Here is a 43,769-nt window from a genome sequence, read left to right as displayed (position 1 = left end):
AAGCCAACGAGCTACTAAAAAGTGAAGAAGGAATTGCTAAAAGAAAGAAACGGTGCTTTGATGTCGAACCGGTCTTTGGCAACATCAAAAATAACCACGGCTTCCGCCGGTTTATGCTCCGCGGCAAGCAAAAGGTCGAAATCGAATGGGGACTGATCGCATTAGCCCAGAATCTAAGGAAAAGAGCAGCTTAGGAGCGCCCGTTTCTTGCTTTTTAAGCCGAAAACAGCCGATTAGCTTTGAATGGATCGATATCGCGTTTCAATTTCCACTCAGTTTAAAGCAAATGGACGAGGGTGCCTCGGCTAAAACTGAGACACCCTCTTTTTCGAAGAAGCAGAATCGCTTAGATATCTGCCTCTATAATGTCTGACTCTTTGATGCCATAAGCCCTTACAACTTCCTCATAATTGTTCATGTTAACACCTGCATTGGCACGGAACGATTTGCTAGGAATAATCACAGCGCGAATTCTTTGGAATGTTCTCTCAGGAGGAGTTTGCTGATCTTCTGACCAGCTAACCGGACGGATATCTATGAAAAACTGGTTTCCTCTGAGTAACGTGATGAAGTTGAAAGTGGTGCTTTTGCCTTCGCCAAACTCAACTTTTCCAGGAATTGCCCACCAGAGATTCTGGCTTTGAATAAAAACGATCACTACACTTTTTGCAAGCGCTGCTGTATCGGCTGCTGAGAGGTTGTTTTTTCCCATTGTGTAGCCGCCATTGGTACTTGGTTGATTAGGAGCTGTAATCAATTCTCTTGCTCCTAAAGCGTCCTTACCGGCTACTCCGGTATCACCTTTCGGTCCTGCTGGTCCCGCCGGGCCTGCTGCACCGGCTGTTCCTGCTGGGCCAACTTCGCCTTGCGGACCTTCGCAGCTCAGGGATACCCCAACAATACCAATCCAGGCAATTACAATTAGTTTTTTAAGCATAGCTGTATCGATTAAGTTAAAATAAGTGAATTAGATTGTGCAAATAAACGGTGAATAATAGAAATACCTAAAGCGAGTGGCAAAAAATGCACTAACGGTCACCATGTATACTCCATGAGCGTACTGTTCTGTGCAAAAAAATTGTACCCGCAGTTAGTTAACCCTGTAATCGCAGATGCGGACTGAATCCAATTCGCGGATCAGAGTAGATGTAGCGGCAGCTTTTTGTAGTATATCTTCGATTCACCCTCATGAAAATTTGTTAGCTTATTCAAGATGTTGTAATTTCATCCTAAAATCCATTCATTCTATCGGTTACCGCTTTATTCAAGGATACCTTTCACCTCACAGATCCGTACCAGGCTCTCACATTTTAAAACAGGAATACTATAACATTTTGTTTAATCTATGAAATCTAAAAATTTTACGAGAAAATTCTTAGTATTAATTGCCCTTGCCTTGTTCAACTTTGGTGAACTGCATGCCCAGTGGAGTGGGGTGTATGGAAATGAATGGCTTGCAGGTAAGTACGGCCAGCCCTGGGTAAGTATCAAGGCAGGTGCTATTCCGGGTAGTAACAACACTTACACGCGCTCGAAGGGAATTTACAGAGTTGCGATGAACTCTGCCTCATTGCCCAGTGAGATCAAGAATGCGGACAAATCCAGATTACAGCTCTACCACCGCGGCAGGCAGGTGGATATCATCAAAGCCGACGATACTGAAATCCTTTTTTACGCTGTACCCAATGACGGTAAATCGGACGAGCTTTTCTATCGTCCAGCTTCATCGAGGGTGAACCCTTATTGGAGCGCCTATTCGGACGAAAGCACTTATTTCCTTACAGTTGGAGCGGAAGCTGGCGCGCGTGCAGCCACAGTACAGCTTAACAATCCGGGTGCAACCGTATTGGATTCTCATATCAAAACAGATCTTAAAACTTTCCAGAACGATTATTCTCATGCCGCCTATTCGCCCATGCGTCCACCGAACATCAACAGTTTCATGGAAGATGGAAAAACGAGAACAGGGGCTAGTCTTTATGATGACGGCAATCCAACGTGGACAAAAAATGGTACAACTGGCGCAGAATTCTCGGTTCAGGTTACTAATAAATCGGGTTCTGGCAATCCGCAAATTAAGGGTTTGATCCACGGAAGAAGTTACTTCCCCTCATTCGGAGGATCTCGGGTGATTGAAGTCTACATTGGCAAAACTGCCGCTACATTGAGAAAGGCCACACAAGTATCAATCCCTGGCTTCTATTTCGCTGAGTTCACCATTGACGTACAACCAGATGATCTGGATGCGACTGGGAAAGCGGTGCTCGGATTTACAACGCTTGGAAATTCGGAAAATGTTGGAGGTATTACTGTTTATGACAGTTTCTCGGTGACTTATTATCAAGTAACCTATTCGCAAACGCTCAACATGCAGAATGCTGCGGCTGCGGAGTTTGTGTTTCCAGGCGCGCCAACAGGTACTCAAAACAAGGTAAGCATCAGCAATGTGCCTGCGGGCGCGTCATTTTACGATATTTCAGATCCTGACAAACCACGCAAAGTCGTTGGCACTGCAAATGATCTGCAATTTTCGAGGATCAATGATGGTCAGTTGACGCTTCTGGCAACTAATCAGACACCATACACAGTCACTGATAACAAAATAGCGAAGGCCGACTTTTCTAATTTCAATCCTTCTGATTTCAACTATTTGATCGTCACTAATAAAACGCTGGAAGTCGCAGCAGGCGAGTTCAAGGACTATCGCACCAGCGGTTCTCCGGGAACAAAGTATAAGGCCGGCGTTTTCAGAATTATCGACATCTACAATCAATTTAACTACGGAGAGCCAAGCCCCGTTGCAATAAGACGCTTTGTAGATTACATGATTTCCAATGGTGACAGACAAAAGTATCTGTTGCTAATGGGACCATCCATTGCCAGGAACGACAGAGCAGTGAGAGAAATGCCGGACGAAGTGCCTACTGTGGGTTATCCAAGTTCTGACGTTTTGCTGGTTGAAGGTCTTGGAGGCGAGCTGGAAGATGTGCCTGCGATACCGGTAGGAAGGATTCCGGCGGTAAGTTATGATCTGGCGCACGGTTACCTTGAAAAAGTGAAAACTTATGAGAGTGCAAATGTAGATCTTGCGTGGAGAAGAAAAGTAATCCACGTAAGCGGGGGTAAAAGCAGCGCGGAGATTAACCTGCATGCTGGTAACCTGAGTACAGCTGCAACTGTAAGTGGAATTACTGCTCAGTTCAGCGGAGTTGTTAATGAATATAAGAAGCCCGCAGCTCAGGCAGGTACGATCCCTGTGCCGCTGGATATAACTGCGCAGGTAAATTCAGGTGTGGGTATGATCACCTATTTCGGACATAGTGCGCCATATCAAACCGATTATAACTTTGGCTATGTCTCGGACGGGGCTAAGGGTTACACTGCTACGAATGGAAAATACCCGGTGATTTACTACAATGGATGTGATATCCTGAATATTTTTAGCAATAATATTGGAAATACAAGTGTGAATAGTTCTTCGTCCAGACCTCAGTCAGTTGACTGGCTTTTAAGCCCGGACCGCGGCGCGATAGCTGTGTTCGGTAACTCGTTTTCTGGATATAATGAGAGCTGTAATGAGTTTCTGCAGGAGCTTTATCCATTGATTTTTGGTGCATCTGATAAAGCACGCCAAACACTTGGAAATATTTTGCGGGCCACTTCTCAAGAAACGAAATCCAATCCGAATCCATACAGAATGTCGGCTGACAATGCGAGAATCGCTGCGGACTATCAGAAAAGAAGAGCACAGCTGCATCAGACGGTATTGATCGGAGACCCTGCAATCAACATCCTGTTCAGCACAGAAGGCGGCTTACCTGTTGATCTGAGCTACTTCAATGCAAAAGCAGTAGGTGAGAGTTCAGTTGAAGTTACCTGGAAAACGGCTTCTGAGAAGAATAACAGCCACTTTGTTATTGAAAGAAGCTACAATGGAAAGAATTTTGAAGTAATTGGCCGCGTGGAAGGAAAAGGAGACACTGATGCACCAAGCAGCTATGTTTGGTACGATACCAAACCGCTTTCAGGAAAAAGCTATTATCGTCTCGTTCAGGCTGACAGGAGTACTGTTGAAAACGGACAAAGTGTGGACGGTAAAAAAACAACTTCGCAGATTGTTCCGGTTGATCGGCCTTTTTCAAGTTCGCTCATCATTTCTCCAAATCCGGCAATTGATATTGCAGAGATTAAGCTTGACCTGCCTGTTGCAATGAAAAGCTGGAAGCTCATCGACCTGAATGGTAAAGTAAGACGTAAAGGTTTGACATCAAATCAGATTAACATGAGCGATCTTCCTTCCGGCGAGTATGTTCTGGAAGTAACAACTGCATCAGAAGATACTTATTCGAAGAAATTGATCAAGAAATAATGCACGTATAATAAAGAAGGTATAGCATATCGTTATTTGCTATACCTTCTTTGTTATAAACCAAAATCATAAATGAGCTATCGACACACTCTCTACAACATCTCCCTTCTGATCTTTATCCTGACTACAAATCTGTCCTTCGGGCAGGCGGGCAAGTCTTACGATAACAGCTGGATCAAGTATGATCAGCCCTATCTTAAAATCCTGGTGAATGCAAAAGGTATTCACAAAATATCGCTTTCATCTCTGCCTGCCAGCTTTCCGGTCTCTGAACAGGCTAAATTGCAGCTTTGGCATTATGGAAAGCAGGTAGCCATCTCAATCGTCAACAAGGAAATAATATTCTACGGAGTGCCCAATGAAGGCAAAAGGGATTCCCTGCTGTATCGTCCATACAGTGCGCGCATGAATCCGTATTTCAGCATGTATTCGGATGAAACTGCTTACTTCCTCACTGTTTCCAATTCCAAATCACTTCGTGCAGAAACAGTATCCCGAGCCGTGGACATGAAGGTGCCTGCCACAGCCAGTCACGTAGCGAAAGATCCTTATATCCTTAAAACGGACTACTCTCTCATTACTCCTAGTCCTTTAAGACCGCATTTGTCAAATTCGTTTTTCGAGGATGGTGCTAGTCGCACCGGCCCCTCGGTGGTGAAAAATACGCTGGTAACCTATCCCGTTCAACTCACGAATCCGGTTGATGTAGCTACAAATAAGCCCCGGCTGAAAATGCTCGTTCACGGAAGGAGTAACAACCTACGTAACGTAGAAGTTTATGTTGGAAAAACGGCGGAAAGCCTGCGTTTGGTCGGAAAGATTACCAGCAGAGATTTTGTAGGGACGGAATTTGCATTTGACATTCAGCCCGGCGATATAGACCAGGCTAACAAGGGAGTAATTGCATTAAAATCACCCAGTAATGAGCCTTACGAGGCATTTTCGCTCGGCTACTTTACGGTTACTTATCTGCAAACATTATCCGCGCAATCGAAAAAATCATACGAATTTTCTCTGCCCGCTTCAAAGGAGAGTGTAAGCCGCTTAAACATTGCAGGGCTGGCGACAGGATCTGTATTATATGATATTACCGACACACTCAAAATAATCTCGGGAGATCCGGCTAATTTAATGGTTCCCCGTAAAGCAGGTAAGGAATTGAAATTGCTTGCTGCGAGCGAGGTAACTACTGTTGAAGCTGCCAAGATCAGCTCAGTCAATTTCAAGCCCTACGATCGTGCTAAGGCTGATTACATTATAATCACAAGTGAGAATTTGCTGAGTTCCTCACAAAGTTATGCAGCTTACCGCAGCTCAGCGGCGGGAGGAAACCATGCTGTGTTGGTTGCTAATATCAAAGACTTGTATAATCAGTTTAACTACGGAGAGCCCAGCCCGCTGGGGATTCGTGGTTTTATGGACTATATACTGGCTGATGGAAACAAAAACCGGTATCTCTTTTTAATCGGCTCCTCTACCTCTTACGTAGATCGTATGAAGAGAGGGATGCCGGACGAAGTTCCAACTGTTGGATACCCTGGCTCAGATCTTCTGCTTGTGTCTGGTCTGGCAGGAACTTCCATAGACAATGCGGCCATACCCGTGGGAAGGCTGCATTCCATTACAAATGAACAGGTACTAAGTTATCTGGAAAAAGTAAAAGAATATGAGCACAGCAAAGCGGAAGACCGCGCCTGGCGCAAGCAGATATTACACCTAAGTGGTGGAAAGTCGGCATCTGAGATAACCCAGCTTAAAAACTTGTTGGAACGTGAGCGACCAGCTGTTGAGAATGGAAGGGTTGGAGGCAAGGTTATCGCGCTTACGAAGCAACAAGCAATGTCGGAGGTAGAGAAGGTGAATATCACCCCTCAGGTAAATGCGGGAGTTGGTATGATTACGTTTTTCGGTCATGGCAGTTCCACCATCACTGACCCGGATATCGGCTATGTAACGGATGTGGACCGTGGGTACGATAATGCGGGCAAATATCCCTTAATGTACTTTAACGGATGCAGTGTTGGCAATATTTTCGCCGGGAAAACGAATACCAGTCCCAGTGCAGGCAACAATCGCGCTCCATTATCATTGGATTGGATGATAGCTCCTAAAAAAGGCGCAATTGCTGTTATTGCTAATTCCTATGAAGGGTTTATAAGTCCGCTTACCGGCTACCTGGATGAATTGTATGCAGGCATTTTTTCTGATGAACAAACTTCCAACTTATCCATTGGGCAGATACAGCTGATAGCGAATGGTAAAGTACTGAAAGCCGGCGCTAATGAGTATGATATCGCGAACATACATCAGTCCGTTTTACAGGGTGATCCAAGCTTGAAACTGGTAAGTGTTGCAAATGCGGATTACGCACTTGATGCTGACGAGGCTATCTTTATCCAGTCAGAGGAGAAAAATAAGTCAATTGGAAATTCGGCTAACCTCACCACCGGCGTCATCATTGAAAATCATGGCAGGTTTATAAAAGACCAGAAAGTGCCTGTCGAGCTGAGTTTCGAATACAAAGATGGTACAAAGCGTGCTTCATCTGCAATGGTCAATGCATTTCCAAGCCGTGATACTTTACTTATCGCAGTTGTTAATAATAAGGATCTGGCAAGAATTGTCGTGAGAATAGATCCGGACAGTACTATCAGTGAAACTTCCAGGAAAAATAATTATTCCGATCTGGTAATCGACTGGGATAGAGCGAAGGATCAGAGTTTTTACCCGACAGAACCTTTGAAAGATGTCATTGCTCCCATTATGAATGTGATGTTTGATAGCAGGACAATCAGAAACGGTGACTTTGTCTCTTCAAAGCCTTGGATTGAAGTCGTGCTGGAAGATGACCGTCTGCTTTCCGCGGACTCATCATTAGTTGATATATTTCTGAAATCGTGTCAGGATGATTCCTGCGAGTTTATAAGGCTCGCCCATTCAAATGGAATTGAGATTGTTGAAAATTCTGAACGATCATTGAGCTTCAACTATCAGCTTGATAATCTAACACCTGGTACCTATGAACTACTGGTAAACAGCAAGGATGGTTCAGGCAATGCGTCTATCAAATCGTACCGGATTTTATTTGTGATACCTGAAAATGATATACAGCGGAATGTTTTAATCGCAAGTCCTAATCCAGCCTCTGAGTATGTACGGTTTGCTCTGGAAAATGTTGGTAAGGAAGGTTTTAATGCAATTACCTGGAAGATATACAACCTGAACGGGATTCTGATAGACTCTGGGTCTGAGAGCAGTGAAAAGCAGGCTTTAAAAGAATGGTACTGGCTTCCGAAGCAAAATGTTAAATCCGGCATTTATATCTATCAGGTGAAGCTTTCAGGCAGCACTGAAAAATCGATTAGCGGTCGGATCGCACTGACAAGATAGGAGCATTAGTAAAGATTGTTTTCCCGGAGCCAGTTCAGCCAGATAGCAAGTGAGATTGTCCTTGTTACAAAGAATTGGCTCCGGGAATGTTTATAATCCGGCAAGCCCTCCGTAAAAAGAATTGCGAGGCATTCTTCAAATTTGTTTTTCTCTACGTACTGCCAAACGGGATTATCCTCTTTTTCCATCAGCGCTTTCGACTGTGTAGCGAGTCGCAGTGCAGCCTGCCTGCCGTAGATACTAAAGTTCGCTTTGAGCGGTCTGATCCGTACGTTTTCCGGCAAGAGATCTTTCATCGCCTCCCTGAAATGCTGCCTGCCCAGGCCAACTCCGAATTTCGTTCTCATCGGGATTGATAAGCAAAACTCAAACAGATCTTTGTCGTAGAAAGGAAATAGGTTTGAGATTTGATAATACCGTCCCAATGCGAAAAACTGCTCACTGGCTATAATGGACTGTGCATTGAAAACATCGTCAATCCCCATTCTGTATTGCTCCGGAAGTTCTCCCCTTAGCAGATTGGAGGTTTCCTGTGAATTTCGCTGAATTTCAGTTTCTATCAGGTATTTCGTTGCGACTGAAGTGGGCAGATTATCGCCATTAATCCTGGAAAGCCTGTTCTTAAAAGCACCGATTCCTTTCTTTAAAAAGTGCCACAGCGACACGTTCATTTTACTGGATGAAGTCAGTAAAAGACTTATCGCCTCGCTCAAAGAAAGCTGCCGTAGCTCACGATAAAATTCCTCCACCACCAGCGATCGCTTGTATAGTTCATACTTCTTGTTTTCATCAAAAAGATCCCATTGCGGGAAGTTTTTGGTCAAAGAAGTATACCGGATTCTAAGTCGGATCAGCGATTTGAGTTCTTTCCAGTCACGTTCAGCATAACTTTGTCTAATCAATTCCAAGCCGCTTCCAACTACTGAATCCCCATCGTGCCCGATCAACAGCGATTTACAACCTAGCTCAGCCGCCTTTTTCATCAGACTTCCTTGTGCAGAAGGGCTGATCACCATGCATTCAGGATGTCCGTAAAGAGAAGTATAAAGTGAAAAAAGCTCAAAATCGTTGGTTTGAGGAGGTACTTCATGGTGAATGGAATGGATGTTATCGGCTACTGCGGACGCGTAATCGGATTCATCCGAATACTTTGTTTTCGTATCCAGATAGAGTGTGTGCAGCTCCGCATCCGGCTTTAACAGATTTGCGATCGTGCTTAAAGAGGAAGAGTCCATCCCACCACTCAAATGGGAACCGATAGGTTCTGTCGGTCCTTCAAGGGACTTGGCTACCGATTTGAAAAGCAGCTTCTTAAAAGTCTGGCCGAGCTCTTCAATGGAAGTGATATTGTTCCATTTAGATGGAGACAAACTGAGATAACGTTCTAGTTTTACCTCTGATGCATTGATAACAGCTGTATGACCCGGGAGTACTGTCCTGATGTTTTCAAAGAAAGTGCGGGCAGTGTAACTTCTTGCCTGATCTTTACGGTAGCTGATGTAATTAAGAACACGTACCTTATCTATTTCGAGGTAAGGTCTGGCAACATCCATTTGAATCAATGAGACCAGGCTGTTCGAGAAAGCTACAAAGCGGTTCGGGACATGGAGGTAATAGAATGGGATAGTTCCGAAGATATCTCGCTTTAAATGTAGTGTTTGTGTTATTTCATTAAACCAAATACCCCATTCAAATTCTTGCAAGATTCTCTCGTGAACCTGATTGTCCTGCATATCATTAGCAGGATTTACTTCGGTATTGATCAGAATTTCACTCTCACGTTTATGCAAAAAATTAGCTCCATAAATAACCTGTTTTGACAGGGTATTTAGCGGAGCTAATTTTCGTAATCTTAAAAATCCGTTTGTCCAGCGAATCGTACCAGACTTCTTGTTTTCAGCAATGTTAATGTTGTTTTCGAAAGATAGCACTCCTTCAACAACCACTAACTGGTCCACAGATCTTTTGAATGCTGAAAAACTTACAGACTATTCAGAAAAGTCGAATGTTGGACCCAGATCCTGAGCGCTACCGATTTTCCCTTTTGTTAATTTCGCCACATTACCGAATCTGTTCAAAACCGGTTTGCGATAAGACTTTTTCGTCTGTGTAGAGTGCGATGTCACTGTTCTCATGTGTAGTTAATTAAAATGATTTGTACCAGTATCCGCCGTAAAATTAGGTACTTTAATGTAAAAAGCAAACTTTCAGATGATTAATTGTTAGAAAACCAAACCAGAAAATTTGGAAATCATAGAAAAAGCTGGATTATTCTCCGCCAAATTCGACTATTTTCCTTGTCTTACGTGTCCCAGAGTCTATTTTCCCCGATCCGATGCAGGCGTCGTCCTGGCAAAATTCGAAGGATGTTTGTAAATCCGAAATGAGCCCGACGCCCAGGCCGTACTGCTTGATACCAATGTACCGGTTGATAATGGAACTGTCATTTCTTTCGACCACATTCAGCACATTATTAAATGTTTGGTCTCCAATTTTCGCAGATTGTCCTAAATCTTCATAATGATAGTCTTCCGCGTCGAGATTGTTGTAGATGTTTCCATTCCAGCTCATTCGCATGTCAATCGGGAATGCCATTGAAAAGAAGGTCTGGTTGTCGATGTTCGTCAGGATTTTGTCCGGGAACTTCTGAACAGCAAACTCCTTGACTTTCGTCCAGTACTCACCCGCCTTGTTTCGTGTTGAACGGGAATAGGTGTAAGTGGAAATTCCTTCTGCATTGGTACTAACCCGCTCGATCTGGTCCTTTTCTTGCCAATTTTTAATCACCGGATTGGCCTGACCAGTCGAATAGATTTCTTCCCGCACATCGTAAATAGCATAACGGCCAACTTCCAGAGGATAATATTGGTAAGTATCGACCGGCTCAGCTTTGTCGCCATCGCATGCGGCGAGCGACAATGAAACGAAAAGCATTAACGCCCAATTTTTGAGCGACCTGTTCTGTGCAATGTGTGTAAATGTGTTCATCAAGGGATATGTTTTTTTTAAATTGATTCAAATGTTGCTAAACGCGTTCTTCCAGCTTGGCTTTCAAAAATCCGATAAGTACTTGCAAGCCGACATCAAACCGGTTGTTATTATTAATAATCACATCGGCTTCGGACCGGAGCGGTAATATGAACTTGTCGTAAGTAGGCGCTACGTGATGCTCCCATCGGTAAAGTACGTCGTCTAGATCGTAGCCACGTTCGTTATTATCACGAATAATGCGCCGTTTTATTTTAACATGCTCCTTCGCGTCGACAAATATTTTCAGGTCAATGAGCCGGGCAATTTCAGGAAAATAAAAGACAAATATTCCTTCGACTATGATAATCGGCCTTGGTTCAAATATAAGTATTTCCGGCGTGATCAGGGGATTGTTGAAAGTGTACTCCTTCTGATGGACTTCCCTGCCTGCGCGCAAAACCGCAATGTGCTCGGCAAATAAATGATGGTCGATAGTTTCAGGTAAGTCAAAGTTTTCTACGCCGTTTTCGTCACGCGGGATTTCGTGTATCGGCCGGTAGTAGTTGTCCTGAGAAATGCGGGTGATTTCGTCCTTTCCGAAAGACTCGATCAGGCTCTTCATAAAGTAGGTTTTACCTGACGCACTTCCACCTGTAATACCAACGATATACGGGGGCTTTTCCTGGGTTATCATAATGCTGCTGAGATCCTGCAAAGAGGAAATCGTGAAATTAATTTTAGAAGATACTAGTTAATAACCGCCAGTTTACCCGCCAGTTTTTCGGATCCGTCACCCGATACAATAAAGACCATGTAAATGCCGCCACGTGCACGCTTTCCATTATAATCAGCCAGGTTCCACGAAGCAGTCCCGCCTTGTGACCGTGTTTCAAATATCAAACGTCCCGAAAGCTCGGTAACCTTTACAGTGGATCCGTCCATTAATCCTTTGAAACCAACCCTCCCGCCAAAACCGGGCCGCACAGGGTTAGGGAAAATCGTAACCTGATTGAGATCCTCGGAAGGTTCGCTGGCATCGCTGCGGTAAGATACCATACCATTTGAAGTGTCCACAAATAGCAAACCTTGCGCGGGATCAAATCTCAGCGCATTGATTTGGGTCGAAGGGAGCGGGCTATTTTCGGTATTGAACATGGTCAGGAGCTCTGTTCCGTCGGGGCTGAAATGGTAAAGTCCGTTCCGGGTTGCAATCCATTTCCGGTTGCCTGGCTCGACTGCAATTGCTGTACATTTCTCATTACTGAACAATCTCCGCTGACCGTAAATCGGGAGGATAGCGTCAATGCGGCTACCGTCCAGCGCAACGTCCGGCACGAAATACCCCGCGCCATTATCACTTGCAAACCAGATGTTGCCGTCATAATCCAATACAAGACTGTTAATTAAATTGGAAGGAAGGCTGCCAGAGCCGATTGATGTAGACAATATTTTCTGCTGCCCAGCAGTATTTTTCACAAGAATGCCTCCCCCCTGATAATCCGGGATCCGCGCCCAGCTTGTTCCCAATCCGTCAATTACAATGGAGTCCAGGCTGGCGTTAATGGTCGTGTCGGTTCGGGCTGGTGTTACGGGCTGAAAATTCGGACCTGCATTGGTGATAAGACCAGCTTTCCCGTCCGCGACCCAAAAACGCCCGCTTGTGCGGATTGTGCTTGCCAGTGCTTTAAACAATGGATCAGCTTTCACGGCGACATTATTTCTGGCGTCGATGGAAATGATCTCACCGGAAGTAGTTGCCAGCAATTCGTTATCCGAAGAGTTGATGTTGATATATTCACTTTGTGAAGCAAAAGCGAGCTGCCAGTTACCATTCGTTAATTGGTAAATCCCTTTTCGGGCAAATCCGGCAAATAACTTTTTGTTAAATACCGAAACGGATACCGCATCCTTGCTGTCGGGGACCAACTTCCAATTTGCAAAATACTGCCGGTTGACCGAAGGCAGCATAGAAGTTGCCAGGAGACCTTCGCGGGTTACTGCGAATAACGAGTCTTCCGAAAAAGCGAGATCTCTCACCGCAGCCTGAATTCCTCCCGCGCCGATATAGCGGTAACTTTCCTTCACCTGCCGCATTTCGGTATCAAGCACAATGATGCCGAAATCTGTACATAGATAAGCCAGCTGATCCCGAAAAAGGATTTTACGTACAACTTTACTTTCCGTTATTCCCGAAGTTTCCGCCAAAACAGACCAGCCTTCAATCTCGGCAGGAGCGGTATTTTCATCAAGGTAAACGAAATCAATGTAGCCGCTTCTGTAAGCGAGCAAAAGCAGGTGGTTTTTAGGGTCAAATGCGAATGCACTTACTCCATTATCCCCCAATCCTTGCGCCTTCGACCAGCTTTCTACTTCTTGGGTCGTGGTATCAAGACTGAAAAAACCGTTGTAGGTACTGTAAAAAATGTGGTTGTTAACAGCCAAAACCTGCCGGGCCGACAAGTTGCTGAAGTGGTTTTGCCAATGTCCGATTGGAATGGTCTGACTTTTGGCCTCTGGCAAAAGGTTACCCAGCAAACAAAGAATGACCAGAATGTTTTTCATCTGTCCGCGTGTTTCCTTTTGGTACCAACCCCCACTTTCCTTTCGCTCGTAAATTAATGATTATTCAACTGTTATTACAGCAGAACCTTTCCCGGTACCACTGCCGCAGCCGCTTTTAAGGGAGCTGATCGTATACTCAGTTGTTGCAGCCGGAGAGACGGAAATCAGGTAAGGATTCAGAAACGTCCCGTTGATTGCTGTTCCATCAGACAATGTAAATGACCAGGGCGGCAATCCGTTTTTAAATTTCAGCTGTATTCTGGTCGTTCTTCCTGCGGAAATTGCACCTCTTCCTGAAACTTCGCCAATTGCCCTGTCGGGCGCGACTACATCAATTTCTTCAATGGCGCTTGAAACTGCCGGTGAGTTGGAAACAATTCGTATTTTCTGGGTCTTGATAGTGTCTCCAACGGCCGCATTTGGGATTTTTACTTTCATTGCAGTCGGCGTGATAGTAGTGGGCAGGTTCACGAAACGGCCAGACTTATCAGTCATTTGTACCGCAAACTTGTTACCTGCATTGTACCGGCCTTCTGTTTTATATGGAAGTTCGATCGTCGAGCCTGCACAGACCATATTTTGTGGCAGCTTTTCCAGTGTAATGCTGGCCGGAGGCATTTTCACGGAGACTTTCGCACTTCCCGAGAATTTACCCACGCCGCAAAGTCCACCCGCAGAAGTAATCTGATAGTTGGTATCATATAAAGGTTTCACCTTGATTTTTGCAGGCGACTCCTGGATGTTGTTTTCGTAAGTTCCGTCTGAAAGCAGCACAAACCACGGTCCGCCACCGGTGAATTTCACCGTCAGCTCACCAGTTTCATTTTCACCCAACCTGAGCGAATCTTTTTGAAGCGTAGCCACTGTCGGAGAAACAATGGACACGTTGGTTGTCTGCGTAACCAGGTAAGGTGCCGACGACACAACCCGCAGCTTGTAGTCACCAGGTTTGTAGTTCGCAGGGATCTCAGCGGTGATAAAACCTGTGGTATCCGGTGCTGAAATCGTCTTGAATGCACCTGTCCGCTCCGCAATCTGCACTACGAATTTATTTCCCTCCTTAAACTTGCCTGTTGCATTGAATGGAACCTGGAACGGAACCCCGCCGCATAACCTGGCTATTTTCTCAACTTCTTTCAATTCCAGTTTTGGCTCTGGGTTGCTGTTTACATTCACAATAGCTTCGCCAGATGTAACCCCGCTGCCGCACGCATTTGCCACACCTGATATCCTGTATGCTTTAACTTCCTTTGGCTTAACAGACACATAATGCGGATTGGAAAGCGTGCTTAATATGGTAGTGCTGTCGGAAAGCCTGAAAGACCAGGGCGCTGTTCCTGTCAGGTGTATGCGGAGTTGCACTTCCTGGCCGGGCATTGTCCGGCTCGTTTGTGTTCCGTCCATGAAGTCAATCCTCGCGGAAGGCGTCTGTAATAATCGGATAGGTACTTCCTGGCTTCTGGCAACCGGAATGGAGCTGACGATTTGCAGACGGTACACTTCACCGCCGATCTTGTAAGAAGGGATAACTGCTTTTACCGGGCTTTTCTTAACCGGAAGTGAAATCGGTACTGTTTTTCCCGAAGCGTCAATCATTTGCGCCAGGTAAGTGTTGGCTTCGTCAAATGGTCCGCTTGCTGTGAATGGAATGTCGATCGTGGTGCCGGGACAAACCGACAGGTAAGAAATATCGCCGATTGTGATCGTAAAAGAATGAAGACTGTCGCCCCGCGCTTTTTCCAGTTTTTCAACCTTCTCATCCATTGCTCTTTCCGTCAGACTGTCCGGCGTAGCTTCGGTTGAAAGATCGTCAACTTTGGTCGTGTCCACTACTGCATTGCCCTCAGCTTGAATTGAATCTCGCAGAGGAGCAGTAATCTTTGTGGCTTTTCGTACAGTATCAGGAGCAGCGGCTGCCGGTTTGGGCGCCGGAGTAGTCGCATTCTTTTTGGGTGATATGATGGTCTTTCTGGGTGAAGTTGTTTTTCTCTGTGCCTCCACATTGGTGCAGACGAACATCAATCCAAGAAATAGTAATGCGATAAACCGGAGCATGTATAATTTTTATTTTCTAATTCATTGAAACCAATGTACTTCCTCGGAGTACCGGGACAACATCGTAAAGATCTTTTTGCAGACAGTAAGAAATGTCTTTCTGAATTCCCAAACGTTGCAGCCTGCGAACGTGAGATGAATTGGAGACACTCGCCAGCAGGTTATCTCTGCTTTGATCATAAAGTCGCTGGGCCATCAAAGTCCCGTCTTCCAGCAGCATAAATTGGTCTTTCAAAGCATCCGCAAGTGCTCCCGCAAACAGGGTATCTTCCAGGTTGGGCCGGCCTTTCCAGCCAGCACAAAGTACAAGAACATCGTAGGGTTCGGTCCTGAGGTGATTGGCCAGTGCGCCCAGGTTCAGGAAGGAGCCGATCATCACTTTCACTGCGGAAGCTTTTGCTTTTGAAATGGATAACGTTCCATTGGTCGTTGTCATTGCTACCTGGGAGCCGATCAGCCGCTCATTCATAAAACTGAATGGGGAATTGTCCAAATCAAAACCTTCTACTTTCCGCGCATCCCGCTCTGCGGCAGCTATAAAACCTTTATCCTGTAAAAACTTGCACTCCTCGATAGTTGCGACGGGCGTAATGCTTTTTACGCCATAAGCAAGTCCGGTTACCATACAGGATGTCGCGCGAAAAATGTCGGCAACTACTACAATTGAATTATCAAGCTTATGTAAATGGAGCAGATCGGGGGTAAGACAAACGTCAAGTTGTTTCATTCTGAAAACAGGTGCTGATTTTTAGTTTTTTACAAAAGGCAGTTTTACAATCTTCGCCTTCAAAAGCTTTTCCCTGACTTTTATAAATACCTCCGAATCAGCTTTGCTAAACTCTGTCGGTACATATCCCATTCCAATGCCTTTCTGTAAAGTAGGTGACTGGGTGCCGGAAGTAACTTCGCCAAGTTTATCACCTGCCGCATCACAGAGCTCATAATGCCCCCTTGGAATGCCCCTGTCAATCATTTCAAAACCAACAAGCTTCCTTTTCAGGCCGGCTTCTTTCTGCGCTTTGAGGTTTTCTGAATTGATAAAGTTCTTTGTAAACTTGGTAACCCAGCCTAGTCCGCCTTCCAGCGGCGAAGTGTTATCGTCAATGTCGTTTCCATATAAACAGAAACCTTTTTCCAGTCTCAATGTATCCCTGGCGCCCAGTCCGACGGGTTTAATGCCAAATTCTTCACCTGCTGCGAAAATCGCTCTCCACATCGCTTCGGCAGATTCATTTTTTACATAAATCTCAAAACCGCCAGCGCCAGTATAACCAGTCGCAGAAATGATCACATCCTGAATACCAGCCATTTCACCGATCCGGAAGGTATAATAATCCATTGCGGCAAGATCAACAGCAGTGAGCTTCTGTAAAGTAGCTGTCGCATTAGGTCCCTGAACTGCAAACAGGCAGGTAGCGTCCGAAATATTCTCCATTTCAGCTCCTTCGCTGTTCTGGCTCTGGATCCAGTTCCAGTCCTTTTCAATATTGGATGCATTCACAACCAAAAGGTAGCTGTCCTCTTTAATGCGGTAAACCAGCAGATCGTCCACAACACCGCCGGTTGCATTAGGCAGATAGCTGTACTGTACTTTTCCGTCAAACAATGCAGCTGCATCGTTGGCGGATACTTTTTGTATCAGGTTAAGGGCATTTTGGCCTTTAACCAGGAATTCTCCCATATGGGACACATCAAAAACACCTACGTTATTGCGTACAGCATGGTGCTCGTCCAAATCCGAAGAGTAACGCACAGGCATTTCAAAACCTGCAAATGGGACCATTTTAGCGCCTAATCCGACGTGGAGCTGATGTAATGGGACTGTTTTCATGTAGAACAAATTGATTCACTTTAATTCACAAAAGTATGCAAAGCGGCGCAAAGCCGCACAAAAAAGTCTTTATTCACTGATTGCCCAGTGCTTTTTGAAGTATATTGTGAAAAAATAGGTTAAAAATTGTATCCATCGAATGGTGGATTATTTCAAACAATGATGAATAAACAACTACTGGTCTGGGCTATTTTCCTGAATGTCGCAAATGCTTTTTCGCAAACCGCCACGTTCAATGGTCAGGTAATCGACGATAAAATAAGCATCGGGTACGGAGTCGCCGCCGGCGATGTAGATGGCGACGGAAAAACGGACATTTTGCTCGCAGATAAGAAAGAAATTGTCTGGTATAAAAATCCGGGTAAGAAGGATGGAAGCTGGGCTAAATACGTAATTGCAAAAGACCTGACCGAGCAGGATAATGTATGTATTGCAGCCAGAGACATCGACGGGGACGGAAAAGTGGAGGTAGCAGTAGGCGCGCAATGGAATCCTTCTGAAACAAAAAATAACAGAGAATCAGGAGCGGTTTTCTATTTATCGGCACCGGAAGATCGCACCCAGGTGTGGGAACCTGTTCGCTTGCACCATGAAGTTACAATTCACCGGATGCAATGGGTCAAAAAAGCGGACGGTGACTTTCAGCTGGCGGTTTTGCCCCTTCACGGAGAAGGCAATGCAGGTGGAGTAGGAGCCGGGGTCAAGATGATATTATTCGATGTTCCGGAAAACAGAAAAGGGATCTGGGGTTTCGATCTGCTGGAAACAAACATGCACATGACCCACAATATGCACCCAATGGAAGTTCCTGGCCGCATTCTCGGGCTGTCAGTTGCGGGTAAGGAAGGAGTTCAGGTGTTTTTGAATGGAGCTGATGGTTGGGCGCCTTCGGGTAACTGGATGGTAGCCGATCAGGGGGTAGGAGAGATCCGGACGGGCAGTTTGGGTAAAAATCAACTTTTCACTGCGACGATCGAGCCCATGCACGGGAATTCCCTGGTGGTGTATTCAAAAGACAATCGTACTGTGCTCACAGACAAAATCAAGGAAGGTCACGCATTGGCTTGCGGAGATTTCTTCGGCCAGGGCCGCGACCAGGTAGTAATGGGCTGGCGTAACCCGAATGTAAGCGGCGAAACAGGCGTCAGGATTTTCGTTGGAATGGATCCGGCAGGTAAAAAATGGCAGGAATACACATTAGACGAAAAAATCAAAATCGCCTGTGAAGATTTAATGGCCACCGACCTGGACGGCGACGGCGACCTCGACATCATAGCCTCAGGCCGCGCCACACACAATGTTGTTGTTTATTGGAATCAAAAGAAAAAATAAAAAGGGTTTGGAAACTTTGTTTCCAAACCCTAGTGCCTTGTCAATCAGCGCAGTCATAGGCGAAACGCATCAAGCTTTGTCTGTCTGAGCGCAGTCGAAGACTAGAGCGCAGCCGAAGACTAGTCCCGACGCCCCATCAAGAGGCTTACATAATAAAGTAATGTAGCCAGGGAACCGATCGCAGCCACCAGATAAGTTCTTGCAGCCCATTTCAGCGCATCCGCAGACATGGTGTATTCTCTTTCAGTTACAATCCTGTTTTTCTGAATCCACGCCAAAGCACGGTTACTGGCATCGTACTCAACCGGCAACGTGATAAAGCTGAAAAGGGTAGTGGCCGCAAACAATGCAACACCTATTGTCAATGGAAGAACTGTGGTGTTGATCAATACAATACCGATCAAAATAATCCATTGCATATAGCGCGACGCGATACTTAGAAAAGGTACCATTTGCGAGCGGAACTGCAGCCATTTGTAAGCTGTCGCGTGCTGTACAGCGTGTCCGCATTCGTGGGAAGCAACCGCAGCAGCGGCGACGCTGCGCCCGTAAAATACATCCGGGCTCAGATTGACTGTTTTATCCTGAGGATTATAATGGTCAGTGAGCTTTCCTTCTACAGACAAAACCCTTACATCATAGATACCACTTTCCCGCAACATGGTCTCAGCGATCTCCTTTCCGCTCATCCCATTGCTCAGTCCAACCTGAGCGTATTCTTCAAATTTGCTTTTCAGCCGCCACTGGACGTACAAGCTTACAAGCATTACACCAATACCGATTACATATGCACCCATCATAGCTTTTCCTATTTATATCCTTGTTTGATTTTCTCGATCAGCGCCGTAGTCGAATAGCCCTGTACCAGCGCTATCGTTTTTACTTCGCCTCCCTTAGCTAAAACAAAATCCGCGCCAGCAATAGTTTCGACGGTATAATCGTCTCCTTTTACCAAAATGTCAGGCTTTACAGCCTCAATCAACTGACTTGGCGTCGGTTCGTCGAACAAAATGACAGCATCGACGAATGCGAGCGCGGCCATTAATCTTGCACGTGCATATTCGTTTACAACTGGCCGCAATGGACCTTTCAGCCTGCTAACCGATGCATCAGTGTTCAGGCCGAGCACCAGTCTGTCGCCCAGCGCACGTGCTTTTTCCAGGTAGTCGATGTGTCCCAAATGCACGATGTCGAAACAGCCATTGGTGAAAACCACTTTTTGTCCGGCGCGTTGCCACGATTCTACGGTTGGAATTGCTTCTTCCAGTCTCAGGATTTTGCTTTCAGTAAGATTCATCGGATATAAAAGGTGTTAAATGCCGGAAAATGAATGTATAATCATCATACTGATTTTCCATTATCTCAGACTATTACAAGTCACTATTGACTTGCGTTCAGTCATTAGGTCATTAAGTCACTTAGTAGCAATCATTCATTCACTCATTCCGCGTTCCACGGCGGCTTATTCAATCATTCAATCAATCAATCATTGAATCAAGCCGACACCTGCTCAGGTTCGCCTACCGTTTTATTCTTTTTTAACAAAACAAAAAGAAAGGCCAGCGCGCCAGCTGCCAGCATAAAGAGCATTTGTGCTCCGTGGATAAATGTTGCGAGGGTAATCCCGTCACTCTGCGACAGTCCGTAAAGGATCATCACGTTACCTACCAGCAAGTGATAAGCTCCGATTCCGCCTTGCGTCGGAGCAGTCATTCCGATTGCACCAACCACCAGGAGTGTCAATCCGGCGAGCGGGCCGAGGTCGGAAGTTTCGGGAATGCAGAAGAAAAGTACGTAGGAGACAAAATAGTAAAGTACCCAGATCATTAATGTACTTAAAACGAAAAGTCCGGGATTGCGCAGCTTGCGAATACTCAGCAAACCTTCCAGCATACCTTGTGCAAACTGGACGATTTTTGCGACCAATGCATTTTGTTGCAGTTTCGACCTGAGTGTAAGGTTTTTATAAAGATAAATTGCCAGTAAAACAACCAATACTAATCCGCCAACGAGGATACCCAGCAGCATTCCACTGCCGGAGCCGCCGTTTCCACCAGCCACTTTGCTCTGGAAAAAATCGGTAAAGAAAGTACTGAGGCGATCAAATTCTAAAATGAAGTTCAGGCCGATCAGCAGAACCAGGATAACGACATCGAAAATCCGCTCCGCAACTACTGTTCCGAAGCTGAGGTTTACAGGTATACGTTCCAGCCTGTATAATGTTCCGCAACGTGTTACTTCCCCCATTCGCGGGACAATGTAGTTGGCAAAATAGCCCGTCAAAACAGATACTGAGCTATTTACAATGCCTGGCTTGTGGCCGAGCGGCTCCATTAACATGCTCCACCGCCAGGCGCGGGTAATGTGCGCGCATAGGAGAAAGAAGCAGGAAACTGCTATCCAGCGCCAGTCTGACTTGGCAAACCGCTCCAGCATTTCAGCCAGATTAATATCTTTAAATACAAACCAGATCAGTCCGCCGGCGAGTACCAGCGAAATGGTGTAGCGTAAAACATTTTTCATAGCTGCTGTTTATTGTGGTGCTGGTAAGATCGATCAGCTCACCAGATGGTTGTTGTGGTCGGGAAAAACGATCATCGGCTTGAAGGTTTTGGCTTCTTCCTGGCTCATTGATCCGTAAGCAATAATGATGATAATATCTCCGATCTGGACGCGGCGGGCAGCAGCTCCATTAAGGCAAATCATACCCGATCCTCTTTCTCCCTTGATTACGTAGGTTACAAAACGTTCGCCATTGTTGTTGTTGACAATGTGAACCTGTTCATTCTCAATCAGTCCGGCAGCGTCGATCAGATCTTCGTCGATTGTGATACTGCCAACATAATTCAATTCTGCCTGAGTCACCTTCACGCGGTGAATCTTGGATTTCATTACTGTGATTTGCATTACTCGGTATAATAAGTCGAGATAAAATGGAATGCATTACTGCCCAAAGTTACAGGAATAATGCGCAGTCCTCAAAACATCCGGGCCCGGTTTACGGTTCCAACGTCGCGCTTAGTAGCTTATCCTTAGAATCTACTCGTTCGAATGGGCCTTTTTTCGAGGGCTTGAAGTAATATTCCGAGGCACTTTGCTTTACCTATATTATCACCTTATTTTTCTAAATATCCGATGAGTACAGAAAATAAACCAAAAGATGTAAAACGCCGGGACTTTTTGCAAAAGACTACGGCAGCAGCAATTGGTAGCTTTTTTATAGTCCCGCGACATGTTTTGGGTAAAGGCTACCGGGCGCCAAGCGATAAGCTGAATATAGCTGGTGTAGGTGTTGGAGGAAAAGGTTTTTCGGACACCAATAATGCGTGGAACAAAGGGGCTGAAAACCTGGTGGCACTGTGCGACGTTGACTGGGGACAAGCCAAGAAGAATTTCGAGCTGCACCCGACAGCTAAGAAATACAAGGATTTCAGGAAGATGTTCGACGAAATGGGTAAAGATATCGACGCGGTAACTGTTTCTACAACTGACCACATGCATGCAATCATCGCAATGAACGCGATGCAGAGAGGCAAGCACGTGTATGTTCAGAAACCATTGACGCACGATATCTATGAGGCACGTATGCTCACCGAAGCAGCCCGCAAATACAAGGTGGTGACACAAATGGGAAATCAGGGTGCTTCTAATCCGGCTCAAAACCAGATGAAAGAATGGTTTAATAAAGGTTTGATCGGCAACGTGCATGAAGCGCACGTTTGGACAAACCGCCCGGTGTGGCCGCAAGGTATCCCGGTACCAACAGGCAAATTCGACGTTCCTGCTGACATTGATTGGGAACTTTGGGTTGGCTGCGCTGAGTGGGTTGACTACAATCCGGCCTGGCACCCATTCAAATGGAGAGGCTGGTGGAATTTCGGTACCGGCGCCTTAGGAGATATGGGCTGTCACCTGATCGATCCCGCTTTCCGTACGCTTGGACTGGGTTACCCTACCGAGCTGGAATGCAGCGTGGGTCAGGTATTTATCAAAGATTGGACGCCCGAGTATATTCCAGAGGGTTGCCCGCCTTCGTCAAGAGTTCAGCTGAAATTCCCTGCCAACAAGGTAAATAAGTCGGAAGTAACATTGACGTGGCACGACGGCGGTCTTCGTCCATTCCACCCGGATCTGATTCCTGCAAACGATCCGCTTGGCGAGCCGGACAGCAGCAATGGTGTTCTGTTGATCGGAGAAAAAGGTGTAATGACCTGTGGTACTTATGGTATCGATCCGAAAGTATACCTTAAAGATGGAACGAAGCTGGAATACAAGCAGGGAGATTTTGGAAACAAATACACGACCATGCCGGAATTTGGGCACCACGTTTCCTGGTCTGATGCATGTAAAGCAGGTTTTAACAGCAAAGAACACAAAGCACTTACCTCTTCATTTGACTACGCAGGTCCATTGACTGAGACTGTTATCATGGGTAACCTTGGTATCCGCAGCTATAACCTTCGTAAAGCAAAAGCAGATGGTAAAGGTTTCGACTATCCAGGCCGCAAGAAATTGCTTTGGGATGGTACCAATATGAAAGTAACCAATTTCGACGAGGCAAATCAGTTTGTGAAACGCCAGTACCGGGGTGATTGGAAGTTGTCTTGATTTTTTGACTTGTCAGCCTGAGCGCAGTCGAAGGCATGGTGCACCACGCCTTCGACTGCGCTCAGGCTGACAAAACCATACTAAAATACTACATTATCAATCAACCTTACAGGCCCCAGAAACGCTGCTACGCATATCGCGTTAGTTCCTTTAACGCCAATCGAATCAATCGGCTGTAATGTCGATAAATCTACGATTTCAAAATAGTCCAGCGTAAATGCATTGATCGCTGCAAATTCCGCTTTTGCTTCCTTAATCACCTCTTCGACGCTTTTGCCTTTCAGTAATTCATTTTTTGCAGATTCCATGATCCGGAAAATGTGCGGGGCGATGTGTCTTTCTTCTTCATTCAACCTGCGGTTTCGTGACGACATGGCGAGGCCGTCTTCTTCCCGGATAGTAGGCGCGGTTACCAGCTCCAAGTCAAAGCTGAGGTCTGCAACCATTCTCCTCACCACTGCGACCTGCTGCAAATCCTTCTGTCCGAAATAAGCACGGTCGGGCTTAATAATATGAAAGAGCTTTGAAACGATGATTCCGACTCCATTGAAGTGGCCTGGTCGTGAAGCTCCTTCCATTACTGTTTCCAGTGCACCGAAATTGAATTTCAAAACCGGCTGTTCGGGATACATTTCTTCTGCCGACGGAGCAAATACGACATCGCAGCCCGCCGCTTCGAGCATTTCACAGTCCGCTTCCAGCGTCCGCGGATATTTTAAGAGATCTTCGGGATTGTTGAATTGGGTAGGGTTGACGAAGATACTGCAGACTGTCACATCATTATCGCCTTTTGAAGCCTGCACCAGTGAAATATGCCCATCATGCAGCGCGCCCATTGTGGGTACGAGCCCTATTTTCTTTTGTTGAAAAACTTGCTGATCGAGGTACTTTCTGAGGTTGGGGATCGAAGTAAATACTTCCATGGAAAACTGAAATTCGGAGGGAGTAACCCTGCTTGTCAAAGTGCTTTATATCTCAGAATAAAACCGGAAGTGAGAAAGCGAAAAATTTGGGAACAGACTTCCCAAACTGAACGCAATATGACAATTAGTTTGGAATATCTTTTGAAAATGCGATTTTTTTTGTATAATTTTGCAAAACTTTTTTTCACAAACTGCTAAAAGATCTATGGAGAAACTACGAATTTTATATGTAGCCAGTGAAATCAATCCTTTCCTCCAGACCACTGATGTTGCCGATTACGTAAGAAAGCTCCCACAGGCAATGCAGGAAAGAGGTGCAGAAATCAGGATTCTAGTTCCGCGATTCGGTCTTATCAACGAACGCAAAAACCGGCTTCATGAAGTAGTTCGACTGTCAGGAATAAACATTACCGTAGGAGATGAAGAAAAGCCACTGATCATCAAAGTTGCGTCTATCCCTAATGCCAAGCTGCAGGTCTATTTCATTGACAATGATGATTATTTTCACCGTAAATCCGTGTTCTTTGATAAAGAGAACAACTTTTTCGATGACAATGACGAGCGTGCAATTTTCTTTTGCAAGGGTGTTTTGGAAACAGTCAAAAAATTAGGCTGGGCTCCGGACGTGGTACACTGTAATGACTGGATGACAGCCCTGATCCCCCTTTATTTGAAAACCACTTATCGCAACGATCCAATGTTTAAGGATACGAAAAGTGTGTTTACAGTACACAACAATGCTTTCGATTACAAGTTTGATGCAGATTTGCAAAGCAAGGCAAAAGCAATGGATGTAAGTGACGAGGCTTTGGCCCATTTACATTCCGCTGATTTTGAAGGATTTGTAAAAATCGGTTGTGCTTATGCAGACGCAGTTTTGAAAGCAGACGATAGCTGCAGTGAAAGTTTGAACGAGATCTTCAACAATGCACCTAAACGTGTAGAGTTGAACGAGCAGGATGAAAACTTCTCTGAATCGTATTACAACTTGTACACTGATTTGATGAGCTGATCACATATAACAGTCAATGAAACCGGCAATTTTTCGAATTGCCGGTTTTTTTGTGCCTTTTCGGCTGGATTTAAGATGTTGTAATGTGTTCGAACACTCCGCAGAAGTTGGATATTTTGAAGTATTTAACTTAAAATAAGCTTGTTATGAAGGGTATATTGCTCTTTATTTGCTTCCAAATTTGACATACACTTTAACCAAAATTGAAAAAACTATGTGTGGAATTGTGGCTTACGTTGGAAATAAGGAAGCTTATCCTTTGATCTTGAAAGGCCTTAAAAGACTGGAATACCGCGGCTACGACAGCTCTGGTGTTGCATTACTTGATAATGGCGAATTGAATATTTACAAGAAAAAAGGGAAAGTGTCCGATCTGGAAGCGGGATTAACGGGCAAAGACCTGAATGCGACCATTGGAATAGGGCATACCCGCTGGGCTACCCACGGAGAACCCAACGACGTAAATGCGCACCCGCATTTTTCTAATAACCGCCGGCTCGCAGTTGTCCATAACGGGATTATAGAAAATTACGCCGCAATCAAGAAGAACCTGATCAGTAAGGGGCACATATTCCAGAGTGAAACGGATACCGAAGTCCTGATCCATTTCATTGAAGATATTCAATCTGAAACCGGCGATTCGCTTGAATCCGCCGTAAAGCTGGCGTTGAAAGAAGTAGTAGGAGCGTATGCAATCGTTGTGATGTCTGTTGATCATCCCGGACAATTGATTGCGGCCAGAAAGGGTAGTCCGCTGGTGATCGGAATAGGTGAGGAGGAATACTTTTTCGCTTCGGATGCGACGCCCATTATAGCTTATACCAAGAACGTGGTTTATCTCGACGATTACGAAGTGGCCGTAGTGCGCGATGGTAAGCTGAGCATTCAGAATCTCGACAATACCGAAACGATTCCGTACATCCAGAAACTGGAAATGGAACTGGAAGCCATTGAAAAAGGCGGATACGATCATTTTATGATCAAGGAAATTTTTGAACAGCCGCGTTCCATTGCCGATAGTATGCGCGGTCGGCTGCGCGCCAGCGACGCACATTTGCAGCTCGGTGGATTGAGTAACTACCTTGATAAACTGGCGAAATCAGAGCGTATCGTGATTGTTGCCTGCGGTACTTCCTGGCATGCAGGACTGGTGGCTGAGTACCTTTTTGAAGAGCTCGCCAGGATCAATGTGGAAGTGGAATATGCTTCGGAGTTTCGGTACAGAAATCCGGTGATTAAGGAAAACGACATTGTAATTGCGATTTCCCAATCGGGCGAAACGGCGGATACACTCGCCGCAATCGAGCTGGCGAAATCAAAGGGAGCTACGATCTTCGGGGTTTGTAATGTCGTAGGCTCGTCCATTGCCCGGGCGACACACGCAGGCGCTTACACACACGCGGGACCGGAGATCGGCGTGGCAAGTACGAAGGCATTTACGGCGCAGGTGACAGTACTTACATTGATCGCGTTAGCTACCGCCAAACAAAAAGGCACGATCTCGGAAGATGTATTCCGTCAATTGTTGGCTGAGCTTGAAAACATTCCGGAGAAGGTGGAGAAGGTATTTGAAAGCGCAAATAAGATCAAAGAGATCGCATTCATTTTCACCTATGCACGCAACTTTATTTACCTCGGTCGTGGTCTCAACTTTCCGGTTGCGCTCGAAGGTGCGCTCAAATTGAAAGAGATTTCGTACATCCACGCGGAAGGCTATCCGGCAGCGGAAATGAAACACGGGCCCATTGCGCTGATTGATGAGGATATGCCGGTTGTTTTTCTGGCAACGAAAGACAGTTCCTACGAAAAGATCGTCTCGAATATTCAGGAGGTGAAGGCGCGAAAAGGGCGTGTGATCGCGATTGTTACCGAGGGAGATACGCTTATTCCGGGAATGGTCGATTTTGTGATTGAGGTTCCGGAAACGCATGAGATACTTACACCGCTTGTTTCCGTGATTCCCCTTCAACTTTTATCCTACTACATTGCTGTAATGCGCGGCAGGAATGTGGACCAGCCAAGGAATTTGGCCAAGTCGGTTACGGTTGAATAGTGCTTTGTGAAAATTACGATTGGGAAGCGAGGCCGGTAAATGGCTTCGCTTTCTTGTTTACTCAAACCCTAAAAAATAATATATACCTGTTTTCGTTAGCTTTGCGCATCAGCATTGTCGGACTTGTATGTTAAAGCAGTTACTATTTCTTCTTGCGGCTTCTTTCAGCGTTTTTCTCGTTTCCTGCGGGAAAGAGCAGCAATCTTCGTTTGCCCCCAAGCCAAAAGGTTTTAATCGCATTGACCTGCCGGCTCATCAATATCAGCAGTTAACGGAGGCGCATCCGTACACTTTTCAGTATTCCAAAATTGCCAAAGTTGAACCCGATACCTTCTCAATAGCCGAGAAAGACTGGATTTTTATCAACTATCCTACTTTAAACGCAAATATCCAGCTGACCTATAAATCACTGGCAGGTGATCCATCCAGACTGAAATCCTACATTGACGATAGTTACAAGCTTACTGGAAAGCACCAGATCCGGGCATCTTCCATTCAGGAGCAAAGGGTTTTGAGTAAAACCGGTCGCACGGCAATATTGTTTAAAATTGAAGGAGATGTGCCCAGTCCCTATCAATTTTATACAACAGATAGTACCAGGCATTTTCTGCGCGGGGCGATTTATTTTCCTACTGCAACAAAAAACGACTCGCTGGCACCTGTGATCAGCTATTTGCAAAAAGACATGCTGCAACTTCTGAATACGCTGAACTGGAGATAATTCGCCGTAGTTATTGCAGTGAAAAATGGAAGGACGTATCTTTGAAGTTCTCACCTCAACAAGATCAGCAAATGGCAAAAAGGCAACCTAAGAATCAGCTTCCTTTAGATTTCTCGGTTCGTGGTAACCGGATCGTCCTGCATTTGGGACAAGTCGAAAGCCAGCGCTTGGGTACCCGGCTTTTTGATGAACTGGTCAATGGTGACTGGATGATCGAGCCAGCCGGAGAAGCTGCCGATATTTCCTACGCACAGGATATCGTTCATCAGATCGGCCACAAACTGCCTTACCCTGAGGGTATCAAAATCGCGCAGTTGCATAAAGTTGATCCTGCATTCAAAGGTTTTTCTGCTATTTACAGACAGAAAGGCTGGGTCTTCGTAAATGCCGCGTCGGAAATCAATGAGCGGAACTACCATATTCATTTACTTACTGTATCGCTGGGCCTTCATACTTTGTATTCCAGCATTACGTCGCTGGCGGCACGCTCTGAGCAGCTGATTTTTGAGGCTCTGCTGCCTTATAAGGAAGTGGAAAGCTTTTTCAGAAACGATATTTATAAGATCCCCGATTCACTTGCTTCCGATATCGCGGGGTACTTCAAGGTGCCTTTTCCAATGGTGCTCAAACGGGCGCTTGCATTGAAGATTATTTCTGACGAGCAATACAGAAATTTCATGACAGCCAACCCAACTTCACCAGTAAGGCCGAAAGAGCTTTTTGTTTCGAAGGACGGAAACATTGAAGATCTGGAAGCGCAGCTTTTCTCGGGTAATCTGGGGGACTAGGGGGTCTTCACCGGATCCAAATTGCTGAGATCAGGTAAGGGACTCACAGACGTCCAGCCGCCGTCAACTACAATGCTTTGTCCCGTAATGTGACCCGAATGCGGTGATAGCAGGAACAATGCTGCATTCGCGATATCCTCACAAATGGCAGGCCGGCCCATAGGTGTGATGGATGACCAGATTTTCGGATAGGTAGGGTCTTCTGCCATTGTCCGCTCCGTCATGGTAGCTCCCGGCGCAACTGCATTGATCGTAATTCCATACGGAGAGAGTTCCAGTACCAGGTTTTTGGCAAGCATTTCCAGGCCTGCCTTCGTCATCGCGTACGCGGCCAAAAACTGATGTGCCTGGTGACCAACTACGGACGACATCAACAAAACGCGACCTCCTGATTTCTGCTTGCGCATTTGGCGGGCCGCTGCTTGTGTAAGCAGGAATGAGCCCATTAAATTCACCTCCAGAACTTTTCTCAGATCATTCACAGGATAATCGAAAAAGTCACCAAATAAGGTAATACCTGCATTCGCTACCGCAATCGTGAGTTTGCCGAAACACTTGACAGCTTCCTCTACCATTCCTTCGATAATGTCGGGATTCGAGGCGTCTCCGGCAAAGGCAACGCATTCGCCGCCTTTGTTACGGATTTTTTTTGCTGCTTCGGAAGCGAGCGCTTTATCGGTATCATTCAAAATTATACACGCGCCCTGGACAGCCAGCTGGCGTGCAATTTCAAAGCCTATACCCTGGCCGGCACCAGTTACAATCGCTACTTGATTTTCAAAAGAAGTATTATTCATTTTACTTAAATTCAAAAAAACGACCCTGCTTAATGCGAATCTCTGGTCACCTTGTCTCCTGAACCACCTTTCAGAAAGTCCAGGTCCGCGCCTTCGTGCGCCTGCAATACGTGGTTGATATGTAGATTTACATATCCGCGGCTATAACCCAAATCCAGCGGCTTCCAGTCGCGACGTCTGATTTCAAGCTCTTCTTGCGAAACTTCCAGATTCAATCGTCTATTCGCCACATCGAGTTCGATATAATCCCCGTCCCGCACCAATGCAAGCGTACCGCATACTGCGGCTTCGGGAGAAACGTGCAAAACAACTGTTCCAAAACCGGTACCGCTCATTCGACCATCAGAAATACGGACCATATCGATTACCCCTTTTGCGAGCAGCTTTTTGGGCAGCGACATATTACCTACTTCAGGCATGCCCGGGTAGCCTTTTGGTCCTACGTTTTTGAGTACCAGGATGCTATTTTCATCCACATCGAGATCAGGATCGTCGAGCCGGTGTTTGTAATCGTCTATATCTTCAAAAACAACTGCTCTTCCCCGGTGCTGCATTAGATCAGGGTTCAAAGATGCGGAGGGTTTGATTACGGCGCCATTTTCGCAGAGGTTACCCCGCAAAACAGCCAGACCTGTCAAATCCTTAATGGGTTCTGCCAGCGTACCGATTACTTCGGGATCAAAGCATTCTGCGTCGGCGCAGTTTTCGCCCATTGTTTTTCCATTAGCCGTAATTACCCCGCCGTGCAATTTGCCGATCAGTTCTTTAATCACCACCGGCAAGCCGCCTGCATAGTAGAAATCTTCCATGAAATAACCTCCGGAAGGTTGCAGATTAAGCAGGAGCGGAACACGCGCGCAGATATCGTTGAAATCGTCCAATGTAAGATCCACGCCGATCCTGCCGGCAATGGCAAGGAGGTGAATTACAAAGTTGGTAGAGCCTCCGATCGCCGCATTGATCATGATCGCATTCTCAAATGCTTCTTTGGTCAGAATTTGCGAAAGCCTCAAATCTTCATGGACCATCTGCACGATCCTTCTTCCCGATAAATGCGCCAATACTTTCCGGCGGGAGTCCGCGGCTGGAATAGCTGCGTTTTCGGGCAGCGTCAATCCGAGCGATTCCACCATACAAGCCATTGTAGAGGCTGTCCCCATCACGGCGCAATGCCCGGCGCTGCGGCACATGCAGGCTTCGGAAGTTGTGAATTCTTCCTGCGACATCTCACCTTTCCGGTAAAGTTCGCTGAATCGCCAAACGTCGCTGGTACCTACCGTTTTGCCGCGGTATCGGCCGGTGAGCATTGGTCCGCCTGAAACGACGATCGTAGGAATATCCACACTCGCAGCGCCCATCACGAGCGATGGCGTCGTTTTGTCACAGCCGCAAAGCAGTACCACACCATCAATGGGATTAGCACGGATAGATTCTTCCACATCCATGCTGGCCAGGTTGCGATATAGCATTGCTGTGGGTTTCATCAGGGTCTCGCCAAGCGACATAACAGGGAATTCGAGCGGGAATCCGCCTGCCTCCCAAACGCCCCGCTTTACCGATTCCGCCAATTCGCGGAAGTGTCCATTACAGGGAGTAAGCTCCGAAAATGTATTGCAAATGCCAATTACAGGTCTTCCTTCGAATTCGTCGGCGGGGTACCCCTGGTTTTTCATCCAGGCGCGGTATATAAATCCATCCTTTCCAGATTTTCCAAACCAGCCGCGGCTGCGTAGCTTATTTTCTTCCATTGATCGCCATAGTTTACAGATAACAGATAAAGCCTGTTTTCAGTAAAATATAATTCTACCGGCCCTTTTAAATAAAAAGTGTATATTCGTTCATACGTGTTCCAGGCTTACCAATGATTTTCGGAGAGAGATATAAATTGTTGCTGTTCTTGCTTTTAACGCTATTTGCTTCTCCCGTACTCGCCCAATTTCAGGCGGATGGTTTCATTGAAAAACTTCTGAAAAAGCATCCTGAACGGTTCTCGGAAATACTTAAAAATCCCGATAAGTACCAGGTACAAATTCTCTATACCCGCATTGACAGGAACAAGAAGAATGAGCCGCATTTCACCACGCACGGTTACCGCGTCAATCGAAACGAATATTTTTACCCCGCCAGCACTGTAAAGTTGCCTGCCGTTGCATTGGCGCTGGAAAAGCTGAATAAACTCGGTATCGACAAATATACGCCGATGCTGACCGGAGCCGACAGGGCAGGGCAGATCCAGGCATTAACCGACACAAGTGCGGAAAACGGGCTTCCGTCAGTAGCGCATTATGCGAAGAAGATCCTGCTTGCCAGTGATAATGACGCATTTAACCGGCTGTATGAATTTATTGGACAAGAGGAGTTCAATGACAGCCTGCACCGAAAAGGTTATCCCAACACGCGCATTGTGCATCGGCTCGAATCGCAGATGAATGCGGAGGAAAACAGGTATACCAATCCAATTCGCTTCGAGAAGGACGGAAAAATCATTTATGAACAACCCGGTAAGTATGCAGGTAAAGAGCTGAAATCGCCTGCCCAGATTCTGAAAGGAAAAGGTTATTTGAAGAATGGGGAGTTGGTAAACGAGCCTTTTGATTTTACCTACAAGAATGCTTTCCCGCTGGAAGAACAGCATAAGCTCCTGAAAACACTATTTTTCCCCGCCCAGGCTCCCGCCAGTCAGCGTTTCAACCTCACGGAAGACGATTACAGGTTCATGTACCAGTATATGTCACAATTCCCGGTGGAAACCGAGTTTCCTGCGAGCTACACGGATGATTATTACGATGGCTATGTGAAGTTTCTGATGTTTGGGGCTACGAAAACGCGATTACCACGACACATCAGGTTGTTTAACAAATGCGGGGACGCGTACGGGTTTTTGCTTGACAATGCATACATCGCAGACTTTGAGAAAGGGATTGAGTTTATGCTGACAGCCGTGATCTACTGCAATGAAGACGGGATCTTCAATGACGATAAATATGAATACGAAACTGTCGGTTTACCCTTTATGGCGAACCTGGGGAAAACGATTTTTGAATATGAACTTGGAAGAAAACGTGCAGTAAGGCCGGAGCTGGACCGTTTTGAAGTGCAATACGACAAATAGATCAGGAGATACGCATCTTAAACCGAGGCCCAATCTGGCAAATGTAAAGGTTAATCAAATGCCCGATAATCAGAAGAGCCGAACCTGCGTAACCTAGCCAGGAAAAAACAATGTGCTTTCCTTCAAATAGCAGCGAAAAGGAAAAAAGTGCCAGAGCGGCCCAAAGGAAGATTTTCAGAGGAAGAGATTTGTGGTTCCGCGTTGCGTAATAAACAGCGACACCATTGATAATTATAAAAAGAAAGTCAAGCGACCACAGACCGGCATGCTCGTGGTGCGTGGCCACGGTAGAGCCAAACGCCAGGGCAGGTACAAGCAAACAATGGACAATGCAAAGTGCAGAACCCAGAATTCCTATGTAATCGGCTTTGTTATGTGAGTGTACTGACTTCATTTCTAAATACAATGATGTTGCAAAAATAAGACCATTAAAATCAACTTGCAACGGAGTTGCAGAATATTTTAACAATCATAAATTCTGTTCCACCGCGTTGTTGTGGAAATTGTAAGTGATAGAACTTAACTTTGAAGCGAAAGGTTTTACCAGTACAAAGATTTTAGAAGATAACTGTGGAAACGATGGACCAGTTGAGAGAAACGCTGAAAGTACATCACCTGCGTACAACTACATGCCGGGAAGATGTGCTGTCGACATTTATAAATAAAAAGAATGCACTTTCTCATGGTGACCTGGAAGGTGCGCTGGGAGAGAACTATGACCGGGTTACTATTTACCGAACGTTGAAAACTTTTCTCGAAAAGGGGATTATCCATAAAGTACTCGACGACGAAGGGCCGAGATACGCGTTGTGCTCACACAGCTGCTCCGAAGAACAGCATCACCACGATCACATCCATTTCAAGTGCGTTGAATGCGGGGAGACAAACTGTCTTGAAAACCTGCACATTCCTGCTGTACAGCTTCCCGCAGGTTACCATTCCGAAAACTTCAATCTCCTGATTCAGGGAACCTGTCCAAAATGCAATTGAGGTATTCAATGCACCGTAAATGATGCATTGAATACCTCAAAAGTGAAATCTTTCTTATTGTACTTTCAGCTCAAAGTCAAGGTTCACGTCGTCGCTTCCGATAGTGGGCGAGCCATTTTTTCCTTCTGGCTGGTGACGTAGCTGCACTTTCAATTTGCCAGCACCCGCAGCGCCGGTCTGCACTGTTCCGGTCAACCCGACATTGAAGTTGTTTGCGTCTTTATCTCCGTAAGTATAAGTTAGTAAACTGGCCGGAGTAGGCGTATAAACGAGTAAATGCTTGTCGGATTCTTCCTCGATCTCCTCCGTGATATTATCAGCAGGCGTTTTGCTTTCATCCAAAAACTCGACCGTCATTGTATACTTGGTATTAGCCTTTAATGCAACAGTGTCGAATTTTGTCGGTGGATTCCCGCCTTCTCCGTCTGCATCCTTATAGCTGAATGAAGTAACAGTTCCGGTTGCATCTTCCTTGAAACTCAATGTCACTGAGGTGATCAGCTCATTCTCATCGTCAGGTTGAAGATCATCGCCTGAATCTTTGCATTGCATGAAGGACATCGCCAGTCCAAGAAACAAAACGGACGATAGCTTGCGGTACATTTTCATAGGTATTTGATTTATTGATAAAACACATTTTAAGCTCCAAATTTCCATTTAAGCCGCAGTGAAGCATTGCGGCCCATTTCGTCTGCATAGTAGCGGAACCGGTTAAGGTAATCGCGGTAAACGGTATTGAAAAGGTTCTGAATGCTGATCCCGACTTCGAGCTCCTGCTTTCCGGAAACACGCACTGAGGTACCTGCCTGTAAGTTCCAGAGGCTGTAAGCTTTTGGAGGTGGTAAAAAGTCGCTGTTTGCAGGTGCGCGTTTTTGTCTGGCTACCAGCAGGTTGCCCACTGAAACGAATGTCCCATGCAAGTTGCCTTTGTCCGGCAATTCGTATTTAAGCTGGTTATCCAGGCGATTAGGGGGAATCATCACCAGGTAGCTGTCGTTTCGCTGGTCATAAACGCGCAGGTAGCTGAGCTTGCTGGCCATCGTTGTATTTTTTACAAATTCCCAGCTTGCCGAAACGTCAATTCCTTTGAAAGTAGCATCTGTTTGCGTGTATTTGAAATAAGGAAATGCGCCGCGTACTGTCAAAATCGGCTCTGCCTGCGGTTTTAGATAGATGAAGTCGGCAATGTAATTGAAGTATCCGCCTATTTCCGCTGACCACTTTGTATCCACATATTTGAGGCTCGCGATTGTGTTAAAAGCCTTTTCTGCCTGCAAAGTTGCGTCGCCCCTTTCGAATGCGGCTGCGCCGTGGTGTACGCCGTCGCTAAACAGCTCGCTCACATTCGGTGCGCGCCAGGCGGAACCCAGATTCAGTCGCGCTGAAAATCTCTCAGAGAAGTTGCGGGTCGCGCCCAGTGTGCCGGAAAAGTTGGCAAACTGAAAATCATCTGCGATCTTTTCACGGTTTACGATCCGGTATGTTCTCATTGTCCGGTAGTCATACCGTATTCCCGCTTCAAATTCCCATTGTTTCGTCACATATCGCTCTATCCAAAACAGACCTACATTGAACTGATTGAAGTTGGGGATCAGGGGTCTTCCGTCCATTAAGTTGTATTGGTACAACGTACTTACCCCGACCTGACCAGCCACTTTCCCGGCAATCGGTTTATGATCCCACACCAGGTCGTTGGTTAATGTAGATAATTTGAATGTAAGCTCAGGGTGATTGAGCGCAGCTATCGAATCGTTTCTCGGACGGTGCAAATCGTATTCATTTCTATCATTCAGCTGGCGGGCAAATGTCCATTGCAGCCGGTTTCCATTTTGAAAATGATAATGGGTTTCAGCTTTGATCAGTTCGTGGGCTACGTTTTGGTTCGGTCTGCTGATCGCATAGCTAAAACCAGACTTCACAAAAGGCTCCCCGTTTTGAATCACATTCAGCAAGTCGGTGACGCTTCCGATGTGAGAACCTGAGAATATACCGATTTGGGTAGCGAACCTGCTGTAAAACACATCAATACCAAATCCTTTGTGACGATATCCTGCTGCAAGCGAGAAGTTCTTCTCGCTGATTCCTGTATTGTCAAGAAAATAATGGGGTGTGCGGATATTTCCCCCGCGCTTGAAAGTGCCTTGTGCGCGCCATGCAAAGCCTTTGAAATTTTTAATCCCACCCTGCAACGTACCCGAGACAACACCCTGTCTCCCGTTTGAAAAACCAACTGCATTGAATTCACCACTCAGCATTTTATCAAATGGAAGCTCTTCCGGCTCAACGAGGATCACCCCGCCGATCGCATCGGAACCATACCGTACCCCTGCCGCGCCTTTCACAACAGACAGCCGCGTCGCGATAAAAGGATCGATCTCAGGTGCGTGTTCAGAGCCCCATTGTTGTCCTTCCTGGCGCACGCCATTGTTCATGATCAGAATGCGGTTGCTGTGCAATCCGTGGATCACAGGTTTGGCGATGGAAGAACCGGTTTGCAGTGTAGTTACGCCTGTTATGCCTTTCAGGCTTTCACCCAGGTTCTGGCCCCTGGTTTTTTCAAGATCAATGCCGGATAAAGTTGTAAGGGGCTGAGAAGAAGGTGCTTCTGTGCGGTGCGCGGTAATTTCCACGTCCTGTAAATGCACTTCCTGCTCTTCCAGATTGAAATTTTCTTCGTGTCCAGCGGTTAGGTCAAGCTTTTGCTGGAATGAATTGTAGCCGACGATGCGGCATTCCAGTATGTAGGAGCCGGGGCAAAGGTTCCGGAGTTCATACCGTCCATTCTCATCTGTGAACACGCCGGTATTTTGTCCCACTATCAGAACCGTCGCGCCGATCACTGGCTGGTTGGTGTGCTTGTCTTTCACAACTCCTTTCACAAAGCAGGCACAACCCGAATTTTGGCCGTAAGCAGATACCGAGAAGCATATCAGGATTGCGAGAAGAGTCGATGAAAACTTGTTGAGCATTTGACTAAAAGCGAAAGCTTTCTGTTACATTGTTGCAAAAGTAGCTCCAATGCAACTTTGTTGCAAAGCAATAGCCAAGTATTTCATTATTTTAACTGCTATTTAACGTCTTGTGATGGGAGTAGCCTTGCTCGTTAATCAAATGCCGATCGCGCTGCGTGTAGGATTCTCACGACCTTATCAAACTCTTTCCAGCTTAATAGGATAAGTCTTCTTCGCATTCCATTGGCACACGTAAATATTCTGGTCGGCGTCGACGCAGACATCGTGGCAATGCATAAAAATGGGTTTTTCCTGAACCATCAACTGCAGCTCGCCATTCTTATACTCCGGCTTCGTGCCGCCCGGATTTGAGATCACTTTATTTGATTTGTCAAGAATTGTTACGAAACCTGAGTTGGGAGTCTGATTAAGGTACCTGAGCCGCGACCAGCAAACGCCTGCAAACAGATTTTCCTCGTGTAAAACGGGGCGGCAGACAAATGCACCGGGGAGGAATATAGTGCTCAGGTATTTACCGTCAAGTGTAAATCGCTTGAATGCATTGTGCGCCCGCGAGGTTACCAGTAGGGTGGGGTTGGCTTTATCCCGGTAGTCAACAGCAATCCCGTGGGCTGTCGAAAACTGCGCATCCCCATCGCCGCTGCCACCGAATTTGTCGATAAACTCGCCTTTCTGATTGTACCTTAATATGTAATTGGAACCATAACCGTCGGCGATATACAGGGTGCCATCCGGGCCAACTGCAGTTTCTGTTGGTTTAAATGAATCTGTTTCTTTGTAAGCGCCTACTTTCGACGGGTGCTCGATCGTCAGTAGCACTTTGCCTTTCAGGTCTGTTTTGAAGACTTTGCCTGTATTCGGATCTGTGATAAAAAGGAATTCATCGCCATTCGCATTCCAGAGTGTAAGTCCATGCCCGCCGGGATATTCATGCCCCCAGCTTTCTAGCAACTTACCTGACCGATCGTAAATGAGAATGTTGTTTTTGATTTCATCCGTTACCATAATCAGCCTGCCTTTGCTATCCTGAACCATTTCATGACAATTGTTGACAGGAAATTTGGATGCGTCGAGATTCCCCCAACTCTGATTTACCTTATACCGGAAATTACCATGACCAATGGTTTCTCCATCGGCTTTCGGCCTGGCATTGAGAATATAGAATGGTTTGAATGTAATTGCAGCTGCTGCAGCCGCTGTGATTTTGGTAAATTGACGGCGGGATGGGGTATAGGACATGATCTGGACTTTTATCGAAAAAGGCAGTCCATTCACATTCTTACTATCTGTAAAATGCTGATTTAGGCTAGCTTGCAGAGTAGCGTTTTCCGTAACGGTTCAGCCAATCCATGAGGTGGTTCACATCCTGCATTTTGAAAAGCTCGCTTCCCGCATTCATTGTAGCTGCGGTACCACATGCAACGCCCATTCGCACCGCTTCCCGGTAGGACTTACCTTGCGAAAGTGTCCACACGATACCTGCTAGCATACTGTCTCCTGCACCAACCGTACTTTTGGGCTGCACGGGCGGTGCCGGGATATGCTCCACCTGGTCCTCGGTTACAAGCATCGCGCCCATTGCGCCCATTGACACAACCACGATTTCGCATTGTCCCCGGATAATCAAAGCGCGTGCTGCATCGTCGACTTCATCCATTTCCAGCTTATCAACACCAACCAGCTCACTCAGCTCGGTAATGTTTGGTTTAAGAAGATAGACGCCCGATTCTGACGCGTAGCGTAATGCATCTCCGGAAGTATCGGCAATGAACTTGGCGCCTTGTTTATTGGCTATTCTTGATATTTGTCCGTAAAAATCATCAGGAACTCCCGGAGGCAAGCTGCCGCTGGCGATGATATAGGAAGGTTTCGGGTCAAATTCCTCCAACATTTCCAGGATCGATCTTACCTCAGTCGGCATCATCTCGGTACCTGGCATCCCGAAACGGTACTGAAAGCCCGTACTGGTTTCAAGTACATGGAAGTTTTCTCGGGTCCATTGTTTGGTTTCAATCACCATTGTTTCCACGCCTTCATTCTTGACCAGCTTGTGCAGCCTTTGTCCGGTGGGCCCGCCGATTGTGAAAATAGCGATCGGATTTCCGCCCAACCTGTGAATTGCTTTCGCCACATTGATTCCGCCGCCCCCTGCCTCAAACGTGGGTGTTCCGCAACGTAGCTTGTTGTCCGGCACGATGCGGGAAACCTCCGAACTTTTGTCGAGCGCAGGATTGATTGTCAGGGTAACAATGGGTCCGGTAGCCATAAAAATGCTTTTTGTTAGTTTAAACCTCGAAGGCGGAACAACTTATCACTTAATTTCCGCGAATAAAAGAAAAAAAGTGATTGGCGATGCTCCGTTCTTGATATGTTCACATTAGCCCGGCATTTTATTCAGTATTGTCCGTCGCTGACCTCCCAGCCGCCGTCGATTGTGAAGTTCTGGCCCGTAGTGAATCGGGAGTAATCCGACATGAAATATACTGCTGCTCCATCCAGGTCGCCCGGCACACCATACCGGCCGCCGTCCAATGCCTGTTTGCTGGTTACGAATTTTTCTGATTCTTTACCTTCAACTCCTTCAATAATCCCCGGCGAGAGCACATTCACCCTGATGTTTTTAGATGCGTAGGAAGACGCTATTGACTTGGAAAAACCCAGAACCGCCGATTTCGCGGTAGCGTAAGCATGATTTGAAAATTGAGGAGAAGGATAAAAGCCCAGCACCGAGCTCATATTTAGTATGCTGCCGCCTTTGTTCATTCCCATAAATGTCCTGATCGCCGCCTGGTTAGATAGCATCAGTGAGGTCAGGTTCCAGTCGAGTGTTTTGTGCCAGCCTTCAAGAGAAAGCTCGTGCAAAGGCCCGTCGCCGAATTTCTCTCCGCCGCCGCCTGCCACATGGTATAGTCCGTCAAAACTGCCGAACTCACGAATGCAAAGTTGTATAGCTTCCATAGCAGTTTGCGGGTGGGTTGCATCTGCCTGCTTGGCGCGCGCGGTGCTTCCGAGTTGCAACTCAGCTACGAGGCAGTTTTCAGGATTTCTGCCTACCACTACTACGTTTGCTCCGTTTCTGACAAATGCCTTTGCCGCTGAGAAACCCAGACCGGTTGTTCCTCCGATGACCACAATAGACTTATTACCCAGCCAATTTTCCATTTCTATATTTCTTTTTTGTTGCAAAATAGGATTATTGGGGTAAAAAGTAAAACGCCTGACATCTCGTAGATGCCAGGCGCCAGTTTATAACGGGACAATGTACTATGCCACAGAACGTAGCACCGACATTGCTGATTTCTCAAATTTATCTTTCGCGTAGTCCAGCGAAAGTGTAAAATCCTTCACATCAGTTTGTGAAGGCAGGTCAAACATTGCATCGGTCATAATCGATTCACAAATCGAACGAAGTCCACGGGCGCCCAGCTTATAAGTCATCGCCTGATCTACAATGAAATCCAGAACTGCGTCCTCAAAATGCAGATTGATGCCTTCCATTGCAAACAGCTTGCTGTACTGCTTAACCAATGCATTCTTTGGTTCTGTTAAAATACGGCGCAATGTTTCGCGATCAAGCGGATTTAAATGCGTCAGCACAGGCAAGCGGCCGATCAGCTCGGGGATTAAGCCGAAAGATTTAAGGTCCATTGCTGTCACATAGCGCATCAGATTTCCTTTGTCAAAAATCTCGATAATCCTGTTGTCACCTGAAAACCCGATCGGACGTGTATTAATGCGTTTTCCGATATGTCTTTCAATTCCGTCGAATGCACCTCCGCAAATGAAAAGAATGTTCTCTGTATTCAGCGTAATCATTTTCTGGTCCGGGTGCTTGCGACCGCCTTGCGGTGGTACATTAACGATAGAGCCTTCCAGTAATTTCAAAAGCGCCTGTTGTACACCTTCTCCGCTTACATCGCGTGTAATGGAAGGGTTATCCGACTTGCGTGCAATTTTATCAATCTCGTCAATGTAAACGATCCCACGCTCAGCAGCTTCCACATTGTAGTCGGCAGCTTGCAGTAAGCGGGTTAAGATTGTTTCAACATCTTCTCCCACATAGCCTGCTTCCGTCACAACGGTTGCGTCAGCTACGCAAAAAGGTACCTGCAGGATCCGCGCAATGGATTTAGCGAGGTAAGTTTTGCCGGTACCCGTTTCGCCCACCATAATAATGTTTGATTTCTCAATCACAACATCATCTTCGGTAGTGGTTTGGTTGAGCCTTTTATAGTGATTGTATACAGCAACAGCCAGCGAGCGTTTTGCTTCATCCTGACCTATTACGTATTGTTCAAGAAAGTGCTTGATTTCGGATGGGGGGATTGGTTTCAGCTTTGGCAGCTTACCTTTTTTCTCTTTTTTATCTTCCTTTGCCCCTAATTCTTCCGTAATCACCTGGTGCCCCTGGGCAATACAGTGATTACATATATGTGCATCTATTCCGGAAAGTAATAAATCGACTTCGTTTTTCTTACGTCCGCAGAACGAACAACTTACTTGTGCCATTGAATTTGTTTATACAGTGGTGAATTACCCGGTTCGCTGAGTTTATTATTAATTAGCAACAGCCAAGACCGTGTTAACAAGAAGGTTTACATTATTGTTTCCAAACGCCTGTACATTTTGTCAGCAGTCGCCAGGATATCGCAAATTTCCGGTTTTTTAACCGGGTTACCAAAATAAAAACTGGCTAATGAATAAAAAAGCACCCTGGCAAGCTGGTTGCCAGGGTGCTTTCAACGATTCAAAAACCGATTATTTGTCTCTCGTCAAAACCTCGTCGATCAAACCATATTCTTTGGCTTCGGTAGCTTTCAACCATTTGTCACGGTCAGAATCCAGTGCGATTTGTTCGGGTGTCTGGCCGGTGTGGTTAGCTAGGATTTCGTATAGTTCGTGACGCAATTTTACGATCTCGCGGGTTGTGATTTCGATATCAACCGAAGTACCCTGTGCGCCTCCCGAAGGCTGGTGGATCATCACACGTGCGTGAGGAAGCGCCGAACGTTTTCCGGCAGCACCGCCCGCCAGCAATACCGCGCCCATTGACGCAGCAAGGCTTGTGCAAACAGTTGCTACATCAGGACGTACATACTGCATAGTATCATAAATACCCAAACCTGCGTACACGGAGCCGCCCGGGCTGTTGATGTACATCAGGATATCTTTCTTAGGATCGGCTGATTCGAGGAAGAGTAACTGTGCGACAATGATATTCGCAATATTATCGTCCACACCAGTTCCCATGAAAATGATGCGGTCGGCCATTAACCGGGAGAAAACGTCAACTTCACGAAAGTTCATCGGACGTTCCTCGATCACCGAGCGGGTCATATTTTCAACGGTGTGGTTCATATAACCGTCCACTGAAAGGCCATTCACGCCAAGGTGGTGGACAGCATATTTTCTAAATTCATTTCCGTAATTCATCGGTAAACTTAATTTTAATTGAGTTTATATTTAAAGGGCAACGACTATCAGAACAAAAAGCAATATATGTTAGTTTCTGTTTAAAAACCTGCCTGCTGAATAATCGGCTTGCACAAAATTGACTAATTCATCGGGAAAACCTTGTCAATTCCTGCGATAAATTCTCGGAATTTGCGAGGAGCAGGAGCGAGGCAGTTAAGTACATTGCATTTGAAAGTTTGAAAAAGATAAACACCGCGACTATGAGCGCAGCAGCTAACTTATCAGAGAAGATTAGGTTGATCCGATTACAGAAAGGTCTCTCACAGGAGAATATGGCCGATATGCTGGGACTATCAACTACTGCCTACGGAGACCTGGAAAGGGGCAGGACTGAATTGTCAGTTTCACGTCTGGAAAACATTGCCAAATTGCTCGATGTAAAATTGCCCGACCTGCTGGGTTTTGATTCAGTTTCAATGTCGGAAACGGATTGGCTCAGACAGGAAAATACCCGGCTGCTTGCCGAAAACCGAAGGTTACAGAACGAGCTGGATCAATGGAAGCTGAAATTCAGGCAGTGGTTTGGCGAGGGGATTATGCGCGAGCTGGGGCAGCAGCGGGAGCGGATTGGTTTTTAGAAACATAAAAAACACCGCACAGATAATCTGCGCGGTGCTGAATATATTGAGCTAAAACTCTGGTTAAGCTGCTACTTCTTCGCCTTTCGCGAGCTTTTCGAATTCGCTTACTTCAATGGTTTGCTCGTCTGTCGAAACTTGTCCGCGGATGATATCCATTACTTTGTTATCAAAAACCTGGTTGAAAACGCTCGTGTAATTGTCACGCTCTTTATCGGCCAGGTAACCTTGGGCAACGCGGTCGATTGTTTCCTTCATATTGTCGTCGTCACCGTAGATACCAAACTGACCTTTTACCATGTTGCGGGTAAATTCAAGGATCTCAGGATATTCAACTTTTACATTCTCTTTGTCAGCGATCTGATTTTTAATAAGACTCAGTTTTAACGATTTTTTGAAATCCTCAAACTGCTCTTCGATCTGCTCGCGGGTAAATTTGCCTTCGTTAGTACGTTCCAGCCACTCTTTCAGGAATTCTTCGGGAAGCTCAATGGAGATATTTTCCAGCAATGCATTCTCAATATCGCGACGAAGCAATGCTTCCGTTTCGCGCTCGTAGTTTCCTTTGATAATTTCAAGAACTTTCTCGTTGTACTGCTCTTCGCTCTCCACTTGTCCGGCTCCCAGTACTTTATCAAAAAACTCCTGGTTCAATTCTGCTGGTGCGGAGCGGGTGATATCTTCTACTGTTAAAACGAATTCGCCTGAAAGTGAGCCGATATCTTCTTTTTTCTTGCCGGTAACATGTGCGATCGCCGACTCGTCTGTAAATGTATCCTGGATATCAAATGTGATTACATCCTCTTTTTTGACACCAATAAATTTCGCAAGCGCTTCTTCTTTAATCTGCTTGGTAGGGATCGCGGTGCGGGTCGTGAACTCGGTTGATTCTTGTTTCAGCTCGCCAAAGATCATATCGCCAGCCTCACTTACTTCCGGGTGAATGCTATCTGCAAAACGCTCGCGCAGGCTGTCGTTTGTTTTGCTCAGCTCAGCATCGTCCACGTTAATCGTGTAACGCTTTACTGCGGGCAACTCAGCCAGGTTTACTTCGAAATCGCTCGCCATTCCAAGATCGTAGCTGAATTCAAACTGGCTAGGATTGTCCCAGTTTACCTCGGCAGCTTTGTCGCGATCAGGGATCGGGTCACCTACTACCTGTAACTTGTTTTCCCGGATGTAGTTACTCACTGCATTGCTCAGCAGGTTGTTTACCTCGTCAACCAGAATG

Annotated in this window: 36 protein-coding genes (1 of these 36 only partly in view); 12 read left to right on the top strand and 24 right to left on the bottom strand. The window is 46.1% G+C overall.

Going from position 1 to position 43,769, the window contains the following annotated elements; genetic code table 11:
- Window positions 1-194: transposase (locus Q369_RS0103435; RefSeq protein WP_031526387.1), on the top strand; the 194-nt coding region annotated here is incomplete at its 5' end.
- A gap of 152 nt (window positions 195-346) precedes the next feature.
- Here the strand turns inward: Q369_RS0103435 and Q369_RS0103430 are convergent.
- Complete coding sequence (locus tag Q369_RS0103430) at window positions 347-937, bottom strand: hypothetical protein (protein WP_031526386.1); 591 nt, start codon at window positions 935-937, stop codon at window positions 347-349.
- 408 nt (window positions 938-1,345) lie between these two features.
- On the opposite strand from Q369_RS0103430, the gene porU2 (Q369_RS0103425) reads away from it, so the two are divergent.
- Together porU2 (Q369_RS0103425) and porU2 (Q369_RS0103420) are read left to right on the top strand one after the other, a co-directional pair.
- The gene (gene porU2, locus Q369_RS0103425) at window positions 1,346-4,369 is read left to right on the top strand and encodes a putative type IX secretion system sortase PorU2 (RefSeq protein ID WP_031526385.1); all 3,024 of its coding nucleotides are present in this window, start codon (window positions 1,346-1,348) and stop codon (window positions 4,367-4,369) included.
- Window positions 4,370-4,441: 72 nt separating this feature from the next.
- On the top strand, window positions 4,442-7,759 hold the full coding sequence (porU2, locus tag Q369_RS0103420) for a putative type IX secretion system sortase PorU2 (protein ID WP_031526383.1): 3,318 nt from the start codon (window positions 4,442-4,444) through the stop codon (window positions 7,757-7,759).
- 5 nt (window positions 7,760-7,764) lie between these two features.
- Here porU2 (Q369_RS0103420) and Q369_RS0103415 read toward each other — a convergent pair whose 3' ends face one another.
- The 7 genes from Q369_RS0103415 to gcvT form a co-directional block, all read right to left on the bottom strand.
- The gene (locus Q369_RS0103415; protein WP_157488017.1) at window positions 7,765-9,717 is read right to left on the bottom strand and encodes an asparagine synthase-related protein; all 1,953 of its coding nucleotides are present in this window, start codon (window positions 9,715-9,717) and stop codon (window positions 7,765-7,767) included.
- Window positions 9,718-10,027: 310 nt separating this feature from the next.
- Window positions 10,028-10,747 carry a hypothetical protein gene (locus Q369_RS0103405; protein WP_051663876.1) on the bottom strand — a complete coding sequence of 240 codons (720 nt, stop codon included), beginning with the start codon at window positions 10,745-10,747 and terminating at the stop codon, window positions 10,028-10,030.
- A gap of 37 nt (window positions 10,748-10,784) precedes the next feature.
- Window positions 10,785-11,423 carry a uridine kinase gene (udk, locus tag Q369_RS0103400; protein ID WP_031526380.1) on the bottom strand — a complete coding sequence of 213 codons (639 nt, stop codon included), beginning with the start codon at window positions 11,421-11,423 and terminating at the stop codon, window positions 10,785-10,787.
- Window positions 11,424-11,476: 53 nt separating this feature from the next.
- Window positions 11,477-13,291: a PorZ beta-propeller-like domain-containing protein gene (locus Q369_RS0103395; protein WP_031526379.1), complete on the bottom strand. Its 1,815-nt coding sequence runs from the start codon at window positions 13,289-13,291 to the stop codon at window positions 11,477-11,479.
- Window positions 13,292-13,351: 60 nt separating this feature from the next.
- Window positions 13,352-15,346 carry a hypothetical protein gene (locus tag Q369_RS0103390; protein ID WP_031526378.1) on the bottom strand — a complete coding sequence of 665 codons (1,995 nt, stop codon included), beginning with the start codon at window positions 15,344-15,346 and terminating at the stop codon, window positions 13,352-13,354.
- A gap of 16 nt (window positions 15,347-15,362) precedes the next feature.
- Complete coding sequence (locus tag Q369_RS0103385; RefSeq protein WP_031526377.1) at window positions 15,363-16,073, bottom strand: 2-phosphosulfolactate phosphatase; 711 nt, start codon at window positions 16,071-16,073, stop codon at window positions 15,363-15,365.
- Between the two features lie 21 nt (window positions 16,074-16,094).
- Complete coding sequence (gene gcvT, locus Q369_RS0103380) at window positions 16,095-17,177, bottom strand: glycine cleavage system aminomethyltransferase GcvT (RefSeq protein ID WP_031526375.1); 1,083 nt, start codon at window positions 17,175-17,177, stop codon at window positions 16,095-16,097.
- A 162-nt stretch (window positions 17,178-17,339) separates the two neighbouring features.
- Between gcvT and Q369_RS0103375 the strand changes: the two genes are divergently transcribed.
- On the top strand, window positions 17,340-18,509 hold the full coding sequence (locus Q369_RS0103375) for an FG-GAP repeat domain-containing protein (RefSeq protein WP_031526374.1): 1,170 nt from the start codon (window positions 17,340-17,342) through the stop codon (window positions 18,507-18,509).
- A gap of 119 nt (window positions 18,510-18,628) precedes the next feature.
- On the opposite strand, the gene Q369_RS0103370 is transcribed toward Q369_RS0103375, so the two are convergent.
- The 4 genes from Q369_RS0103370 to panD all read right to left on the bottom strand — a co-directional run bounded on the left by Q369_RS0103370 (window position 18,629) and on the right by panD (window position 21,416).
- The gene (locus tag Q369_RS0103370) at window positions 18,629-19,309 is read right to left on the bottom strand and encodes a zinc metallopeptidase (protein WP_031526373.1); all 681 of its coding nucleotides are present in this window, start codon (window positions 19,307-19,309) and stop codon (window positions 18,629-18,631) included.
- A gap of 8 nt (window positions 19,310-19,317) precedes the next feature.
- Window positions 19,318-19,806: a D-glycero-beta-D-manno-heptose 1-phosphate adenylyltransferase gene (gene rfaE2 / locus Q369_RS0103365; protein ID WP_031526372.1), complete on the bottom strand. Its 489-nt coding sequence runs from the start codon at window positions 19,804-19,806 to the stop codon at window positions 19,318-19,320.
- Between the two features lie 197 nt (window positions 19,807-20,003).
- A complete protein-coding gene (locus Q369_RS0103360; protein WP_031526371.1) occupies window positions 20,004-21,032 on the bottom strand; it encodes a lysylphosphatidylglycerol synthase transmembrane domain-containing protein in 1,029 nt (342 codons plus the stop codon).
- 33 nt (window positions 21,033-21,065) lie between these two features.
- Window positions 21,066-21,416 (bottom strand): aspartate 1-decarboxylase, encoded by a 351-nt coding sequence (panD, locus tag Q369_RS0103355; RefSeq protein ID WP_031526370.1) that lies wholly within the window; start codon window positions 21,414-21,416, stop codon window positions 21,066-21,068.
- A gap of 228 nt (window positions 21,417-21,644) precedes the next feature.
- Between panD and Q369_RS0103350 the strand changes: the two genes are divergently transcribed.
- Window positions 21,645-23,117 carry a Gfo/Idh/MocA family protein gene (locus Q369_RS0103350; RefSeq protein ID WP_031526368.1) on the top strand — a complete coding sequence of 491 codons (1,473 nt, stop codon included), beginning with the start codon at window positions 21,645-21,647 and terminating at the stop codon, window positions 23,115-23,117.
- Window positions 23,118-23,197: 80 nt separating this feature from the next.
- On the opposite strand, the gene panC is transcribed toward Q369_RS0103350, so the two are convergent.
- Window positions 23,198-24,040, bottom strand: coding sequence for a pantoate--beta-alanine ligase (panC, locus tag Q369_RS0103345; protein WP_031526367.1), 843 nt, complete (start codon window positions 24,038-24,040; stop codon window positions 23,198-23,200).
- A gap of 205 nt (window positions 24,041-24,245) precedes the next feature.
- Between panC and Q369_RS0103340 the strand changes: the two genes are divergently transcribed.
- The 4 genes from Q369_RS0103340 (at window position 24,246) to Q369_RS0103325 (ending at window position 28,614) form a co-directional block, all read left to right on the top strand.
- Window positions 24,246-25,052 (top strand): glycogen/starch synthase, encoded by an 807-nt coding sequence (locus Q369_RS0103340; RefSeq protein ID WP_031526366.1) that lies wholly within the window; start codon window positions 24,246-24,248, stop codon window positions 25,050-25,052.
- Between the two features lie 214 nt (window positions 25,053-25,266).
- A complete protein-coding gene (gene glmS / locus Q369_RS0103335) occupies window positions 25,267-27,105 on the top strand; it encodes a glutamine--fructose-6-phosphate transaminase (isomerizing) (RefSeq protein ID WP_031526365.1) in 1,839 nt (612 codons plus the stop codon).
- Window positions 27,106-27,232: 127 nt separating this feature from the next.
- The gene (gene gldD, locus Q369_RS0103330; RefSeq protein ID WP_031526364.1) at window positions 27,233-27,826 is read left to right on the top strand and encodes a gliding motility lipoprotein GldD; all 594 of its coding nucleotides are present in this window, start codon (window positions 27,233-27,235) and stop codon (window positions 27,824-27,826) included.
- A 71-nt stretch (window positions 27,827-27,897) separates the two neighbouring features.
- Window positions 27,898-28,614 carry a hypothetical protein gene (locus Q369_RS0103325; protein ID WP_031526362.1) on the top strand — a complete coding sequence of 239 codons (717 nt, stop codon included), beginning with the start codon at window positions 27,898-27,900 and terminating at the stop codon, window positions 28,612-28,614.
- Here the strand turns inward: Q369_RS0103325 and Q369_RS0103320 are convergent.
- Together Q369_RS0103320 and Q369_RS0103315 are read right to left on the bottom strand one after the other, a co-directional pair.
- Window positions 28,611-29,411, bottom strand: coding sequence for an SDR family NAD(P)-dependent oxidoreductase (locus tag Q369_RS0103320; RefSeq protein ID WP_035332865.1), 801 nt, complete (start codon window positions 29,409-29,411; stop codon window positions 28,611-28,613). The two genes, Q369_RS0103325 and Q369_RS0103320, sit on opposite strands and share 4 nt — an antisense overlap.
- Window positions 29,412-29,440: 29 nt before the next feature.
- Window positions 29,441-31,159: an IlvD/Edd family dehydratase gene (locus tag Q369_RS0103315; protein WP_031526360.1), complete on the bottom strand. Its 1,719-nt coding sequence runs from the start codon at window positions 31,157-31,159 to the stop codon at window positions 29,441-29,443.
- 149 nt (window positions 31,160-31,308) lie between these two features.
- Between Q369_RS0103315 and Q369_RS0103310 the strand changes: the two genes are divergently transcribed.
- Entirely contained in the window at window positions 31,309-32,523 is a 1,215-nt protein-coding gene (locus Q369_RS0103310; RefSeq protein ID WP_229206724.1) for a serine hydrolase, read from the top strand.
- 1 nt (window position 32,524) lies between these two features.
- On the opposite strand, the gene Q369_RS0103305 is transcribed toward Q369_RS0103310, so the two are convergent.
- Window positions 32,525-32,917: a MerC domain-containing protein gene (locus Q369_RS0103305; protein ID WP_035332863.1), complete on the bottom strand. Its 393-nt coding sequence runs from the start codon at window positions 32,915-32,917 to the stop codon at window positions 32,525-32,527.
- 185 nt (window positions 32,918-33,102) lie between these two features.
- Between Q369_RS0103305 and Q369_RS0103300 the strand changes: the two genes are divergently transcribed.
- On the top strand, window positions 33,103-33,513 hold the full coding sequence (locus Q369_RS0103300; RefSeq protein WP_031526357.1) for a Fur family transcriptional regulator: 411 nt from the start codon (window positions 33,103-33,105) through the stop codon (window positions 33,511-33,513).
- Between the two features lie 54 nt (window positions 33,514-33,567).
- Here Q369_RS0103300 and Q369_RS0103295 read toward each other — a convergent pair whose 3' ends face one another.
- The 7 genes from Q369_RS0103295 to Q369_RS0103265 form a co-directional block, all read right to left on the bottom strand.
- Window positions 33,568-34,122, bottom strand: a complete 555-nt coding sequence (locus tag Q369_RS0103295; RefSeq protein WP_031526356.1) for a hypothetical protein — start codon at window positions 34,120-34,122, stop codon at window positions 33,568-33,570.
- Window positions 34,123-34,151: 29 nt separating this feature from the next.
- Window positions 34,152-36,482 carry a TonB-dependent receptor gene (locus tag Q369_RS0103290; RefSeq protein WP_031526355.1) on the bottom strand — a complete coding sequence of 777 codons (2,331 nt, stop codon included), beginning with the start codon at window positions 36,480-36,482 and terminating at the stop codon, window positions 34,152-34,154.
- 180 nt (window positions 36,483-36,662) lie between these two features.
- A complete protein-coding gene (locus tag Q369_RS0103285; RefSeq protein WP_031526354.1) occupies window positions 36,663-37,724 on the bottom strand; it encodes a 6-bladed beta-propeller in 1,062 nt (353 codons plus the stop codon).
- Window positions 37,725-37,791: 67 nt separating this feature from the next.
- Window positions 37,792-38,751: a 1-phosphofructokinase family hexose kinase gene (locus tag Q369_RS0103280; protein ID WP_031526353.1), complete on the bottom strand. Its 960-nt coding sequence runs from the start codon at window positions 38,749-38,751 to the stop codon at window positions 37,792-37,794.
- A 128-nt stretch (window positions 38,752-38,879) separates the two neighbouring features.
- On the bottom strand, window positions 38,880-39,647 hold the full coding sequence (locus Q369_RS0103275) for an SDR family NAD(P)-dependent oxidoreductase (protein WP_031526352.1): 768 nt from the start codon (window positions 39,645-39,647) through the stop codon (window positions 38,880-38,882).
- Between the two features lie 102 nt (window positions 39,648-39,749).
- On the bottom strand, window positions 39,750-40,994 hold the full coding sequence (gene clpX, locus Q369_RS0103270) for an ATP-dependent Clp protease ATP-binding subunit ClpX (protein ID WP_031526350.1): 1,245 nt from the start codon (window positions 40,992-40,994) through the stop codon (window positions 39,750-39,752).
- Between the two features lie 249 nt (window positions 40,995-41,243).
- Window positions 41,244-41,918, bottom strand: coding sequence for a ClpP family protease (locus Q369_RS0103265; protein ID WP_031526349.1), 675 nt, complete (start codon window positions 41,916-41,918; stop codon window positions 41,244-41,246).
- A 242-nt stretch (window positions 41,919-42,160) separates the two neighbouring features.
- Here Q369_RS0103265 and Q369_RS0103260 point away from each other — a divergent pair, with 242 nt between their 5' ends.
- Window positions 42,161-42,538 (top strand): helix-turn-helix domain-containing protein, encoded by a 378-nt coding sequence (locus Q369_RS0103260; protein ID WP_031526348.1) that lies wholly within the window; start codon window positions 42,161-42,163, stop codon window positions 42,536-42,538.
- Window positions 42,539-42,601: 63 nt separating this feature from the next.
- On the opposite strand, the gene tig is transcribed toward Q369_RS0103260, so the two are convergent.
- A protein-coding gene (gene tig / locus Q369_RS0103255; RefSeq protein WP_031526347.1) for a trigger factor crosses the window boundary here: on the bottom strand, window positions 42,602-43,769 show its 3' portion. Its footprint extends 182 nt past the window's final position; only the last 1,168 of its 1,350 coding nucleotides appear in the window; its start codon lies off the right edge, out of view; its stop codon occupies window positions 42,602-42,604.

This window comes from Dyadobacter crusticola DSM 16708 (genome assembly GCF_000701505.1).
Lineage (GTDB): Bacteria > Bacteroidota > Bacteroidia > Cytophagales > Spirosomataceae > Dyadobacter > Dyadobacter crusticola.
This window is presented reverse-complemented; position numbering and strand designations above follow the sequence as displayed.

Coding starts and splice junctions, on each gene's coding strand:
- Q369_RS0103320 (WP_035332865.1), bottom strand. CDS start 29,411: ATGAATAATACTTCTTTTGAAAATCAAGTAGCGATTGTAACTGGTGCC.
- glmS (WP_031526365.1), top strand. CDS start 25,267: ATGTGTGGAATTGTGGCTTACGTTGGAAATAAGGAAGCTTATCCTTTG.
- Q369_RS0103430 (WP_031526386.1), bottom strand. CDS start 937: ATGCTTAAAAAACTAATTGTAATTGCCTGGATTGGTATTGTTGGGGTA.
- panC (WP_031526367.1), bottom strand. CDS start 24,040: ATGGAAGTATTTACTTCGATCCCCAACCTCAGAAAGTACCTCGATCAG.
- udk (WP_031526380.1), bottom strand. CDS start 11,423: ATGATAACCCAGGAAAAGCCCCCGTATATCGTTGGTATTACAGGTGGA.
- Q369_RS0103295 (WP_031526356.1), bottom strand. CDS start 34,122: ATGAAAATGTACCGCAAGCTATCGTCCGTTTTGTTTCTTGGACTGGCG.
- Q369_RS0103315 (WP_031526360.1), bottom strand. CDS start 31,159: ATGGAAGAAAATAAGCTACGCAGCCGCGGCTGGTTTGGAAAATCTGGA.
- Q369_RS0103260 (WP_031526348.1), top strand. CDS start 42,161: ATGAGCGCAGCAGCTAACTTATCAGAGAAGATTAGGTTGATCCGATTA.
- gcvT (WP_031526375.1), bottom strand. CDS start 17,177: ATGAAAACAGTCCCATTACATCAGCTCCACGTCGGATTAGGCGCTAAA.
- porU2 (WP_031526385.1), top strand. CDS start 1,346: ATGAAATCTAAAAATTTTACGAGAAAATTCTTAGTATTAATTGCCCTT.
- Q369_RS0103350 (WP_031526368.1), top strand. CDS start 21,645: ATGAGTACAGAAAATAAACCAAAAGATGTAAAACGCCGGGACTTTTTG.
- rfaE2 (WP_031526372.1), bottom strand. CDS start 19,806: ATGAATCTTACTGAAAGCAAAATCCTGAGACTGGAAGAAGCAATTCCA.
- Q369_RS0103370 (WP_031526373.1), bottom strand. CDS start 19,309: ATGATGGGTGCATATGTAATCGGTATTGGTGTAATGCTTGTAAGCTTG.
- Q369_RS0103360 (WP_031526371.1), bottom strand. CDS start 21,032: ATGAAAAATGTTTTACGCTACACCATTTCGCTGGTACTCGCCGGCGGA.
- Q369_RS0103300 (WP_031526357.1), top strand. CDS start 33,103: ATGGACCAGTTGAGAGAAACGCTGAAAGTACATCACCTGCGTACAACT.
- Q369_RS0103290 (WP_031526355.1), bottom strand. CDS start 36,482: ATGCTCAACAAGTTTTCATCGACTCTTCTCGCAATCCTGATATGCTTC.
- clpX (WP_031526350.1), bottom strand. CDS start 40,994: ATGGCACAAGTAAGTTGTTCGTTCTGCGGACGTAAGAAAAACGAAGTC.
- Q369_RS0103395 (WP_031526379.1), bottom strand. CDS start 13,291: ATGAAAAACATTCTGGTCATTCTTTGTTTGCTGGGTAACCTTTTGCCA.
- Q369_RS0103405 (WP_051663876.1), bottom strand. CDS start 10,747: ATGAACACATTTACACACATTGCACAGAACAGGTCGCTCAAAAATTGG.
- gldD (WP_031526364.1), top strand. CDS start 27,233: ATGTTAAAGCAGTTACTATTTCTTCTTGCGGCTTCTTTCAGCGTTTTT.
- Q369_RS0103285 (WP_031526354.1), bottom strand. CDS start 37,724: ATGTCCTATACCCCATCCCGCCGTCAATTTACCAAAATCACAGCGGCT.
- porU2 (WP_031526383.1), top strand. CDS start 4,442: ATGAGCTATCGACACACTCTCTACAACATCTCCCTTCTGATCTTTATC.
- panD (WP_031526370.1), bottom strand. CDS start 21,416: ATGCAAATCACAGTAATGAAATCCAAGATTCACCGCGTGAAGGTGACT.
- Q369_RS0103390 (WP_031526378.1), bottom strand. CDS start 15,346: ATGCTCCGGTTTATCGCATTACTATTTCTTGGATTGATGTTCGTCTGC.
- Q369_RS0103305 (WP_035332863.1), bottom strand. CDS start 32,917: ATGAAGTCAGTACACTCACATAACAAAGCCGATTACATAGGAATTCTG.
- Q369_RS0103280 (WP_031526353.1), bottom strand. CDS start 38,751: ATGGCTACCGGACCCATTGTTACCCTGACAATCAATCCTGCGCTCGAC.
- Q369_RS0103325 (WP_031526362.1), top strand. CDS start 27,898: ATGGCAAAAAGGCAACCTAAGAATCAGCTTCCTTTAGATTTCTCGGTT.
- Q369_RS0103375 (WP_031526374.1), top strand. CDS start 17,340: ATGAATAAACAACTACTGGTCTGGGCTATTTTCCTGAATGTCGCAAAT.
- Q369_RS0103275 (WP_031526352.1), bottom strand. CDS start 39,647: ATGGAAAATTGGCTGGGTAATAAGTCTATTGTGGTCATCGGAGGAACA.
- Q369_RS0103340 (WP_031526366.1), top strand. CDS start 24,246: ATGGAGAAACTACGAATTTTATATGTAGCCAGTGAAATCAATCCTTTC.
- Q369_RS0103385 (WP_031526377.1), bottom strand. CDS start 16,073: ATGAAACAACTTGACGTTTGTCTTACCCCCGATCTGCTCCATTTACAT.
- Q369_RS0103265 (WP_031526349.1), bottom strand. CDS start 41,918: ATGAATTACGGAAATGAATTTAGAAAATATGCTGTCCACCACCTTGGC.